This is a genomic window from Staphylococcus sp. GDY8P54P (assembly GCF_017892645.1).
Lineage (GTDB): Bacteria > Bacillota > Bacilli > Staphylococcales > Staphylococcaceae > Staphylococcus > Staphylococcus ureilyticus.
This window is the reverse complement of record NZ_JAESLN010000036.1, coordinates 1-57,671: the sequence shown is the minus strand read 5'-3', so window position 1 is coordinate 57,671 and position 57,671 is coordinate 1. Positions and strand designations below refer to the sequence as shown.

Below are 57,671 nucleotides of genomic sequence, written 5' to 3'. Positions count from 1 at the left end.
CTTCTCTACAGGATGTGTCGAGATATAAAACCCTAAATATTCTTTTTCATAATCACTTAGTACTTGATCTGGTAATTCTTCTTTGTCTTCATAAGATGTTTTTGGGGTCAATACATCAAAAATAAAATCATCTTGTTCCACATTGGATACGTCATCTAACACTTGATCAATCGCATGCAATAACGTCGCTCTATTTTTACCAAATGTATCAAAAGCCCCGACTAATATTAATGCTTCAAGTAATTTTCTACTCTTTATTCTTTTAGGTATTCGACGTGTAAAATCAAAGAAATCTTTATATATACCATTACTTTTTCTTTCATCAACAATAAGTTTAACACTCTGATAGCCGATGCCTTTAATTGCGCCTAAAGATAGATAGATACCTTTGTTGCTTGCTTTATAAAACCAATGACTTTCATTAATATTGGGTGCCAATATATTTAATTGCTGATGTTTCGCTTCATCGATCATTTGTGCTGTCTTCTTTTCACTACCAATTGAATTACTTAGGATATTGGCATAAAAATAATTAGCATAATGTACTTTTAAATAACTCATAATATAAGCTATTTTGGAGTAACTCACCGCATGTGCACGTGCGAAGCCATAATCTGCAAATTTTAAAATCAGATCAAAAATTTGTTTGCTTAATCGTTCATCATACCCGTTACTTAAAGCACCTTCCACAAAGTGTTGTCGCTCACTCTCTAATACTGCACGATTCTTTTTACTCATTGCACGTCTTAATATATCTGCTTCACCATAACTAAAATTAGCAAACTTACTCGCAATTTGCATAATTTGTTCCTGATAGATAATAACACCATACGTTGTTTTTAATATAGGCTCTAAGTCTTTATGCAAATATTGTACTTTTTCAGGGAAGTGTCTCCTAGTAATATACGTTGGTATTTCTTCCATAGGTCCAGGTCTATACAAAGAAGTTACAGCTACAATATCTTCAAATTGTTCTGGTTGTAATTTTTTCAATACATTTCTTATACCATCAGATTCTAATTGGAATACACCTGTTGTATCACCATGTGAGAGTAACTGAAATACTTTCGAATCATTAAAAGGAATGGCTTCAATATCTATATCAATGTTCATATCTCTTTTTACTTGCTTAACGATTTGATGAATAATAGATAAATTTCGTAAACCTAGAAAATCAATTTTCAACAGACCAATACGTTCCGCTTCGGTCATAGTCCACTGTGTCAGTATGCCAGTATCACCTAAAGTTAATGGTGTATACTCATATAAAGGGTGGTCGTTTATAATGATCCCTGCTGCATGTGTTGACGTATGTCGTGGTAGACCTTCTAATTTTTTACAAATTTCAAACCAGCGTTCATGCCGATGATTTCTATGCACAAATTGTTTAAATTCCTTTTTCTCATATGCCTCATCTAATGTAATGCCTAATTTATGAGGGATTAAAGATGAAATTTCATTTAATGTTATTTCATCAAAACCCATAATCCGACCGACGTCTCTTGAAACTGCCCTTGCTAATAAATGACCAAATGTCACTATACCAGAAACATGATTATTGCCATATTTTTCCTGTACATATTTAATCACTTTTTCTCTATGTGTATCTTCAAAATCAATATCAATATCTGGCATAGTAACACGCTCAGGATTTAAAAAACGCTCAAATAACAAGTTATATTTAATGGGATCAATCGTCGTAATATCTAATAGGTAACTAACTAAAGAACCAGCAGATGAACCACGACCTGGACCAACTAATACATCATGCGTTTTAGCAAAATGTATTAAATCACTTACAATTAAAAAATAGTCTTCAAAACCCATGCGTGTAATAATTTCATATTCATGATTAAGCCTGTTGTCGTATCTTTGTAATGATGCTTGGGATAGATTTAACTGTTTCAAATTTTGTTGAAGCATCTCATAAAGATAATCTTTAGACGGCTGATTATTTGGTGTTTTAAATTTAGGTAATAATGATTGATGATATTGTAGTTCGGCATTACAAATGGATGCGATGTAATTTGTATTTTGCCAAATACGCTCACTAACATGGAATGTATCTAGATCAGCTCTACTAAACATATGTGCGTTGTAATCATGCACTTCTTTAACTAAATCTAATTTCTCATTATTTTTTATAGCAGCTAATGCCGTTAAAGTATCCGCATCATCTTCATTTAAATAGTTTGTACTTTGTGCCCACACGACCGGAAAATCTAATCCTTGTTGGCTACTATGATTTACAAATATATCTTCATTACCAATAAAATTTTGTAATATGCTTTGGTGTGCTTCAGTTACATCTTTAAATATGACAATCAAATGATCAATATATTTATTAAGCCACTCTAAGGGCGTTTCAGACTTTTCTTTCATTTTTATTGCAGACGATAATTTAAATAAATCTTTTAGACCTTGATTATTTTTAGCAAGGACAATGGTTTCAACTGAAGCTAAACCATCTGTGAGATAAATCGTCATACCAAATATTGGATGAATATTTGCTGCTATGCACGCGTCGTAGAATTGGGGATAGCCGTATAAAACATTTGTATCTGTAATTGCTAATGATGTGTAACCTTCTTTCGTTGCTTTCGCAATGACATCTTTAATTTTAATACTTGAATTCAATAAGTCATACGATGTATGAACGTTTAAATGCGCAACCATCAGCAAATACCTCCCAAATCTTACAATTTATTATTTAATGCTTGTGCTAATTCTTCAAATTGTTGCCAATCTGCAACGGAAACACCAGATGCATTCGGATGGCCTCCACCACCAAATGCATTAGCAATATCATTAATGACGATACCTTTAGAACGAATGCGACATCTAATTTCAGTTCCTTCATCTACCGCAAAAACCCATATTTTCAATCCTTGAATATCAGCAATCGCATTGACAAATAGCGAAGCTTCATTCGCTACAATATCAAATTTTTCTAGTACATCTTTTGTGATTTTCACCTTACAAAAACCTTTATCATTTAAATCAAAATTTTGTAAAACATAGCCTTGAAATGGCAATAATTTAGGATCTTTTTCACCCAATTTATTCAATTCTTGTTGATGATTAAATGAATATTTTAATAATTGGCTTGCGACTTCCATCGTATGTGGTGTTGTATTATTAAATAAAAAACGCCCAGTATCTCCAACAATACCTAGATACAATACTCTTGCTACAGAATCATCAATCAGAGATTGATCGTTAAAATGACTTATGAAATCAAAAATAATCTCACTCGTTGATGATGCTTCATCATTGACATAATTTATATCTCCATATTGGTCAACTGCTGGGTGATGATCAATTTTAACAAGACGTTTGCCAGTATTGAATCTATGGTCACTGATTCTCGGTGCATTAGCAGTGTCGCATACGATAACCAATGCTTCGTTATATTGGTCATCACTAATATCATCAAAAGTACCGATAAAATCAAGCGACGGTTCTCCTTCTCCAACTGCAAAAATATTCTTTTCTGGAAATTTAAGTTTTAAGTAATTTTTCAAGCCGAGTTGCGATCCATAAGCATCCGGGTCTGGTCTCACATGTCTATGTATAATTACTGTTTGAACCGCTTTTATTTCATCCATAATTTGATTAAATTCCATCGTCATTTTATATCTTCCTTTTTATATTTTATATATACCCTTTAATCTATCATCTGACAAATGATCATTGCTTTTGCAACATGTTTACCATCACTTGTCATCGTTACCTCTAATTTAGCAAAATTTCTACCTACATCTAACATATCATAATGAACATTGATTTCAGATTCAATTTGCACAGTCTTAATGTAAATGATATTTAAACTTTCAATCATTACTTCAAGTTTCTTTAATTTCCGCATTTCATAACGAACGGTTTCTTCAATAATTGCTACAAAAACTGCTTTACTCAATGTGCCAAATTGATTTGTAAGTAAAGGCGAAGTTTGTACTTGAATATCATCGTTTGCAATTGTAATATGTTTAGCTACTTGATCATTAATGGTTTCACCTACTTGTGGCTGACGACTCAGCAATTGCATTGCTGTTAATACATCTTTTCTGGTAATTACACCTATTAATTTTTTGCTTGGTGAAATCACTGGTAATAATTCAATACCTTCCCAAATCATCATGTGTGCACAATTTGCAACAGTAGTTGAAAGTTGTACATTGAGTGGAGACTTCGTCATAAAATGTGCTAAAGTATCATTGTCATCCATTTTAATTATTTCTTTACTTGTGATAATACCAACTAAACGCCAATGTTCATCAATAACCGGGAATCTGGAATGTCCTGTGCGTTTTGCTTTTTCTTTGTAATCGTGCAAGGTCATATTATCAAAAACCACAGTATCTTCATTCACTGATTTAACTATGTCTTCAACGACCAATATTTCTTTCCGAATCATTTGATTATACATCGCTCTATTAATAATATTTGCAACTAAATATGTATCATAATTAGATGACAGTATCGGTAAATCATGTTCATCGGCATATTTGATTATCTCATTAGACGTTCTGAAACCACCAGTAATCAATACTGCGCTTCCTCTTTTCAATGCGGCCAATTGGACATCTTTACGATTTCCTACAATCAATAATGTGTGAGGACTTAAATACTTTACCACATCTTCAATTTCCATTGCGCCAATTGCAAATTTTGATAATGTCTTAATAAGGCCATTTCTTCCTCCTAATACTTGTCCATCAATTATTTTTACAATTTCTCCAAATGTAAGTTGTTCAATTTGTTCACGTGATTTCTTTTCTATTCGGACAGTACCAACTCTATCTATTGTTGCTACTAAACCAATTCTACCGGCATCTTTAATCGCACGATACGCTGTCCCCTCAGAGACATTTAAATCTTTCGCTATTTTTCTAACAGAAATCTTTTGTCCTACTGCTAAAGATTCGATATAAGATAAAATTTGCTCATGCTTTGTCATTTTAATAACCTCATTTTTGACATTTTCTATGATATTATAACTTTTTATAGCTAAAATTGCGATTTAATCACTTAAAAAATATATTTTAACTATAATTATGACATATATTCAGTAATATATTAATATTTATAAAACTTTTTACTCTGTTACTATGAAAATATATAATTTTTAATTTGATTTGTGATAAACTCTAATTAGAATAGAATTAAGGAGGGATGGAATAATGTTTAAAAATATTTTACTCGGTGTTGATACCACACTTAAAAATGAAAAAGCGCTAGAAGAAGTTTCAAAATTAGCTGGTGAAGGTACTGTTGTAACAATTCTTAACGCAATCAGTGAACAAGATGCACAAGCATCGATTAAATCTGGTGTTCATTTAGATAAACTTGTTGAAAAACGTAGTAAAGGTTTAGAAAATACACGAAATACGCTCGATGAATATGGCATTAAATATGATGAAATCATTGTTCGTGGTAATGCTAAAGAACAATTGGTAAAAGAGGCAAATAGTGGTAAATATGAAATTGTTGTACTTAGTAACCGTCGTGCTGAAGCCAAGAAAAAATTCGTGCTAGGTAGTGTGAGTCATAAAGTTGCTAAAAGAGCAAGCATCCCTGTGCTTATTGTAAAATAGCATAACACTTAATATGACTCTAATAGTCACCTCATTGCATCAAACGATCCAATTCTATAAAACCAAAGAAAACGCCAATTCCTCTAAAATCCTAGTAGAAATTGGCGTTTTTGTTTTATCCAAGATTTTTTATGTCACAATCACTTTAAAGTTGGACTGCATCACCTGGATTTAATATCTGTACTTCACCTTCTGAAACAGCTGACTTGAAATCTTCTGGATTTTGTTTAATCAAGTCAAATGTATTGTAGTGAATTGGTACTGTAATTTTAGGTTTAATGAACTGATTAATTGCAAAACTAGCATCATCAATGCCCATCGTGAAATTATCACCAATTGGAATAAAACAAATGTCAACTGGATGACGTTCAGCAATTAATTTCATGTCACCAAATAATCCTGTATCACCAGTATGATAAATCGTCTTGCCTTCTATTTCTAAAATTAGCCCCATCGGCATACCTAAATATACGGGAATACCATTGTCATCAGTCAAGCTAGAACTGTGAAACGCTTGTACAAACTTAACCGTTCCAAAATCAAATTCTGCTTTACCACCAATATTCATAGGTCTAACATTTTCAACATTTTTAGTAGTCGTTAAATAATCACCTAATTCAGCTGAACCAATAACTGTTGCATGGTTTCTATTTGCTAATTCAACTGTATCACCAAAATGATCGCCATGACCATGTGTTAAAATTATATAATCTACTTCTAAAGTTTCAGCATCTAAATCAGATAAATCGTTTCCCGTAATAAATGGATCAACAATTACTTTTTTGCCATTTGCTTCAAAATAAATCGTTGATTGTCCATGAAAAGATAATTTCATATCGATAATTCCTCCCATAAAACTATTTATTTTATATATACCACAATGATTAATAGTTATAACACACTTTTACCAAAATACGTGTTTATGAACGATAAATTTTTTTATAATTTTAGCAATATACTTTATTTCAACATATTATTTTTGAATTCCTTACACAACTAACATAAAATTAATATAATCATATATTTAGGAGGCAGTAAAATGAAGTTACAACAAGTTATAGAATCATTAAAGTCACAACAAGCTGATGCAGCATGGATTACTACCCCATTAAACATCTTTTATTTCACCGGCTATTTAAGTGATCCTCACGAACGGTTACTAGCTCTTTTAATCAAAGCGAATGGTGATCAAGTTTTATTTTGCCCACAACTTGAAGTTGAAGAAGTTAAAGCTTCACCTTTTGAGGGAGAGGTCATTGGTTACCTTGATACAGAAAATGCATTAGATAAATATCCACATACTTTCAATAAAATGTTAGTAGAAGCGGCTCATTTAACTGTACAGCGTCAACGTGAATTAATCGAAGCTTTCAAAGTACAATCGTTCGGTGACATAGATCAAACGATAAAGTCACTACGTAATGTTAAAAGTGAATCTGAAATCGCTAAAATTCGGAAAGCTTGTGAACTAGCAGATAAATGTATAGAAATTGGAGCAGATTTCTTAAAAGAAGGTGTGACAGAACGACAAGTTGTTAATCACATTGAATATGAAATCAAAGCTTATGGAGTTAATGAAATGAGCTTTGATACAATGGTCCTTTTCGGTGATCACGCAGCATCACCACACGGTATACCTGGCGACCGTCAATTACAAAATAATGAATTTGTGTTATTTGATTTAGGCGTCATTTACGAAAATTATTGTAGTGATATGACCAGAACAATTAAATTTGGAAAGCCTAGTTCAGAAGCTCAAAACATTTACGATACCGTATTAAAAGCTGAACAAGCGGCGATTGCTGCAATTAAACCTGGTGTACAAATCAAAGATGTAGACGCTATTGCTCGAGATATTATCACAGATGCTGGTTATGGAGACTACTTCCCTCATCGATTAGGACATGGCCTAGGATTAGAAGAGCATGAATACCAAGATGTTTCTAGTACAAATACAAATGAATTCGTACCGGGTATGGTTGTAACAGTCGAACCTGGCATCTATGTTCCAGGAGTAGCTGGTGTGCGTATAGAAGATGATATTCTTGTTACTGAAAATGGAAACGAAAGCTTAACAGGTTACGAAAAATGATCAAAGAGGCCGTAGTCGAAACAATCCAACAAGTTGAATACGCAATTGAAAATGGTGCAGATCGTATTGAATTATGTGATAACTTACATGTCGGAGGTACCACACCTAGTATTGGAATGATTGAAATTGCTACTGAAATTTGTAAAGCAAATCATGTAGAAATTGCTATCATGATACGCCCTCGCGGAGGCAACTTTGTATATAGCTTATACGACTTTGAAATTATGCAACGAGATATTAAAGCTATTAAATCATATGATATTGACTACTTTGTTTTCGGTTGTTTAACAGAAGATAATACACTGAACGAATGGCAAATGAAAACTTTAAAACAACTCGCATCACCAATACCTGTTGTTTGTCATATGGCTTTCGACGAAATTCATTTAGAAGGACAAGTAAAAGCATTACACAAATTAATTGAACTAGGTTTTACCAGGTTACTGACACATGGTGGTCCAGCAGAAACTGATATTTTTGATAATTTAAATCAACTTGGTAAATTAGTCGTGAATTCTGGTGGAAATATTGAAATCATGCCTGGTGGTGGTTTAACAAAATCTAATGTTCAAGCGCTCGTTGCTGCATTTCCTTTTCAAGAAGTACACGGTACAAAAATTGTATAGCAGTATCAAATAATCTTATATGACATTCAAATGCTTAACTGCAACACAAATTTCATCATATTGTTGACCATTCAGTTTATAATGCTATGAAATTAAACGATTGTTGTGTTCGTGTCACAATATTTAGATTATATTTTACAATTATCATTATTTAAACACATTAAATTTCATAAATTATTTTAAAATCCAAATTAAAAACTGGTAACCTCTACTTTATAGAAGAGATTACCAGTTTTTGTTTGTTATTTTTTATTATTTAAGAGAACTTTCAACATTAGAATAAGGTAAATTCAAAGCTTCACCTACACCTTTATTTGTTAATACACCATTAATTGTATTTAAACCAAATGATAGAGGTTCGTTATCTTGTAATGCTTTTAAGTAACCTTTTCCCGCAATTTGTAATGCATATGGTAACGTTGCATTATTCAATGCAATGGTAGAAGTACGTGGTACTGCACCAGGCATATTAGCCACAGCATAATGTACAACACCATGTTTTTTATACGTTGGATCATCATGCGTTGAAATACGATCAGTTGTCTCGAAAATACCACCTTGGTCTATAGCAATATCCACGATTACCGAACCGTCTTTCATGGATTTTACCATGTCTTCAGTAACTAGATTTGGCGCTTTGGCACCTGGAATTAATACCGCACCGATAACTAAGTCGCTGTTTTTAACACATTGTTCAATATTTAATGGGTTAGACATAATTGTGTGCACACGACCATCAAATAAATCTTCAAGCTCTTGTAAACGCTTAGGATTAACATCCAAAATTGTTACATCGGCACCTAATCCTAATGCTATTTTAGCAGCATTTGTGCCAGCTTGACCTCCACCGATAATCGTTACGCGGCCTTTAGAGACGCCAGGCACACCGCCAAGTAAAATGCCCATGCCACCTTTATATTTTTGTAAAAATTCTGCCCCAATTTGAGCAGACATACGCCCTGCTACTTCACTCATTGGTGTTAATAGTGGTAATGATTTATCTGGCAATTGAACCGTTTCATAAGCAATACCTATTACTTTATTATCTAATAAAGCTTGTGTGAGTTTCTTTTCATTTGCTAAATGTAAATAAGTAAATAGTATGAGTCCTTCCTTAAAGTATTGGAACTCTTCTTCTAATGGCTCTTTGACTTTCATAACCATATCCACGTTCCATACTTCAGCTGGTCCATCACCAATTTTCGCCCCAGCCGTAACATAATCATCATCTTCAAAATATGAACCTAAACCAGCAGATTTTTCAACAATGACTGAGTGACCTTGTTCTACTAATGCATGTACACCACTTGGTGATAAACTCACCCTATTTTCATTGTTTTTAATCTCCTTCGGAATACCTATTCTCATTTTATCCACCTCCAAATTTATAGTAACGCGTATTATATGAAAGCGCAATCATAGTTTAGGGTATTTTTACAACATGTATTAAGGGGAATTATGTTAATATTCTGTAAATAGTGGTATAATATAAGCAAGAAGATGAAGGAGGTAATTGTGATGCTAACGTATAAAAATATTTTAATCGCTGTCGATGGATCACATGAAGCTGAATGGGCATTTAATAAAGCTGTAGAAGTAGCAAAACGTAATGACTCTAAACTAACAATCGTCAATGTTATTGATTCAAGAACTTACTCTTCTTATGAAGTTTATGATGCTCAATTTACTGAAAAATCAAAAAATTTCTCAGAAGATTTGTTAAAAGGTTATAAAGAAGTAGCAACAAATGCTGGTGTAACCGCGGTTGAAACAAGACTAGAATTTGGTTCACCTAAAGCAATCATACCTAAAAAGTTAGCAGCTGATGTAGAAGCAGATTTAATTATGTGTGGTACGTCAGGATTAAATGCAGTTGAAAGATTTATCGTAGGTTCTGTGTCTGAGGCAATTGTACGACACTCTCCGTGTGACGTGTTGGTGGTACGCACAGAAGAACTTCCAGAAGACTTCCAACCACAAGTAGCTACAGATGAATTTAGATCTAAGTATCAAGCACACTAACTTTAATATTCGACCTATTTAATAAAAGCATACAGATTTAAAAGAAGAGAGATAGTTTGCACGATATATAGTGTTAAACTATCTCTTTTTATTAATTTTCTTAACATCTATAATTTACTTGTTATCCAATTGTTATATTAAATTCAAATGCGCTTCATATCAGGTAAGTAAAATAAAATTAAGACATACCCCTAAAGGAGTCAATGATATGAAACAATTTAAGAGACTGATGATACTTAGTTTTGCCATTAATGCTTTTTTGATTTCTGCACCAACACATACATACGCATCTTCAACTGATGATATAAAAAGTGAAAAAACAGCTACTCGATTAAATTATATAGATACGGAAACAATTCCTTATAATAAATCATTTAATGATACAAAAGTAGGCGGTCTTTCTGGCATTTCCTATGATGCCAAATCCAAAAAATGGCTTATGATTAGCGATGACCGTTCAGAAGAAAATCCAGCCAGATTTTATGAAGCTCAAATTCATTATAATAAACACAAATTTAATAAAGTAAAATTCACTCGAATGCACTATTTAACACAAGCTAATGGAACAAAATACCCAAATAAAGCATCGTATAATCCCCATTCACAAGATGTTGTAGTTGACCCAGAATCAATTAGAATTGACCCTCTCAATCGTAACCATATACTTTATACAAGTGAAGGTGATCGAAATCTCGGTTTCAATCCCTTCATAAGAATAACTAGTAGAACTGGAACATTGATCAATGATTTGCAAATCAATAACCCTATCAAAAAGGATGATCAAAATAAATATGGATTTAGAAATAATCAGGCGCTAGAAGGGAGTACGTTTTCTGAAAATGGTAAGTATATCTGGACTTCTATGGAAGCACCTTTACTTCAAGATGATCAATTACCAACCACAGAATCAGGCGCCCTAACACGCTTAACAAAATATAATCGTCAAGGAGATGTTATAACAGAAAAAGCTTATTCTCTAGATCCAATTCCTAAAAAACCTGGAAAAAATAAAGATGCTGAAAATGGAATTGCTGAAATTTTAACCTTGAATCAAAAACAATTACTTGTACTTGAGCGTGCCACTGTTCAAGATAAAAATAGTAATTTCAAAAATTATATTCGCGTCTATAAAGTCGATATAGCCAGTGGAACAGATATTAAAAATATTAAATCTCTCCAAAAATCTCACGTCGCACCGGTAAAAAAACAACTGATCGCAAATCTTAATGAGCAAGACATTGGGCATATCGACAATATAGAAGGAATGTCATTTGGCCCGAAATTACCTAATGGTAACGATAGCTTGGTCTTTATTTCAGATAATAACTTCAATCAAAAACAACAAACGAACCTAACTGCATTCGAAATAAAACCTTAAAAATACAACAATCAGCTTATGTTTTTCAATTCAAGTATATTTTTTTAAAACTTAATAAGTAGTTAAAACATTAATAATAAAACAAAAGAAAACGTCAATTTCTATAAGCTTGCAATAGAAATTGACGTTTATTTATAAATCAAAATGCTTATATTCAAGATTTTGTTTTGAAACTTTTTAAGATTTTGAACTGAATCAAGTCTCTATACTTTGAAATTAAACAATCTCTAGTTTTGTTTCAAACTTATTCTAGATTACCAAATTTAACTACATCGCGTGCAATCATGACTTCTTCGTTTGTAGGAATAACAATGACTTTTACTGGTGAGTGAGGATAGTTAATGAAACCTTCTTCTCCATGAATCGCTTCATTTTTCTTAGCATCCCAATAAACTCCCATAAATTCTAAACCTTCTAAAACTTTTGCTCTAACAGGATCAGAGTTCTCGCCTACACCTGCAGTAAAGATGATTACATCTACGCCGTGCATACGTGTCGCATAAGAACCAATATATTTGTGAATTCTTGATGCAAAGACATCTAATGCTAATTGAGCACGTTCTTTACCTGCTTTAGCTTCATCAATAATGTCTCTTAAATCACTTGAAGTACCAGAAATACCTAATAAACCTGATTCTTTATTTAATGTATTCAAAACTTCTTCTGCATTTTTTCCTGTTTTTTCCATAATAAATGGAATTAATGCAGGGTCAATATTTCCTGAACGCGTACCCATAGTAACACCAGCAAGTGGTGTGAATCCCATTGAAGTATCAACAGATTCTCCGCCATCTATTGCAGCAATTGATGCACCATTACCGATGTGACATGAAATCATGCGTAATTCTTCAATCGGTTTGCCCAAAATCTCAGCTGCGCGTTGAGATACATATTTATGACTTGTTCCGTGGAATCCATATTTACGAATACCATAATCTTCGTAATATTGGTATGGTAAGCTGTATAAATAAGATTTTTCTGGCATAGTTTGATGGAACGAAGTATCAAAAATAGCTACATGTGGAATTTCTGGTAACAATTTACGGAAAGCACGAATACCCATTAAGTTTGCAGGGTTGTGTAAAGGTGCTAATTCACTTAATGACTCAATTTGTTCTTCAACTTCATCCGTAACATATACTGAATTTGGGAATAATTCACCACCATGAACGACACGATGACCTGTTCCGTCAATGTCATAAATGCTATCAATCACACCATGTTTTTTGAAACTTTCTAACATGATATTAACCGCTTGTTCATGGTCTGCAATATCTAAAGTTTCCTTGTGTTTTTCTCCACCCACTTCAATGGTAAATACAGAATCTTTTAATCCAATACGTTCAATTAGTCCTTTAGTAACAATTTTTTCTTCCGGCATTTCAATAAGTTGAAATTTCAATGATGAACTACCAGCGTTAATAGCCAAAATTAATTTTGACATAGCATAATGCCTCCAATTTAAATTAAATTATTTTATATCCATATCTATTTAATCATTAATACAGTAAGAATTCAAGAATATTACAGTTTAATTTTCAGGATGATTTTCCATCATCCAAGCGTTTAAATCTTGTAAAAAGGCTTGAAATTGTTGAGGGCTTTTGAAATCAGGTATATTCGCTAACAGAACCTCTACTGGCTTTGTTACATTCGTTTCTTTCTTCTGCAGTATAAGTATGGATTTACGCGCTTTTTCATTTTTAAATAGTGTAGATGGCAAGTTTAAAAAAGCTTGCATTTCTGTTTCTGTTGCAATGAAATTTTGTAACTGTTTCACATTTGTACTTTCAAATAAATTACTAGGTACTACTAAAAATGCATATCCTGATGTTTTTAAGGCTGTTACTGCTTGTTCAATTAATAAATAGTGAGAGAAGCTATGCCCTTCTTCAAACCCTAGTTGCATTTCTTTACTTCTTTCATCTACTGGATAATACCCTATCGGTAGATCACCAATAACAACATCTGCATCTTCAAAAGGTAGTGGCATGATAGCGTCTTGAGGATAAACATCAAATGGAATTTCTAAAAAGTTTGCCAAATGTACACTAACGCGTGATAATACAGGATCCACTTCAACCAGGTGATGCATAATCGTATGTTCAGTGAGTACTTCATGTACAGAAGCGCTCAAATGTCCAGCACCACTCGCAATATCCGCTACATGGAATTCATCTTTGTTTTTTAAAAAACGTTCGGCAAGGAATCCTAGAATCATTCCAATTGAATCAGGTGTAATTTGATGATTTGCTTGAACATCCTCTTTTTGCATTAAATTTAAATAAGCAAATTGAAATGCTTTACGTCTATCTTGTAACGTGGCTTGTTCCAACAATGACCTTTGATTAGTATAAATATTTTCCATTGCAAGTCCTAAATTTTCTATGAAACTTTGACCATTCTCTTCATTTAAAGATTTGGTTTTTTCATCAAGTGCCTTAAATAATTGTTCCATTACTGTCTCTTCTTGTGCCATTTAAAAGTCCTTTCTAAAAAAACTGTCCATAATTTAATTGAAATTAAGTCAGTACCCTAACTTATATTACCAAATAATTATGGACAGTTTAATTTATAATGTCAACGATACTGTTTTGTGAGTTTTACTAGTTTAATCATATGACAATATTATATTATTTATAGATTACGATAAGCTTCTAAAGCAGCATCAAAGTCTGGGAAATTTGTACCTTCAGAAACAATTTCAGTATAAACTACTTTATTGTTTTTATCTAAGACAAAAACAGAACGTGCTAATAAACGCAATTCTTCCATAACAACGCCGTACGTTTTACCGAAAGATAAGTTTCTATGATCACTTAAAGTGATTACATTATCTAAACCATTTGAAGCACACCATCTTTTTTGTGCAAATGGCAAGTCTACAGAAATAGTTAAAACCACACCATCTTCCTTAGCAGCTTCTTCATTAAATTTACGTGTTTGTTGATCACAAACACCTGTATCTATAGACGGAATAACACTAATTAATTTCTTATGTCCGTCATAACTTTCTAAAGTTACTTCATTTAAATCATTGTCTAAGACAGTAAAATTTGGAGCATATTCTCCTTTTTTTACTTGTGAACCATATAGTGTTACTGGTTCTTGTTTAAATGTAATTTGTGCCATATTGCACGCCTCCTATTAAATAGTTCTTACAACCATAGTATACCTATCTATCGTATCAAAATAAACTCATAGCTCAGTAAAATTCACATTTATTTTTTTAAATAAAACAACTTTTCAAATTTATTTCTGATTACGACTGTATCAGCGAAGATATCATGGATACCCTTGTGTTTATTTGTAAACAAAACAACCAAGTAAGGTAAGTTAAATAAAACGCCACTTATAATACGACCAATCCATTCTCTAAACAACACATCTGCCCATGTAAGAGATTGACGATCTATCCGTTCTACTCGAATGTTACAAATCATTTTACCTATCGTTTGTTTGAAAAATTTAGTTAATAATACAAAATATAAATAAAATACAAGCGCATCTAAAACGTGACCTAAGCTAAAATAATCAATCCATAACTTAAGTTCATCAATTTGCGTAAAATGGTATATCGGTTTTAATAATAGTCCTTGAATGCCAAATATAATGAGTAAATCAATAATAAAACTCCAAAACCTTATACCAAAACTAGCATATACAGACTTTGTTAATTGTTCATGATACATTGCTTCTATATCAGATTTATCATTTTCTGGGGTTGACTGTAATGTTTGTTGATTTGTATACTGCTCCATTTTATACACCTAACCTTTATATAGATACATAGGTTCAGCTTCTGTATCATTGCTTATAATTGATTTCAATTCACTTAATTCATTTTTGAATTGATGTAATGTTGTTTTAGTTGAATAAATAGAACTAAACCAACCTTCGTCTTCACTATATTTAAACACTTCAGCATCCTTTGCTTTTATGTCTTTCTTAAGTGCTTTTAACGCATTATCGTTATAACCAATTTCATCAATCAAACCATTCTTTTCGGCTTGTTGCGCACTATATATACGTCCATCAGCTAACTTTTTAACCTTTTTCTCTGGCATATCTCTACCTTTAGCAACAATACCAACAAATCTTTCATAACTATCATTTAATACTGATTGCATGATATCTTTCTCTTCATTAGTCATTTTTCGAGAACTACTCATAATATCTTTATGTTCACCAGATTTAATGACATTTTCCTTAACGCCTAATTTTTCTTGTAAACCAGAATAATCAACGTTTGACATAATAACGCCAATAGATCCAGTAGTCGTTTGTGGACCAGCATATATTTTATCAGCAGGGGCAGATATATAATATCCACCAGATGCAGCCATCGCATCCATATGTACATAAACCTTTTTATCTTTTTTCTTTATTTCTTTAATTTTTTTATAAATTTCATCACTTGGATATGTACCTCCGCCTGGTGTGTTAACGGTTAATAAAACACCTTTTATCGAGCTATCTTTTTTAACTTTATCCAACTGTTTAAGAAATGCTTCATGATTATAACCAGAGCTTCCAAACATCCCTTCACCAGTACCCTCACTAATTTCACCATTTAAAGTTAAGTGCACAATGCGTTTTGAAGTATCACCTTCTGATTCTACCGTTTCAGTAAATGGATCTATTTCTGACATACTATCTTCACTAAAAAGCGAAGAAATCACAGTAGATATCGAACTCATAACAATACCACCAAGCACGATAATTACGGCAAGTACTATTGCTATTATTCTCTTTTTCGACATAACGTATTCACTCCCAGAATATTTTTTCAATCGTTTCAAATACAATTTAAACATAATCAATTCAATAATGTATACCATTATATGAAAATAAAAAAGGATTAAGATAGCAATAAGCTATTATGAGTGTCAATTTAAAATGAAAAGAAGCTGAGACAATTAATTTGTCTCAGCCACGTTCACGTATTTGAATACCTTTGAAATATAGCAAATTCTTTTTCAAAATAATCAATTTATTAATTGCATTATGTAATCGTAAGCATTTTTAATAATCAATATGGCAGTTACTACAATAAATAAAGTTTTTACATAACTGACACCTTTTTTAATTGCAAAAGCTGCCCCAACATACGATCCACAAATCATACTTGCTGCCATAATTAAACCATAAAAATAGTCAACCTGATCTAATATCATAAACAAAATTAAAGCGCCTAAATTGGAAGCAAAATTTAATACTTTCGCGTTTCCGGCAGCACTTAAAAAATCAAAACCGAACATAAGTAAAATAAAAAGCATAAATGAGCCGGTACCACCACCTAAAAAACCATCATAAAATCCTATGAGTGACATAAGACTCATAAATAAGATTGCTTTACCAAGCGACAATTTTGTAAATGTACGCACATTTCCCCAATCTTTTTTAACTAACGTATAAATCATCACTAACGTCAAAATAATGATAACCAATGGTTTTAACAGTTCAGCGGGTAGAAATGTAGCAACGCTAGCACCACATATTGCTAAAATAAATACAAATGGAAATAACTTTCCTACTATCTTCAAATCGACATTACCCGACCTCAAGAAACGAAATGCACTTGTAAGTGAGCCAAATGAACTTGCTAATTTATTAGTACCCAATGCAATAGCGGGGGGCATACCAACAGCTAATAATGCCGGGATAGAAATTAAGCCGCCCCCACCTACAACTGCATCAATAAACGCCGCTAAAAATCCTAGAAGTATAATTATAAGTACGATTGAAATATCCCAATCTAGCATGATTCCATCCCCTATCTGTTTTATCCTTATGTCTAATTAACTCATGTTGTTTGTATGGAATTGAATACTCAAAGTAAATATTAAAATAAATGATCTGCCAATGCTTGCGTTTCAGTATCTTTTTCACTTTGATAGTCTGGCGTAATTGTTAAAGTTTCTATTTGTTCAAATGCTTCTTGTACAAGAGGTTCAAAATCATATACCGCTTCAAATTTTTCGACTTTTTCAATGTCTGGCTCCGTCGCAGGATTTTTAGGTGTAAAGATGGTACAACAATCTTCATATGGCTGAATAGATGTATCAAATGTACCAATTTCTTTGGCTCTCTTCACGATGTCTTCCTTATCTAATGTTAAAAGTGGTCGTAAGATTGGTGTAGATGTCACATGATTGATAGCATACATACTTTTAAGGGTTTGACTAGCAACCTGTCCTAAATTTTCACCATTTACGATGGCATGTCCATCAATATCATCCACAAGCTTATCCGCTACCCTCATCATCATTCTACGTGTTGAAGTCATCGTATAGCGCTCATGTACGACTTTATTAATTTGTTTTTGTAAAGCAGTGAAGGGTACAATATGCAATTTAATAGGACCAACATGCACAGACATAATTCTTGTCAGTTCAATTACTTTATCTTTAGCCTTTTCACTCGTGAATGGTGGACTATGAAAATGAATGGCTTCTACAGTGACACCTCTTCTCATAACTTCAATACCAGCTACTGGAGAATCTATACCTCCGGATAACATAAGTAATGTCTTACCACCCGTACCAACTGGTAATCCACCAGATCCTGCAATGACTTGATCATAAACATAAATAGCGTCTAATCGAACCTCAACTTTAATCGTATGGTTCGGGTTGTGTACATCTACTGTTAGATCATCAGTTGCGTTTAATACGGTTCCACCGAGTTCTTTTTGCAATTGATATGTATCAAACGAAAAGTTTTTATCTGAGCGTTTGACATCAATCTTAAATGTATCTCCATGTGCATAACCTTGAGCAAATTTTACAGCTATATCACGTACTGCTTCTATTGTTTTATCAATTTTCAATACGGGACTGATAGAATAAATACCAAATACTTTTTCTAAGCGGCGACACATTTCTTCAATATCTGCACCTTCATCTAATTCAATGTACATTCTATCTCTATTGGCTTTGACTTTATATCCTTGCAGTGGCATTAATGCGCGTTTAACATTTGAACGTAATTTATTAACAAACATCTTACGGTTAGCACCTTTTAAGGTTAACTCTCCATATCTCACTAAAATGTGATCATAAATCATTTTAACAACTCCTTCACTTCTTCATATACAAGATTAAATTTCTCCTTAAAATTACGTATATCATCAGTAGTAGTATTGGTACCCATTGATATTCTGATACTGCCTTCTATTTGCGTTTTAGGGATATCCATTGCTAAAAGTACTTCGTTCAAGGATGCCTTTTTGGATGAACAAGCACTTGTAGTAGATAGCATAATATCATATTTTGAAAATGCATTTACTAATACTTCACCTTTCACGCCGGGAAAACCAACATTCAAAATATGTGGTGATGCGCCGCTAGGAGAATTAACCTTTACACCACTATATTCATTTAAAAATTGTATGATTTCCTGATTGAACTCACTTAATTTTTCATATAGTTGCGCACTTTCTTTTACAGCGACTTTTAAAGCTTTCACGATGGCTATATCAATAGGAAGATTGACTGTGCCACTTCTAAGTCCGTATTCTTGACCACCGCCATGAACAATTGGCTCAATTTGATGTAAATTACGAACAAATAAAAGGCCTTGGCCTTTTAAGCCATGAAATTTATGACCACTTAAACTCATTGTGTCAGAAGATTTAAAATCTAACGCAATTTTACCTATTGCTTGTACTGCATCAACATGTAAGTGTGCTTTAGGGTATTGGTGAACAATTTTTGCCACCGCTTCGATAGGTTGAATTTGTCCCATGATATTATTGACTTGCATACACGTTACAAGAGCAACCTTATCTGACATCAACGATTTCAAATGTTCTAAATCAATTTGTCCATCTTTAGTCACGTTTACATATTTTATATCGAAACCTTCATTTTCTAATGAACGAACAACCTCTAAAACAGAGGGATGTTCTAAAACTGAAGTAATTATGACATTTGCAAATGCTCTTTTCTTGTAAGCAATCCCTTTGATAGCAATATTATTGGATTCAGTTGCGCCACTTGTAAAAACAATATCAAAATCTTTTTCTAATTTAAATAGTTCTTTAATTTGATCTTTTGATTGTTGTAATAACTGCTCTGCTTGTATACCTGCTTTATGTGGGCTGTTTGGATTAAAATATAGCGATTCATTTACTTTTAAAAAGGTATCTAATACGTCTTGTCGCGGTTTCGTTGTCGCTGCATTATCAAGATAAATCAATGTTTTCACTCCAATTCTATATCATTTTATATTTAAGGATTTTTCATATTTATTTTTTATATCAACATATCATTTCATATTTTAAAGTTTCCCTTTTAGCATTATACTCGGTTTTATTAAAAAGAAAAGAGAGTAAGACAGAAAATGGTTTTTTAAATATAAATTCTTCATCACTGTCTATATGAATTTTTAAATAATCATTAAATATTAATAATTTGTTCATACAAACATCTAGCGCCAAAAAAATTATTTGAGGCTGGAACATTTTTATGTTCCAGCCTCAAAAACATTACTATTATTTAGTTGATAACTTGTGATTCAATTTGTTTTGTAACACCTGGTTCTACACTCTCTAGCGCTTGTTCAGATATTTCAATTGAGCGTTTGTAACGATTATTTTTAAATAAACGCTCTGCTTCATTAAGACTTTTATCAATATTTGAACTTTCTTTACGATAGCGGTTCCCATATTCAATCAATTTTTCAGCATAGACTGCATTGACGAGAACATCTGTTGCTTCATCTTCAAATTTATTCATTTGTAGAACCACTTTAGAGACTTTATCTTTAAGTTGTTTTACATGGATGGGTCTCACACTAAATTTTTTGTTTACTTCACGCACTTCATAATCTATTTCATTTTTCATAATGATGAATCTTTCAGGTACACTCGGTAAATTTGAGGCCAAGAGTTTTCTATAAACTTCCTCTTTTTTACTTTGAACACGCAAGATATTTTCTTCTGCTTCTGCTTCATCTTCTCGAAGTTGAATTAAATGATTTTGTAGTTTTTCTTGTTTTTCATTGATGACATCAACATGTTCTTCGATATATTTCAAGTTATCTTGGACTTCGCTATATCTTACTGCTGATTTCGCCATTTCTTGTAATATTTCATCATATACTGAAATCATGCTCTGAATTTCATTTTCAAACTGTCTTACATTTTGAACATCACTTTCGTTTATATAATAATTTTCGCGCACATATTCAATTTCAGTTTGTAACGTATAATTCATTTCTTTAGCTCTAAATAGATTATCAGTGATAACTTCTTTTGTTTCTTCTACTTCATTTTTTGCTTTTACTTCATGTTCGATTAATTCATACATTTCATCAAGACGATCATTAATACTATTTAATTTATCATTTGCTTCGTCTAATTCTAATCTACTGATCATTGGTTCAACGAAACTCAATTCTGTTTTAAGCGTCTGTAATGAACTATCAATTTTGACATGATCTAAATCATAACCCTCGACTTTCAAGTCGCGACATCCATATTTTAAATCTTGGAATTGTCCTGGTAATTCTTTTTGTGCTTCTCTAATCAACTCAGGAATTTCATCCATATCTTTTTTAAGATAATTCATATCTTCATTAAGCGTTTTGATATGATTGTACGCTTGGTTATAATTACCATCCTCTTTTAATGTTTCATATGTTTCCATTTCTGGAACAAATGATTCAATTTCTTGTTCCAATGGAGCAGCCGCTTCACCGAATTGATGTCTATTAGCTAACACATCACGTTTCATTTCACGATAATCCACCTTACACGCTTCATACAGGTGGTCACTTTCTTTATGTAGATTTAAAATATTTTCAACTTTTGAAGTAAGTTCATTGTAGTTTTCTTCATATTTATCCATCAATTCATGTGCTTCATCAATTTCAGTTTGAGCTTGTGAAAATTTAAATTTATCAAGCAATCCTTCTGCATCATGAATTTTTTCTTCTACTGGTAATAAATATTGATTTTTACTATCTAGTGCATTTTGTTTTAAACTGTTATAAGTTGTTTTTGTCTCCCCTGTTAAAGTTAGCTCAGACAATTGAGATAGACTTTCATCATAGGGTAATTGTTCTACTTTTACTTTACGCGTTTCAGCCTTTTCAATTATTTGGCTTTTGTTGGAACGCATATAGAATAATATACCGACAATAATCAGTATAATGACAATAATTGCTAAAATGACATACAATACCATATGTTTTCTCCTCCTATTTTATCACTATTCATTATAACGTAAGATACCTACCCATTAAAGAGAAAATGAGTGAATCATCTCAATTATTTAAAATTAGTCATTAAGTTCTTTCTTTCCTAATCATATGTATAACGATAATTTTAAAATAACTTCTAAAATCAATTGATTGATTACTATTAAAACAGTCTTTATACTAAATGAAAAGTAAAAAGTGAGGTTTTTTTATGCTAGAGGTTAGTGAAACAAATTATGATTTATTACAAAAGCAAGTTTCAAGTTTAATTGAAGATGAGTCCAATATGATTGCCATCCTTAGTAACATATCTGCACTGTTAAATGATTCATTAGATCAAATTAACTGGGTAGGATTTTATTTAGTAGAAGATAACGAATTAATTCTTGGTCCATTTCAAGGACACCCTGCTTGTGTACATATCGCTATTGGTAAAGGCGTGTGTGGTACTGCTGTTGCCAAAGATGAATCACAATTAGTAGCAGACGTAAATGCATTTCCTGGACATATTGCTTGCGATGCTAACAGTAAATCTGAAATTGTAATACCTATTCATAAAGATAGCAATGTCATAGGTGTTTTAGATATAGATGCACCTATCACAAACCGTTTCAATAATGAAGATAAGCAAGGCTTAGAAAACATTGTAGCTATCATTGAAAATCAATTATCATAAACCAATCCTGTTCTATTACAAACAAACGCAAGGTCAACTATTGACAGATTAATATATCATGGTACAATGTTCCTTGTGTGAATAAACGAAATTAGCAGTTGTATATTAATTGGCGCTATGTTGTTCCCAAAGTGGGCGTGCCGTGTAACCGTAGCTATGAGGCGAGGACACATAAAACAATATATCCAATTAAGCATGCAACACTCTTTTTTGTTTTTTCATAACAACAAAAAAGAAAAAGGAGGAGTCTATTTATGGCTCGATTCAGAGGTTCAAACTGGAAAAAATCTCGTCGCTTAGGTATTTCTTTAAGTGGCACAGGTAAAGAATTAGAAAAACGTCCTTACGCACCAGGACAACATGGTCCTAACCAACGTAAAAAAATGTCAGAGTATGGTTTACAATTACGTGAGAAACAAAAATTACGTTATTTATATGGCATGACTGAAAGACAATTCCGTAACACATTCGAAATCGCTGGTAACCAACATGGTGTACATGGTGAAAACTTCATGCAATTACTTGCTGCACGTTTAGATGCAGTTGTATATTCATTAGGTTTAGCTCGTACACGTCGTCAAGCACGTCAAATCGTTAACCATGGTCATATCGAAGTTGACGGTAAACGTGTTGATATCCCATCATACACTCTTAAACCAGGACAAGAAGTTTCAGTACGTGAAAAATCTGCTAAATTAGATATCATTGCTGAATCTGTTGAAATCAACAACTTTGTACCTGATTACTTAGAGTTTGATGCAGACAACTTAAAAGGTAAATTCATTCGCATTCCTGAACGTAGTGAATTACCAGCTGAAATCAATGAACAACTTATCGTTGAGTACTACTCAAGATAATAAGTTTTCTATTAAAACATCGACAAATTTTTTTGTCGGTGTTTTTTTGTATCCAAATTTGTAGATATTGACTCATTACGCAATCATTTCTAACCTAAAATAATAATAAACGTTAACATATTGAAAGGTTTCAAGATACCCCCATTGTATCCACTTAATGCTAAAGGAAATTAAAAGACCTTCCGCTGTACTTCTCTTCAATTTTACATTTTTCTTCACTTTGTTTATATTTAGTAAAAAGGAGTGTTAACATTGAAAATTAGAGCTTTAGAAGAAACAGATTTGGACTTTGTACATCATTTAAATAATGAATATTCCATTATGTCTTATTGGTTTGAAGAACCATATCAATCTTTAAGTGAGTTACAATCACTCTATAAAAAACATCTATTAGATGAATCTGAAAGAAGATTTATTATCGAAAATGATTCTGAGCGTATCGGCGTGGTTGAATTGGTAGAAATTGATTTTATACATAGTAATTGCGAAATACAAATTATCGTAGATGAACAATATGGTGGTAAAGGATATGCCTCACAAGCCTTTAAAATGGCTATAGATTATGCCTTTTTAGTGTTAAACCTTCATAAAATATATTTATTTGTAGATGTTACAAACGAGAAAGCTGTACATATCTACCAAAAACAAAACTTTAAAATTGAAGGTACCTTACAAGAACATTTCTATACACGAGGTAAATATAATGATTGCCATGTAATGGGTCTTTTAAGAGATGATTGGATTAATCAACAAAAATAAATGTAACCCCCACTTCTCAACTTGTTGAGTTAGTGGGGGGTTATGCATGAGCTTTAGCTCAGGTAATCCCTAGTCCCACTTCTCAACTTGTTGGGTGAGTGGGACTTATGCATGTACTTTAGCTCAGGTAATCATTGAATTAACAAAATAAACGATGTGGTTTGTCAGAAATAAGACCATCGACACCAATACGGATCAGTTTTATCGCTTGGCTTTTTTCATTAACAGTATAAGGCATTACTTTTAATCCATGATAATGTGCTTTTTTCATAAAGGTTTTCGTTACTAATGAGTAGTGCGGATTAACATAGTCAGCATATTCAGCTATTTTTTTAAAAGATGGCATTTTATACCAATATCGTTTTTTGCTAATTAAAACACCTAATCGATAGCCATAATGCTTCAGATATAGTTGTTTTATAAAATTTTGATCAAAAGATTGAATGATCACTTGATTTTTATCTAGCTCATATTGCTTTAGTTTATCTATTAAATCATTTTCAATGCCGGGATAATTTTTAGGTTGTTTCATTTCTATTAATAATGCCTGAGACGATGCTTTGATCAATGTTAATACTTCATCAAATGTCAGCAATGTTTGTTTGGTATATCTTGGATTACTATTTATACCATAATCATATTGTCTTAAATCATTAAGTGTTTGTTCTCCAACCTTCCCCCTACCATTTGATGTTCTGTCAATAGTGTCATCATGTATCACAACTAACTGACCATCCCGCGTTTTATGTAGATCTATCTCTAAAATATCTGCATTGCTTTGAAGGGCAGCTTGAATAGCAATACTGGTGTTTTCTGGATAATCCATTGCCAAGCCACGATGCGCAACTAACATTATATGATGTTTTTCGTATTCAAATGACATAAAAAGTGCCCTCCCCTTTCATTATAAACTAGAATCCACTAAACTTAAGTTATCATAAAAACAATGGAGGTCAAAGCAATGGTCCAACATCAATTTAAAGTAACTACAAAATGGGAAGATGGACGAGAATCAGTCGGTAAACTTTCTGGTGATATTTTGAATGAACAAATATCTATCCCAGCAGGTCTAGGCGGAAATGGAACTGGTACGAATCCTGATGAGTTATTAGTATCCGCAGCATCATCTTGTTATATCATTTCCCTTGCGGCTGTATTAGAACGCTCAGGTTTTACCAATATTGATATACAACAATCAACTATTGGATTAGCTATATTTGAAAATGCCAAATTTAAAATGGATACCATTACACATTATCCTGAAATAAATGTAGATACAACACAGAAAGAACAATTAAAAAAGAAACTACCAAAGTTACTAAAGATTGCAGACAATAATTGCATGATTTCAAATTCTATAAGAGGCAATGTCGACGTCAAAATAGAACCTATATTAAAATAATTTTGCAATCATTTTATGTATGACGGAATATGATTATAATAACAATGTATGCCCTTACATATTATTAGAATTTTGAATATATTTAATTATTTTAAATTTTTACACTTTTATATTTTCTGAAAATTTGCTAAACTTGACAATCATAAGCATTGGGGGAATTACACATGAAATATTATCATCCTTTGTTACTTACACCAGGACCAACACCTGTACCAGAACATATATTACACGCTACACAATTACCAATGGTCGGACATCGATCAAGTGATTTTGAAGCAATCGCAGAACAAGCTTTTAAATCACTTAAACCTATCTTTGGTTCTAAAAATGAGGTTATGATACTTACTTCAAGTGGTACCAGCGTACTTGAAGCGAGTATGCTAAATATAGCAAATCCAGATGATGACATCGTTGTAATTGTTTCTGGTGCATTTGGCAATAGATTTAAACAAATTGCAGAAACTTATTACGATAATGTACATATATTTGAAGTTGAATGGGGACAAGCAGTTAATGTTCCTGACTTTATCGACTTTTTAAAATCTTTAAACACTGAAATCACAGCAGTCTTTAGTCAATATTGCGAGACTTCTACGGCTGTATTACATCCTGTTCATGAACTTGGCAAAGCATTAAACGACTTTGATTCATCGATATATTTTGTGGTTGATGGTGTTAGTTGTATTGGAGCTGTTGATGTAGATTTAGACCGGGATTATATCGATGTACTTGTTTCAGGTAGTCAAAAAGCAATTATGCTTCCACCCGGTCTCGGATTTGTAGCTTATAATAATCGTGCAAAAGAACGATTTAACGCAGTAGAAACGCCTAGATTTTATTTAGATTTAAATAAATATTTAAAATCATTGGCTGAACATTCAACACCTTTCACACCCAATGTATCTTTATTTAGAGGTGTAAACGCATACGCCGAACTAATCAATGCAGAAGGTTTAGATCAAGTTGTTGCTAGGCATTATGCGATAAGGGATGGATTAAGACAAGCATTGAAAGCATTAGATTTGGAATTATTGGTTCAAGATGTTTATGCGTCTCCTACTGTCACTGCGTTCACTCCAAAATCTAAAGATGAACTCAACTATATTAAGAGTGAATTAAAAAATAGATTTGCCATTACAATTGCTGGTGGCCAGGGTCATTTAAAAGGCCAAATATTACGTATTGGCCATATGGGGCAAATATCGCCTTTTGATATTTTACAAGTTGTATCAGCGTTAGAAATACTATTGTCAGAATTTAGAAATGAATCTTATGTTGGTAAAGCTATCACACAATATATGGAGGTCGTAAAAGCATATGTATAAAATTTTAGTTTCAGATCCAATTTCACCAGATGGTTTAAAAAATTTAACAGATCATAGCGATTTTAATGTCGACATTCAAACTGATTTGAATGAAACAGAATTAGCTGAAATCATTCCTAACTATGAGGGACTGATTGTACGTAGCCAAACACAAGTCACATCTAATATCATTGCTGCTGCACCAAACTTAAAAGTCATCGCACGTGCAGGTGTTGGTGTGGATAATATTGATGTAGAAGCTGCTACTAAACATGGTGTTATCGTTATTAATGCACCTGATGGGAATACAATTTCAGCTACTGAACATTCGATGGCAATGATTTTATCCATGGCACGTAACGTCCCTCAAGCCCACCAATCATTAAAAAATGGTAAATGGGATCGTAAAGCTTATAGAGGCACTGAACTTTATAATAAAACATTAGGTGTTATTGGTGCTGGGAGAATTGGAATTGGTGTAGCAAAACGTGCACAAAGCTTTGGTATGAACATACTTGCTTTTGATCCTTATCTGTCAGAAGACAAAGCTAAAGAACTTAATGTGACACGTGCTACAGTTGATGAAATTGCTGAACAAGCAGATTTTGTAACAGTGCATACACCGCTGACTCCAAAAACAAAAGGTATTGTAGATAAAGCATTTTTTGAAAAAGCAAAACCGACCCTTCAAATTATCAATGTTGCGCGCGGAGGTATCATTGATGAAGATGCGCTTGTTGAAGCATTAGATACTAATCAAATTCAAGGTGCTGCAATTGATGTATTTGAAAGTGAACCAGCAACAGAATCACCTCTTGTTGCACATGATAAAATCATCGTCACACCACACCTGGGTGCATCCACTGTTGAAGCACAAGAAAAAGTTGCAGTCTCCGTTGCCAATGAAATCATAGACATATTTGAACACGGTAATGTCGTTAATGCGATTAACGCACCAAAAATGTCCTTCAATGAAATTAATGATGAATTAAAGCCATATATTGAATTAAGTAAATTAACTGGTGAAGTAGGTATTCAATTATTGGAAAAAGCCCCTCGTGAGTTACAAATTAAATATAAAGGGGATATCGCACTGGATGATACAAGTTTACTTACTAGAACCCTTGTATCAGGTGTATTACGCCAAGATTTAGCAGAACGTGTCAACTTAATAAATGCCTTAGTATTACTAAATGAGCAAGGTGTATCATATAATATAGAAAAAGATACCAAACATCGTGGATTTAGCAATTATATTGAATTAACTTTAATTAATAAAGACACACAAATTAAAATTGGTGCAACTGTACTAAATGGCTATGGCCCAAGAATCGTACGTATTAATGAATACCCTGTTGATTTCAAACCTGAAAAACATCAATTGGTTATCAATCATAACGATAGACCAGGTATTGTAGGACGTACAGGTCAAATATTAGGTGAATACAATATCAATATCGCTTCTATGCATTTAGGGCGAACAAACCAAGGTGGTAATGCGTTGATGATTTTATCGATTGATCATCCTGTAACACAAGATGTAATCGATGCTTTATATGAAATTGAAGGATTTAATCTAATAAGAAGTGTAGAATTAGATGTTGCAGCTAATGAAAATTACAATATTTAACAATAATAAACTGACAAGACAACAAAATGATTGTCCTGTCAACTTTTTATCAAGATACATTTAATTTGAACTATTATTAACTGTCTTATTCATATGAAATACTATTTAAGCGTCTGGACATAAATAGCAGAAAAATAAAGGCTGGGACTTAAATCCCCATTCTCAAAATAAGAGGGGCAATCCTTAATATGGATTGCCCCTCTTTATATTTAAAATACTACGATTTTAATCGTACATGCTTGCCTGAGGATATGGCTCGAGCCTGTAGTCTCTCACTCATATCATTCCCCCTGGCGTCAACACATTACAAAATCTCTATAAGTAATGTATCACGACATGTAAATAAAATCGTTGAAACAATTCCTAAAAAGTATGCGATGCATTCAACATCATCGTGGAGCTACTCATATCATTCGAAATGTTTATATATGCGTTTTAGTTTAAGTAAACCCTGTAAGTCATTAATCGTAATCAGCTTTAACAAGGTGTAAATATATATTAATATCCCTTATATTCCTCAATCTTCTATATTTGTATTATAATAAGATATCTCGAATTTCACCAACATGATCGACAATATATTCAGCATCATAGCTTTCTAATTCCTCACGTGCATTTTGTCCTTTCAAACCGGTTAAAGGACCGATAAAAGTTGCGCCTATCTTTTTCGCACTTAATAAATCAGCTAATGAATCACCAACAATAAATACTTCATCTGGGTTTACACGATTTTCTTGATTTGTTGCATATTTTTTATAATGTTGCAAATCATTACCATCTAGCGTTGCTAAATAGCTAAATGGATTGGGTTTCCCTAGCGGCTTTAAATCAGGAAAATGTTCTTCTGCAATCAATACATCACTAGCAGTCACAATATGTAAATCGTCAAACAATGATTTAATCCCTAATGTTTCAAATGGAACGATTGTCTCAGTACGTGGTCGGCCTGTAGCAATGGCAATTTGGTAACCAGCCTCTTTTAAATCTTCTAACAATTGCTTGATTTCACTAACAGGTCTAAGCACTACCTCTTGATATATATAGCCTTTTTTAAAGTCAGTGCGCTGTTGTTTCTGTTCTACTTCATGATATAATTCGCAACCTAAATACCATTCCTGATATATTTCTTGTGCTAGCATCCAGAAAGGACTTTTCAACTCAAATAATTCAACATCTTTTGTATTTAACTGTACTTTTGCATGTTCAATTAATGCTTGATATATATTTTCTTTACCAGAACTTAAACCATCTAAAAATGAAAGTGGTAATTCAAAATTAAGCTCAATATCAGAAATATGATCACCGAGAAATTGTAGCGTTTTTTCACTAAAGCTTTTTGAATTCAATGCAATAGACAATTCCTCTTGAGTAAGTGATTTGCATAAGTCAATGTAATGTAATGCAATAACAATAAATAACATATCCCAGTTTGAATTCAACCCTAAAGATTTTAACTTTGTTAAGATCTCATCATGGTAAAAGACAATATCTCTTATTTCAGAAATTTGCTCGTCATCCAGTTCATGAAAATCTATAGATGGGTCAATAGCAATATAATCTTTACTCATTAACATTTCATAAACCGTTAATGCAGATACATCAAAGCACCTTTCTTCACTTAAAAACACACCATCAACATCAAATAATACCGACTTCATCTTAGTTCCTCTCCTTTAATCAGAAAATTCTGATACTAGTATATCGTACTATTTACATGTGAAAAGAGCAATGTATTTCCAAAAGATATATATATAGAAATATATTATTAATTTCATGAAATTAATTTGAAAATAAAATCACGCTTGAAAATGAAACGATAACATGTACTTATCGCTAATTTCCAAACGTGATTGTATGAATTGCTACAACTTTATAATAAAACTTTCAAACGACGTCTATCTAACTATGATCTTCTAGTTGCGCTTCCATTTCGTCTGCTACTTGTTGTACTTGCGTCCCAATGATAACTTGGGTGTTGTGTTTACCGCTTGTAGTAACACCTACTGCACCAGCACTTTTAATCTTAGTTTCATCAATAATACTATTATCATTGAGTTCCATACGTAAACGAGTAGCACAATTTGTTAAAGAAGTAATGTTTTCTTTGCCACCAAGACCTTCTACGATTTGACTTGCCGTTTTTGAATACTTATTTTTCTGTAACTCCCCTTCAGACTCAGCTGAATCTGCAGTGTCACCTGTTGTAGCTTCTTCTGATGTCGGGTCAGGTAGTAAGTTATCACCACGACCAGGTGTATTAAGTTTCAACCATTTTATTGCTAATCTAAATACAACATAATAAATCACAAAGAACACTACACCTTGAACCATTAACATCAGTGGATGATTTGCTACTGGATTAATCAAAGATAGTAAAAAGTCAATTAACCCCGCACTAAATGAGAACCCTGCTGTCCAGTGAAATAGCGCTGCAATAAACAGAGATAAACCAGTTAATAGTGCATGAATAACAAATAGTATTGGTGCTACAAACATAAATGAAAATTCGATTGGCTCAGTCACACCAACGAAAAATGCTGAAATCGCTCCACCAAACATTAAGCCATAAACTCTTTTTTTCTGTTTTGTCTCAGCAGTATGATACATCGCTAATGCTGCTGCTGGAATCCCAAACATCATTACTGGGAAGAAACCAGCCATATAGCGTCCTGTGATACCTTGAACAGCACCATCACCTGTTTGGAATTTAGCGATATCATTAATACCTGCTAAATCAAACCAAAATACTGCATTCAATGCATGGTGTAATCCTGTCGGTATTAACAAACGGTTGAAAAAGCCATATAAAAATGCACCACCAGGACCTAAATCTAATATCCATGTTCCAAATGCAACAATTGCTGAGTACACAACTGGCCAAACAAACAACATAATAACCGCGATAAATATACTAAAGAATGCAGTTAAAATAGGTACCAAACGTTTACCACTAAAGAACGATAACGCTGTTGGCAGTTCTGTTTTACTAAATCTGTTATACGTATATGCAGCAACTAAACCGATAATCAAACCGATTAAGACGTTTTGATTATTCATTTGTTCGAACGCTTCATTTACTCCTGTTTCTTTTACACCCAATAATGGTGCTAATTTTTCAGGACTAAGCACGACGGTTGTTAAGAAGAAACCAACAGCTGCAGCAAGCGCCACTGCTCCGTCATTTTTTTTCGCCATACCTAAAGCGACCCCAATTGCAAATAATATTCCCAGTTGCCCTAGTATCGTTGAGCCTGCTGTTGAAAAGAACGCAGCTATGGTTGGCAATATACCAAGTGCTGTTAATGCATTACCAATACCAACGATAATAGCAGCTGCTGGTAACACTGCAACTGGCAACATGAGCGATCTTCCCAAACGTTGAAAGAAACTATACATAATCATTCCCCATTTCCCAATAAATTACCTAAAAAATCACCACATGTACAAAATGTCCACGTGGTGAATGAAAGCGTTATACTTGTTGTCATTGTACAGTTCCATAATAACACAAGTCTTATAAATTTCGTATATAAAATAAGATTCAAAATGAGTAAAATGAATTATTTATGTGCTACAGACGCATTTAATTCATTTTGTAATTGAATTGTTCTTTTTTCCAATTCTTTTGTTAAATATTCTAATTTTTCATTTCGTTTCATATCTTTTGGTAAATTTTTAGTGTCAATAGGTTCACCAAATTTAATAATTGATTTGCCTGTGATTAAGCCCTGAATTTTTTTGGGACCAATATATGCCGCTGGTAAGATGGGTGCTTGCGCCATCATAGCAATTGTAACTGCACCTCGTTTCATCGGTGAACCTTCGTCATATTTCATACGATGGCCAGTTGGAAAAATACCAACTGTTTTATTTTCTTTTAATAATTTAATTGGCTTTTTCAACGTGCTTGGACCAGGATTTTCTCTGTCGACTGGAAAAGCATTAAGTGAACTTAAAAATCCACCGAACCACTTATTATTAAACAACTCTTTTTTGGCCATATAATGAATTTGATTTGGATAAATAGCCATACCTAACATAATGACTTCATTGTAACTTTCGTGAGTACAAGTGACGACATACCTATGTAATTGAGGAATATTTTCTTCCCCTTGCACTTCTAATGATTTACATATTTTACGTATAATTAAATTTAATATACTGCTAATAAATCTATACATTTTTCCACCTACTTTTTTCACCTTATATTACCTTATTGATTCTATCATTTAGTGCATTAATGAACAAGATAATTTATATTTCAGTCTAAAGTTGTATAGTGATATACTAGAAAAAGTTGGACAAAGCTTTCATAATAGGAGTTAAAGAATAAATCGGAGGTATAATATGTCAGATTTGAACAATGATCAAAATACAAACAATAAACAACCTGATGCGCAAACATCAAATTACAGCCGACCAACATTTAGTAAACGAACAAAACCAAAATTTCCATGGTTCAAAACTGTACTTGTTGCACTCATAGCTGGTATCATAGGTGCACTCATCGTCTTAGGTATTGGTAAAGTAATGGAAAATACAGTTTTGGAAGATAACGGTTCAACTGTTAAAGAAGCGAATAATAACAATAATGCTGGTAATTCATTAGATGGTAAAAGTGATAAGTATGATTCTGTGAATCAAATGATTACAGATGTGTCACCTGCAATTGTTGGTGTCATCAATATGCAAAAAGCTCAAAATTTAGATGACTTACTTAAAGGAAAATCTGCTAAATCAGAAGAAGCTGGCGTGGGTTCTGGTGTGATTTATCAAAAAAATAATGGATCCGCATATATTGTTACGAATAATCACGTAATTGATGGCGCAAGCGAAATTAAAGTACAATTACATAACTCTAATCAAGTAGATGCGAAATTAATAGGCAAAGATGCACTTACTGATATTGCTGTATTAAAAATTGATGATACCAAAGGTACAAAAGCGATAGACTTTGCAAATTCTTCTAAAGTAAAAACAGGTGACAGTGTATTTGCAATGGGTAACCCACTAGGTTTAGAATTCGCAAATTCTGTAACATCAGGTATCATTTCAGCTAGCGAACGTACAATTGATACGCAAACATCAGCAGGTGCGAACAAAGTAAATGTACTACAAACGGATGCAGCCATTAACCCTGGTAATTCTGGTGGTGCATTAGTAGATTTAAATGGGAATTTAGTAGGTATAAATTCTATGAAAATAGCAAATGAACAAGTTGAAGGTATTGGTTTCGCAATACCTAGTAACGAAGTGAAAGTTACAATTAAAGAACTCGTTAAAAATGGGAAAATCGATCGCCCTTCTATTGGTATTGGTTTACTAAATTTAAGCGAAATTCCAGATGAATATAAAAAACAATTAAACACAGATAAAAAACATGGTATATATGTAGCCAAAGTATATGCTGATAGTGGACTAAAAGAAGGCGACATTATTACAAAAATAGATGATGAAAAAGTCCAAGAAGATACAGAACTACGCTCTTATTTATATGAACATAAAAAACCAGGTGACAATGTTAATCTAACAATTGAAAGAAAAGGAAAAACACAAAGCGTAGATGTGAAATTAACAGAACAAAAGTCCAATAGCACAGACTCATCTAAAGAAGAAGTCGTCCCTTTTAATTAATAAAATGTATTAATATGTAAGCAATCAGAACACTTGTTTCAATCTTTAAATAAAGGAGTTTGGACATCAATAATGTCCAAACTCCTTTTTATCTTTCAACTCTTACGATTAAAAATGACCTTATTTATAATTAATCATAAAGTATTTTTTCTTACCTCTACGCACAATTGTAAATGCATTATCGATCTTATCTTCATCTGACAATTCATAATTTACATCTTGTTGTCTTTCACCGTTTATATAAATCGCACCATTATTTATGTCTTCACGTGCTTGTCTTTTAGATGAAGATATGCCCGTTTCAACAATGGCTTCAACAATGTTCGAAGTCGTGTGGTTTAAGTCAACTTGTGGTACATCTTTAAATCCTTCTTTTAATTCTTTAGCTGAAAGTGATTTCAAATCACCTGAAAATAACGCTTGTGAAATTCTAATTGCATCATCTAATGCATCTTGGCCATGAATAAATCTAGTTACATTTTCAGCTAATGCTTTTTGTGCTTCTCGTAAATGCGGTGCTTCTTGCAATGATTTTTCTAAATCATTTATTTCTGCTTTACTTAAAAATGTGAAGTATTTTAAAAATTTAATAACATCTTCATCTGTTGAATTAATCCAAAATTGGTAGAATTCATAAGGACTTGTTTTGTCAGCATCTAACCATACTGCTCCACCTTCTGTTTTACCAAATTTTTTACCATCAGATTTAACTACTAGAGGAATCGTTAGACCAAATGCTTCATTTTCTCCATACATACGACGCATGAGTTCAATACCACTAGTGATATTGCCCCATTGGTCTGAACCACCCACTTGAATTTTACAATTGTATGTTTGATTAAGATGTCCGAAATCAATTGCTTGTAAAATTGTGTAAGTAAATTCTGTAAATGAAATACCGTGTTCTAAACGCGTTTGAATAGAATCTTTGCCTAGCATGTAATTTACACCGACATGTTTACCATAATCACGTAAAAATTCAATTAATGATATTTGTCCAAGCCAATCTTTATTATTAACTAGTTTTGCACCTTTATTTGTGTCAAATTCAAAAATTTTATGCATTTGTTTACTAATACCTTGTACATTGGTTTCAACTTGTTCCTCAGTTTGTAACTTTCTTTCTTCTGATTTACCAGATGGGTCACCTATCATTCCAGTACCGCCACCAATTAACACAAGTGGTCGATGACCATGCTCTTGAAAACGACGTAAAGTTAAGAACGGCAATAAATGACCAATGTGTAAACTATCTGCAGTTGGATCGGCACCACAGTATAACGTAACTTGTTCTTTATTTAATAAATTTTCAATACCTGTTTCATCCGTTTGTTGATAAATTAAGCCTCTCCATTTTAATTCTTCAATTAATACATTTGTCATGATATCAACCTCCTAATTAAATATTGATAAAGTTTTGAATAGGCTTTATTTGCATCACTTCTATGATTCAAGAAAATAATCTCAGAAAATGCAAAAAAGCGCCCTTACATAATTATGTAAGGGCGCATATGCACGGTACCACCATACTTTAAGTCAAACAACTTTATTAATGATACGTTCATTAACTAAAACGTTTGGATAATTACGCTATAAAGGTGTATTCATATAAAGACCAACGTTAGTTCGCAGCAATCACTAACTCTCTGAAGATGATACAATATATTACTTCTCCTCTATCCAAAAACGATATCGAATTGATATTAATTATATTTAATTCTATTTTAAAAGTCAACACTCTGTATTATGTTATAATACTGTTTAGCTAAGGAGGACCACTATGGAAAAACAGACGTTTGATATAGACAATCATAAAAATAAACAACTTACTAGACTGGAACAGTTTGAATTTATTTATAAAAAAATCAAACACTTTTTCGTAGGTTTGTTTTTCATATTTAGCTGTTCTTTGGTTATCTTACTCGCAATATCTGTACTTTATTTTCAAAATTTAACAAAAGAAGCAACGCATATGTCAGATAATGAATTAAAACATAAATTATTAAATGTGTCTGGTAATGAATATATTGATTATAAAAGTGATAACATTTTATCAGAATATAACAATTCTATTAATACACTTATCGTTGGTCCAAAACATGTTAATAGTAATGTGATCAAAGCATTAACCGCTTCAGAAGACAGCTTGTTCTTTCAACATAATGGTATTTTACCTAAAGCAGTTTTAAGGGCGATTGGTCAAGATATATTTAATTCGATGGATGCTACGGGCGGTAGTACAATTACACAACAACTTGTTAAAAATCAAGTTTTAACCAATAAAAAAACATATAACCGAAAAGCAAATGAACTAGTACTCTCAATGCGTGCTGAAAAAATACTGACTAAAGATGAAATTTTATATACATATTTAAATATTGTTCCTTTTGGTCGTGATTATAATGGCACAAATATTTCTGGGATAGGTTCAGCTGCTTATAGTATTTTTGGCAAACCTGCTGAGGATTTGAATATTGCTGAATCTGCTTATTTAGTTGGGTTATTACAAAGTCCCTACTATTACACACCCTATAATGAAGATGGCTCACTTAAACCTAGTGATCAAATCCAAGTCAGTTTAAATAGACAGCATTATGTATTAAAACGTATGTTAGTAGAAGATGAAATTACCCTTTATGATTATAGACGTGCAGAAAATTATGATATTAAATCTCATTTAATGACTAAATAAAATTATTCATTAATATATTTTACCAAAGTAAAGATTAATCCATACGTAAATGAGTTAGTTTTTATATCTCTAAGATAAACAACATTGCACATAGAAAAACACTTTCGAATGATTCATTTAAAACGAATCCAACGAAAGTGTTTTTATTTAGTCTCACTGATTGAGGTCAGTTTCGTTATAAATTGACCCCTATTTTAAAGTCAGAAATCGTTAGGCCTTTTTCTAAACTTTTTAAACAAATATTTAGAATAAACCAACTGCATGTCCATCATCTGTAACATCCATTTTTAATGCGGCAGGTTGTTTAGGTAAACCAGGCATTGTCATTATTGCACCAGTCAGTGCGACAATAAACCCTGCACCTGTTTTCGCTTCTAATTCACGGATTGTAATTTCAAAACCTTCAGGTGCACCTAATAACGTTGCATCATCTGAAAATGAATATTGTGTTTTGGCCATACATACAGGATAATGATCCCAACCATTTTCTTTAAATTGTTTTAATTGTTTTTGAGCTTTACTACTAAATGTTACTTTGCTACCGCCGTAAATTTCTTTTACGATTGTTTCAATTTTATCTTCTAATGGTTGCTCTAGTTCATATAAATGTTTGAAATCTTGTGGTTGTTCGATCACTTCTAACACTTCGTTAGCTAAATCGATACCACCTTTACCACCTTTTTCCCAAACTTCTGTTAAAGCTAGTCGTACACCATTTTCTTTTGCCCATTCTTGAACAAATTTAGTTTCTGCATCTGTATCGTGAATAAATGCATTTAATGCAATCACTGGTTCTAACCCATATTTTTTCACGTTATTTACATGGCGTTCTAAGTTTACAATTCCTGCTTTTAATGCATCAACGTTTTCTTCTTTAAGGTTGTCTTTTGCAACGCCGCCATGCATTTTAATCGCGCGAATCGTAGCTACTACTACGACTGCTGATGGTTCAAATCCTGCTTCACGTGCCTTGATATTAATAAATTTCTCAGCACCTAAATCTGAGCCAAAGCCTGCTTCTGTTACGACAATATCAGCTAATTCTCTTGCTGTTTGAGTAGCAAGAATTGAGTTACAACCATGTGCAATATTTGCAAATGGGCCACCGTGTACTAATGCAGGTGTACCTTCAATCGTTTGGACTAAATTTGGTTTGATTGCGTCTTTAAGTATCATTGCTAATGCACCTTCAACTTTTAAATCCGCAACAGTGACAGGTTTACGATCTCTTGTATAACCTACTGTAATTTTGCTGATTTTAGATTTTAAATCTTGAATATCATTAGCTAAACATAAAATTGCCATAATTTCTGAAGCCACTGTAATATTGAAACCATCTTCACGTGGTACACCTTGCGTTGGCCCACCTAATCCTACGATCACATTTCTTAGTGCACGATCATTCATGTCTAAAACGCGTTTCCACTCAATTCTTCTTTGGTCAATGCCTAAGTCATTGCCTTGATGAATATGGTTATCAATAAATGCTGATAAAGCATTGTTCGCTGTAGTAATCGCATGGAAATCACCATTAAAATGCAAGTTAATATCTTCCATCGGTAACACTTGAGCGTATCCGCCACCTGTCGCTCCACCTTTAATACCAAACGTTGGTCCTAAAGCTGGTTCACGTAATGCAACCATTACATTTTTCTTTAATTGGTTAAATGCATCAGACAAACCAACAGTAACTGTTGATTTCCCCTCACCAGCTGGTGTTGGGCTCATAGCTGTTACTAATACGACTTTCCCTTTGTTATCTTTTTGTTTAACTTGGTTAATATCTATCTTAGCCTTATAGTGTCCATATGGTTCTAAAGCATCTGCTGGAATACCTACTTTTTCAGCTATGTCCCCTATAGGTTGTAATGTTGATTGATTAGCAATATCTAAGTCTGATAAATGTGCCAAATTCATTCGCCCCTTCTTTTATAAATTTTAATCACTATTAAAAATCAAATTTCAATCAGTGAGTCAAAATTCCTTACATATTCATAATAACCAAATAATGTTGTGTTGTCGATTAATAGAGATAACGCTTTCAAAATAATAAGCTACTTTTGTAAAATTATGATATACATTTATACTCATATTGTTTTATTACACTAAAAACTCCTTTATTTCAAAATTTTAAGCAAAGTTAAAACCTATCAATAAAGGAGTGTTTTTAGCAATTTTTGCATGTGAAATAAAACTTTAACACTTTGTATTTAATTAATCTTCCATCGTACTTAAGTCGCCTTCTGGCAAGTCAAGCTCCCATGCTTTTAGTACGCGACGCATAATTTTACCTGAACGTGTTTTCGGTAATTTTTCTTTAAATTCTATTTCACGTGGTGCAGCATGTGCAGCTAAACCTTCTTTAACAAACTTACGAATTTCTTCTTTCAACTCATCACTTTCCTCAAATTCAGGGCGTAGCGCAACAAATGCTTTAATAATTTCACCGCGTACAGGATCTGGTTTACCAATGACGCCTGCTTCTGCAACTGCTTCGTGCTCCACTAATTTCGATTCTACTTCAAATGGACCTACGCGTTCACCAGCAGTCATGATTACATCATCTACACGACCTTGGAACCAGAAATATCCATCTTCGTCTTTATAAGCTGAGTCTCCAGATACATACCAGTCACCAATGAAATACGATTCATATTTTTCAGGATTATTCCAAATAGAAATCATCATGGATGGCCAACCTTTTTTAATTGCCAAATTACCCATGCGATTAGGAGGTAATTCATTACCTTGATCATCTACAATTGATGCCTCAATACCTGGTAATGGTTTACCCATTGAACCTAATTTCACATCCATCGAAGGATAGTTTACAATCATATGGCCACCTGTTTCAGTCATCCACCAAGTATCTAGCACACGCAGTCCAAATACATCTTTTGCCCATTTAATGACTTCAGGGTTTAATGGTTCTCCGACAGATAAAATACTCTTTAATGATGACAAGTCATATTTTTCAACAATATCATCACCAGCACTCATTAACATTCTTAATGCTGTTGGAGCCGTATACCATATAGTCACTTTAAATTCTTCTATCATACCATACCATGCTTCAGGAGAAAATCTACCTCCCGCAATACAATTCGTAACACCGTTTAACCAAGGGCTAAATATACCATAAGATGTTCCAGTGACCCATCCTGGATCTGCTGTACACCAATACACATCATCATCTTTAAAATCAAGTACATATTTACCTGAAATATAATGTACTAACATCGCTTTTTGCGCATGTAATACGCCCTTAGGTTGACCAGTTGAGCCTGATGTATAATGTAAAATCAAACCATCATCTAAATCTAACCATTCCGTTTCAAATTGATCACTCGCTTGTTCAAATTCACTATTGAAATCTACATATGCACCATCTACATCATTATCAACTACAATGATTGTTTCTAAATTTGGTAACTTATCTACAGGTATTCTTGGCAATAAACTGTTAGTAGTAACTATTACTTTTGCCTCACTATTTTCTAGTCTATCCCCAACAGCTTTTTCCATAAATGCTTCAAATAATGGGCCTACAATTGCACCTATTTTCAAAATACCAAATAACGCAAAATAAAGTTCAGGTGTTCTTGGCATAAAAATAAATACACGATCACCTTTTTCAACGTTGGCTTTATCTTTTAAAACATTTGCAGCTTTATTTGATTTTGATTTCATTTCACTGAAAGTATAACTTTCTTGTCGCTGATCATCTTTATAATGAAGTGCAACTTTTTCTCCTTTACCTTCATCCACATGGCGATCGATACATTCATGCGCCATATTCACTTTACCTGTGTCATACCATGAAAATGCTTTTTCGACCTCTTTCCAATCAAAGTTGTTGTATTGTTTCTCATAGTTTTGAAGGTTAAAATTTCCTTCTTCCCCTTTATATACTTCTACTTTCATTCTAAATCCCCCTCTTAATGAAATCGAATGCTTAATGCATATTATAACTAACAAATTCACAATTTTCAAAATAATTGGTGTAAACGGATACATTTTCGTGTTAATTTCCTCCGAAATCACTTATACTAAAAGTATTAAAGGGTGAATATGACATTCATCTACAGTCGTTTGGAGTGAAAAAATGGAACATATAAAAACGTATCAATTTCAAACATTTCATTTGGACGAAGGTACATTTATAATAGAAGGCCCTGTCTCTAGAGAAAATCTTGAACTTATGACTTTTGATGATGGACTTTCTGCTTTTCGACAACCTAACGATCAATTTATAGCTATAAAAGAAATTAGTGAATTAAAAGAAGGTAGAATTTTTGTGATTAGAAAGCATGACCATATTGTAGGTTATGTCACTTATCACTATCCTGATCCATTAGAACGTTGGTCTGATGGTAACCTTGAGTATTTAATTGAACTGGGTGCGATAGAAATCAGTTTACCTTATCGACATTTACATTTAGGCAGTAAACTCATTCGTTTAAGTTTGGCGGCTGATGAATATGAAGATTATATCGTTTTAACTACTGAGTATTATTGGCATTGGGATTTAAAAAATTCTGGTCTAGATGTTTTTGCTTATAAAAAATTAATGCAAAAATTAATGGGTTATGGGGGCCTAGAAATTTTTGCTACAGATGATCCTGAAATCACTAGTCATCCAGCAAATTGTTTAATGGCAAGAATAGGTGCACGCATTTCCATTGATCAATTACAAGCATTCGATGATTTAAGATACAAGAATCGCTTTTTCTTTTAAAGGGGAGTTAAATCAATATGAGCAATACCCAAAAAACTGGTTTTGTTTATTCAAACGAAATCTTACAATACCGTTTTAGTAATCAACATCCTTTCAATCAAATGAGATTGAAACTGACAACTGAACTATTAAGTGATTTAGGTTATTTAAAACCTGAACACATTGTTAAACCGCGAATCGCTACAGATGACGAATTAAATTTGATTCATAGCTATGATTATATACAATCTATTAGACGTGCATCACATGGCATTTTAAATGACAATGAAGCCAAGAAATATGGCTTAGATGGAAGCGATACACTACAGTTTAGAATGATGCATAAACACAGTGCACGCATTGTGGGTGGTGCCCTTAATTTAGCTGATAAAATTATGGACGGTACATTCACCAATGGTTGCCATTTAGGTGGTGGATTACATCATAGTTTGCCAGGTCGTGCCAATGGTTTCTGCATATACAATGATGTGGCAATTACGATTGCTTATCTCATCAAGCATTATGATTTACGAGTAATGTGTATAGATACAGATGCACATCATGGGGATGGAACACAATGGAGCTTTTACACTAACAACGATGCATTAATTTATTCTATACATGAAACAGGCAAATTTTTATTCCCTGGTTCGGGAAACTATACAGAACGCGGCAATGAACAAGGCTTCGGTTATACCGTCAATATACCACTTGAACCCTACACAGAAGATGATTCTTATCTAGAAGTCTTAAATGAAACATTAGAACCTGTGGTTGCCTCTTTCAAACCTGATATCATTGTGAGTGTGCACGGTGTAGATATTCATTATTTAGACCCACTCACATATATGAGTTGTACATTAAATGCACTATATGAAATTCCCTATAAAATTAAAGCATTAGCAGATAAATATACTGATGGAAAAGTAATTATGTTTGGTGGCGGTGGTTACAATATTTGGAAAGTTGTACCTAGGGCATGGACGCATGTTTTTTTAGCATTAATTGGTGAACAACAACAGCAAGGCGAATTACCTGAAAAGTGGATCGCTAAGTGGACACCCTATGCTACTTGTGAATTACCTACAACTTGGAAAGACCAAAAACTAGATTATCAATTAATACCTAGACGTAAAGAAATTACAGAAATCAATATGAAACATGCAACTCAAGTATTAAGTTGGTTTAAATAACATTGGTATTCATTATTTTATTACATAAAAATACAGACATGATAAAGCCCCACTACTCAGTTCGTTGAGTTAGTGGGGCTATTGCACAAGTTGCAGCTCAGGTGACACTTAAATCCTGTTCATTCTTACTTAACTTGCACAACGAAATCATGTTACATAAAATTTATGTCCAAATTCTGCTGTTTTATTAACTTTATTTTGTAGTACCTCTGTATTCAATTCTATGTGGTAAAATCACATTAGGTTCATCAATTTCTTCTTCGTTCATATATTTGGTTAATAATCTCATTCCCACTGCACCAATGTCATACAACGGCTGAATCACACTTGATAATTGTGGTCTAACCATTTCAACTAAACGTGTGTTATTAAAACTAACAATTTGTAAATCATCTGGAACAGTTACACCTTCATCTTGTGCTGCATGAACTAAACCAATTGCTTGTTCATCACTAATTGATAAAATAGCATCTGGTTTAGTAGATTTTAATGCGTCAAATGCACGTAAACCATCTTTATAGGTCTCATTGCCATTGAAAACTAATTGTTCATCTAATGTTAATTGATTTTCTGATAAAACCTCTTTTAATCCTTCTAACACATCTTCTTGTGCCTTTTTGGAATAGTCTCCGCCTACAAAAGCAAAACGTTTTGCTCCTTTTTCTATTAAGTGCGCTGTTATTTCTTTTGCAGCTGTTTGGAAATCGATATTGACTGATGAAATTCCTTCATCTTTACCGTTCGTACCTGACACGACTACTGGAACAGATGATTTATTAATCAATTCTTTAATTTCTTCTGATATCGTTCCACCTAAAAAGATAATGCCATCTACTTGTTTACTTAATAAATTATTAAAAATTTCTTTTTCTTTGCCAGGGTCATTATCAGAATTCGATATGATTGAGTGATATTTGTACATTGTAGCAATATCTTCTAAACCACGTGCGAGTTGTGAATAATACACATTTGAAATATCTGGGATGATTACCCCAACAGTCGTCGTACGTTTACTTGCTAATCCTCTTGCTACTGCGTTGGGACGATAACTCAACTTTTTAATAACTTCGTTCACTTTGTCTCGTGTTTCCGGTTTTACATTTTGGTTACCATTTACGACACGCGAAACAGTAGCCATAGATACCCTTGCTTCTCTAGCTACATCATAAATTGTTACAGTCATAAACTTCCTCCTTGAAAGCGATTTCTTTATCATTATACTCTGTTTTCATAACATTTTCAAAGTTTACCATATTTTTCGAAAATGTAAAATCATTTTGATTTGAATGTCATAATAATGTCAATTTCATAATAATTTATTAAATCTTATTTAAGTATATGTTTTTATTTCTATTACAATCATTTTCAAAAATAGTAATTAATATTAGTATAAATTGCTATTAAAAAGAAATATAAAAACCTCTATATGCACCTAAATAATTAGTATGCAAAATAGAGGTTATAAAGTCATCGTATGATATAAATTATTTTAATTGTTTATTGTTATACATATCAGCTAATGGTTTTAATTCATTGTAGAATTTTTCAAATTCATTTAAATCCATTTGTTGACCGCTATCACTTAATGCAACAGAAGGATCTGGGTGAACTTCTGCCATAATACCATCAGCACCAACAGCTAAACCTGCTTTTGCAGTTGGTAACATGATATCTTTACGTCCAGTACTATGTGTAACATCTACTAAAACTGGTAAATGTGTCCCCTGTTTTAAAATCGGTACTGCTGAAATATCTAATGTATTTCTTGTAGCTTTTTCATATGTACGTATACCGCGTTCACATAAAATTATATTTTCATTACCTTGCGATGCAATATATTCAGCTGCAAAGATAAATTCTTCGATTGTAGCGGCTAATCCACGTTTTAATAATACTGGCTTATTAGAACGTCCTGCTTCTTTTAATAATTCAAAATTTTGCATATTACGCGCACCAATTTGGAAAACGTCTAAATATTGATCAGCGATTTCAAAATCTGCTGGATTTACAATTTCACTTACAACATTTAAACCATATTTATCTTTTGTATTTTTAAGTATTTTTAGTCCTTCTTCACCTAAACCTTGGAAATCATAAGGTGATGTACGAGGTTTAAACGCTCCACCTCTAATGAACTTTTCACCTTTGGCTTGTAAATCTGCTGCAACTGTATCTACTTGTTCTTGTGATTCAACTGAGCATGGACCAAAAACAAAAGATTTATTACCGTCACCGATAATACCTTTATTATCAAACTGAACAATCGTATCTTCTGGTTTCAATTTTCTAGATACATATAAATGTTTTTCATTCTCTGATTTTTGCAAGTCAGTAGAGGCTTTAAATATTTCTTTAAATAGTTGTTTAATCACATTATCATTAAACGGACCTTCATTTTTATCTAATAGTTGGTTAATCATTTCTTTTTCACGTTGAGGGTCATAAACCATTGTACCCTGCTTGCGCTTTTCTTCACCTATTTTTTGTGCAATCTTCCCTCTTTTAGATAAAAGGTCTAGTATTTGTTCATTAATTCCAACAATTTCATCTCTGTATTCTTGTAATTTGTCTGTCATTTTAGTCACCTCTATGAAAATTTTACAGCGATATTTTATTCTGCTTTAAAGCGATAAAATATTTGTTAAACGTAATTCTAACAATAACTGCATATAAGTTCAAGTCTCAAACGTAAAAAATCACTTTTAAAGTGAATACGTTTAATGATAACTGAATTTTCTGTTATTTTCTAGCCGTATTTTTACACTATTCCATAAATAATCAATTTATACCAACGCTCATCACAGCGTATGCAAGGATATTAAACCCCACTTAACATAAGTAACTATACTTATGTTATCTAATGCGGGTAGTTGATTCGTTAATTTTTAGTTTACTGATAATTGTAGGAATAAGTACTGAAGTGTCCATTGACAGTGTATGTTGAGTAAAGATATACATTTCACATATAAGGCATTTCGTTAATTTAGTTGAGTAATGTTTATTAAATTATACGTAAGTGCCTTATTTTTTGAATAACAAAATATCAATTATACTGATTTTGTAATGTGCTGACACCCAGGGGAATCTTATGAGTGAGAGACTACAGGCTCGAACCATATCCTAGCCAAGCATGGACAGTCAAAAACGTAAGATTTTAACTATAAAGAGGACCAATCCATATTATGCATTGGCCCTCTTATTTTGAGTATAGAATTTATGTCCGAGACTGCTTTTGATTATAGAATTTATTCCAAAATCACATAACAGTTTTAATCATTAAATGTTCTTTTATCTATTTTACTTTTTGCTTTTTCAGTCTTTTTGCTTTGCAATCTATTTTTTGAATATGTTGGCACCTCATTGTCAGAATTAGAGCTATCAGTACTATTATTAGAAGTTTGCTTACTAATACCTTGTTCAGCATTATCATGTACAATTATACCGTCTTTAAACGACACACTTTTATGTGTTTGTTTAACACGTTGCTCTGCAGCCTGAGGTGTATTTTTAGTTGAAGATTGATCATGTTTATCAGCAGAATTTTCTACTTTATTATTATTTTCAACTGCATTATCTAATTTCTTTGTAACTAAATTAGGCACTTCTTGATTACCTTTGACTGTTAAAGATTCAGGTTTTAATAAATTAACGGTTTTTTCAGCTACTTTTGGGTCTTTAGACATTGCATCACGTTTTTGACTCGCTGCTAATGCTAATCCCGTAGCAGTAATACCATCTGCAATTGTTGCTGAATTTAAGCTATCTTTAGCTTCAGTCTTGTCATTTTTTGTAACTAAATTAGGTACTTCTTTTTTAAAATTAGATTTTACACTTTCTTCAGTTACAAGTTCAGTTGTATTTTTCTTAATTGTCGGGTCATTTTTTAAAGCTTTATTTTTTTCTTCAGCAGCATTGGCTAATTTCGTAGCCGATACTGTATCATTTTTTTGTGATTCGTTAGACGTTGAAGCAACTGTAGAATTAGCTAAATGATGTGTTTCTGACTCTTTCTTGATTGCATTTTTTTGAGCATTCTTTTCACTATCAGTTGGTTGTACTTGTTCATCAATATTATTCAAGCCTTCTGATGTTTCATCCGATTGTTGTTCAGTTAATGTATCTTGTGCTTGTGGTGACGTATCAGATAAGTTGTGAGTAGCCGTCTCTTGTTGAATTGCAACTTTTTGCGCACCTAATTCATTGTTTGTAATTGCTTTTTCTTTAATATGCGCAACTTGACGTTCTGCTTCTAGTTTGTCATTTTCAGCTTCTTTAACTACATTTGATTTGAATGTTTTATTACTTTTAGGAACGGATTTCTCACTTTGACGTGATTTACTAATAGACACTAATCCTACAGCCGAACCTATCACAGCACCTACTATAAATCCATAAACAAACACATTTCTAGCACCGGATGTAAAATATTCTGGTACTTCATAACTTTCTAAATTTCTTTCGTAATCATCTCGATTATAGTACTTCATATTTGAATGCCTCCTATAACAAATGCACTTAAATAAGTTTATACCTCATTTAAGTGCATTTGTTTTTTAAGTATATAAATGATTAATGGTCAACACGTGTAGTATAGCTGTGATTTGCATCATTTGCTACGCTACTTGTTTTATAATTTGCACTTTCTCTACGATTTCTTCTGTTTTGCCATTTGTCAGCAACTTCCATTGCAACATTTGACCATTGTACAACTTGAGAAATTTTATCTTCATTTTGAGAAATATTGTGCGTGATTGAGTTTGTTACTCGATCAACAGAACCATTTAATGTTTGAACTGAATCACCGATACCTTTAACAGCATCAACGACAGAGTTTAAACGTTCTGATTTATCTTGAATATCTTCAGTTAAGCGATTCGCTTTATGAAGTAAATCAGTAGACTCACGTGTAATCCCTTGAATTTGTCCTTCAACTCCATCAAGAGTTTTAGCAACGTGATCTAAATTTTTCTTAACTGAAAGTAATACAACAACGATTCCTATACATAACACTAAAAAAGCAATCGCTGCAATTATTCCAGCTATAGGTAAAATCCATTCCATTAAAAACGCCTCCTAAAAAAACATATGTTGTTATTTAATATAAATACCCACATCATTTTAACATAAACATATTAAAATGAGGTAGTTACACCGATATTTTCCATATATGCGCGCTGGATTTTTTGTATATCGCCTGCACCCATAAATAAGATAACCGCATCTTCATATTGTTCTAAAGTATTTACACTTTGCTCATCAATAAGTGTAGAACCATCTACCCTTTCAACCAAGTCTTGAATAGTTAGTTCGCCATTGTTTTCTCTTATTGAGCCGAAAATTTCGCATAAAAATGTTTTATCCGCAAGACTTAAACATTCAGCAAATTCTTCTAAAAAAGCTTGTGTTCTACTGAAAGTATGTGGTTGGAAAACAGCTATAACTTCTTTATTAGGATATTTTTTTCGTGCTGTCTCAATTGTAGCACTAATTTCTCTTGGATGGTGAGCATAATCATCTACTAATACTTGTTTACCTGCCTTAGTTTCATTAAATCTACGTTTTACACCACCAAATGTTTCTAACGCTTCTTTAATATTATCAACGTTCAATCCTTCTAAATAACTGATTGCTATTACAGCAAGTCCATTTAAGATATTATGGTCTCCAAATTGTGGAGATAAGAAGGTATCATAAAAATTATTATTAATATAAACATCAAATTGTGTACCCTTCTCACTAATTTGAATATTATCCGCATAAATATCGTCATTTTCAGAAAATCCATAATAATAAATAGGTACATCTGCTTTTAAATCACGAAGATATGGATCATCTCCCCATGCGATAATTGCTTTTTTTACATTTTGCGCCATTTCTTGAAAGGCATTAAAAACATCATGCACATCTTTAAAATAATCTGGATGATCAAAATCAATATTTGTCATAATTGTATAATCCGGATGATAACTTAAAAAATGTCTACGGTATTCGCATGCTTCAAAAGCAAAGTAATCACTAGCTGGAATACCTAATCCAGTACCGTCACCAATTAAAAAGGATGTTTTTTTATCTCCATTCATAACATGTGATAGTAAACCAGTTGTTGATGTTTTACCATGCGCACCTGTTACAGCAACTGAAGTATATTGGTTAATAACATGACCTAAGAAATCGTGATAACGAATCACTTCTAAATTTAAATCATGCGCGCGTACAACTTCTTCATGCGTATCAGGAAATGCATTACCTTGAACAATGACCATATCTTCCTTAATATTATCTGCATCAAAAGGGAGAATTTTTATACCTTTATTTTTTAATGCGACTTCTGTAAAAACATAATTCTTAATATCTGACCCTTGTACTTCATTTCCAAGATCATGCATGATTTGTGCTAATGAACTCATTCCGGCACCTTTAATGCCGACAAAATGGTAATGTGTCATTGTAACACTCCTTTATCTCTATATTAATTATCATTTAAATCAGACTCAGTGATATACACATCTCTGGGTTTAGAACCATTTGCTTCCGAAATATAACCTAACTGTTCTAATTGGTCTACAATTCTAGCAGCTCGATTATAACCGATTTGGAAATGTCTTTGTATCAGTGAAGTAGAAATATGTCCTTCTTGTACCATAAATCGACATACATCGTCGAATAAGTCATCTTGCGGATGACTTTCTACTTTTTTCAACAATTCTTTTTCTTCAAAAAGATAATCAGGTTCACGTTGCTGTTTTATAAAATCAACGACATCATCAATTTCTTCATCAGAAACGAAAGTTCCTTGGACACGTATTGGTTTGTTCATTCCACTTCCTAGGTAGAGCATATCTCCATAACCTAATAAGCGTTCTGCTCCACCACTATCTAAAATTGTACGTGAATCTACGCTTGAAGATACCATAAAAGCAATACGTGTCGGTATGTTCGCTTTGATTAGCCCTGTAATTACATTTACAGATGGTCTTTGTGTTGCAACTAACATATGAATTCCACATGCGCGTGCTTTTTGTGCAATTCGTGCAATTGATTGTTCAACCTCTTGTGGCGCCATCATCATTAAATCAGCTAATTCATCTATTACTATAACAATTTTTGGCATTCTATCTTCATAATTTGCCTTTTTATTAAATGCAGTAATATTTCTAACATGATATTTAGCAAATACTTTATAACGACGTTCCATTTCTTCCACTGCCCATTTTAAACTTTGTGTAGCAGCTTTAACATCTGTAATAACAGGAGATACCAAATGTGGCAAACCATTATATGGTGCCAACTCAACCATCTTAGGATCGATAAGTAATAATCTTAGCTCCTCGGGATGATTTTTATACAATAATGACATTAAAATGCTGTTAATAGATACTGATTTACCTGAACCTGTAGCACCAGCAATTAATGCATGAGGCGTTTTTGCTATATCCATAACTAACGGCTCATTATTAATTCTAAGTCCCATAGCAACTGTTAATTTAGATTCAGCATTTTTAAAAGTATTATCTTCTATGATAGAACGTAAATTAACAGGTGTTGAAGACTGATTTGGCACCTCAATACCTACTAAATTTGTACCTGGAATAGGCGCTTCAATACGTATGTCTTTTGCTGCTAACGCCATTTTAATATCATCTTGTAAGTTAGTGATTCTTGATACTTTTACACCTTTTTCTACAGATAATTCAAAACGAGTCACGCTTGGCCCTTCTGTAACAGTTTGAACTTCCGCAGGTACATTGAAATAGTAAAATGCTTCATTTAATTCTTGTTTCTTTTCTTCAATCCACTGATTATCTACTTCATGGACCTTAGGTTCATCCAGTAAATCAATACTCGGAAGTTTAATATTTGGACCTTTTCGTATAGTTGTTTTGCTTTCTTGGGATGCTTGCATGCTTTGGTTCTGCTGATTCACAGAATTTGATTTATGAGAAACGGTAGCATCTACAGAATGTTTATCCACATGATTGGTTTCGGCATTTTGTGGTTGTCCATTATACCTGTGACTTATAACTTCATTTTTGTCATCTATGCTGGATGCTACTTCTTCATCCTCAGTCAACGTTTCAGATTCCGTATTTATAAACGTATCTTTTGACTCATTAGCATTAGAATTATGTTCTTCCAGGTTAGTTTCAGTTTGCATTTGTTGATTAAATGCAGCAGTTGATTCATCTTTTTCACTTTGTGCCGTTTTATCTATTTTTTCATCTGATTGTTGTAATTCAGTATCATTTGAGTTCACAAAAGCATGTGTGTCGTTAAGATTTTTCTTGGCATCAAGCATTCTTTTTTTGTCAGATGGTGTCATTACTACATTGAAAGGTTTTGGTTTGCTTCCTTTCGAGTTGATTGTATTTTTATGTTGTTGATTGTTTTGTTCATCACTATTCACTTTAGCGTTTGTTTTAACATGATCTTGTTGTGCTTCATTTTCGTTATTCTCTGACATTTGCACGTCATTAACAACTGTTTCTTCACCATTTTCATTCGCTTCAGTTGAAGCTGATGAATCTTCTTCATTCCGTGATTCATTCTGATTAATATCATTAGACTCATCTACATATTGCTCATCTTCTTTTTCAAAATGATGTTTAGTATGCAATGATGTATGATCTAATACATCATCATTTTCACTTTGTGACGTTTTTCGTTCATTGTTATTAGTTTGTTGAGTCAAATCAACTGTATTTTGTGTCGTATCTTTTTGATTATCTGAAATTTCTCTATAGGTAGCTTCCGAAATACCAGTATTATCAATAGTTCCATTTGAATTTTCGTCATGTTGGTGCAAATGATTGTCTATATCTGCATGATCAATATCTTGAGAAAGATTTGTTTCATCGTTAGCATGATTCGTTGATGATTCTGTAAGATTTGATGCTGTTTCTACATTTTCTGTTTGATTTTCATTTGTATTTGAAACATCGTCAGAGTCATTAATGTTATGTACATTACTTATATTGTCTAAATTAATTTCTTGATAATTGTATTGTGACGTATCAATTTGGTCAGTTGTATCATGTTCATCCGTTGCATCTTCACCAGACGATTTTGTTGAATAGTCTGTATCACTAATTTTATTTTGTGCACCATCTAATGAACTTTCTCCAATATATTGTTTTGCTTGCTGTGCATACATTTCATCAATTGCTTTTTGAATTGTATCTTCATCATTTTGTTGATTTTCTTGACGCTTCTGTTGCAATGCTTTTTTAAATTGACGTTTTTGAAGCACTTTACGTTCACGTTCGCGACGAATTTCTTCAACAATTTGAGAAGCATAGATATTTTCTATATTGATGGTATTATTCTTTTTTGGAGTAGTAGTAGCTTGTGATACATTTTCTTGTTGTATCGACTTATCTTGTAGTTGTTCATTGCTCTTTTTAGCTGATGGTTGTTCGCTATCAACTTGAGAAGGTTGAGCAAACGTTGTTTCAGCAGTGTCATTATGGTCATTATTAGAATTTGATTTGCGTTCTTCTTGCACTTTATTTTCATTATCATCTTTAAAACGATGATTAGGTTTTATCACACCATTTTCTAAAGGGTGTGGTTTTTTAGTGCCAAAAATAGCTGACGGAACCTCGCTAGCTTTAAATTCACTTTTATGATATTGAGGGGTAGTGGGCTCATGTCTTTTTGTACTATGACCATTTTCACGTCCAGTACCACCTAAAACGTCTGTTTGAATTCTTGTTCTTTTGCCTTTGTGTTGTCTCTTTTCTTTTTGAACTTCATTATCTAATGACGCATTTGTTTTACTACGAGATGTTGCATATGATTCTTTAGATGATTGAGTAAATTTATCTGTAGCATTTTCATTAGCCATTTGTCTTCTTCTTCTATGACTGTGATTCTCAGTATGGTGACTAGTTGATTTATGGTCAGAATTTTTAAATTCATTTTCTGATTTTCCATTAATAGCGTCCTCAGTTTCACTATTTTCTTCTAAAACACGCATTGGAAATCTAAATTTCCCTTTAGGTCTCTCATAAACATCGTTATTTTGAGGAAGTAATGTGTCTTGATGTTCTTGACTCTTTTGACGTCGTTGGTTTCTTTTATTTAGATAGTCTTTATTAGGATCATTTTCTTCTCCAAATAATTTGTCGAACCAGCTCATTCGGACATTACCTCCTTCTATTCTTCAAAAAATGCCTGTCCAACTTTGTATTCATCAGACAATACCATAATACCTTTTTCCTGTGGTGCATTTGGTAAATTTAATTCTTTCATAGAACAAATCATTCCACTTGAATCTACACCGCGTAAGGCTGCATCTTTAATAACCATTCCACTAGGCATTACTGCACCTACTTTTGCAACAACGACCTTTTGCCCTGCTTCAACATTCGGCGCACCACAAACAATTTGTAGCTTTTCTGTTGCTACATCTACATTCAATACACTTAATTTATCAGCATCAGGGTGTTTTTCTTTAGTTTCAACATAACCAACAACAAATTTTGGTGATAAATCTGCATTTAGTTCAAACGTGAAACCAGCATTTTTAATTGCTTGTTGTAAGTCCTGAATTAACTTCTCATCCAATTTTATATGTCCATTTCCATCAATATCTGACACTTTTGATGCATTGAATATATTAAAACCTACAATCTTGTTATCTTGACGAATTGCTACTACATCATTCTTCGTCTCATACGTAAATTCGCCTGTTGCGGGCTCAATTTGTAAAAAAGCTACATCTCCTACAGCTTCTTTATTGTAAAATAAATTCATTTTTTTAACTCCTTATTCCTTATCTTTATTTTCATATTGTTTTCGAGTTGCTTCTAATCTTTGGATGACATTTGGGTTTCTTTTTTGTTTATTATTTTTGCCCAAAATAAATATTGGCTCAAAATGTCCATTATCATAAGCTAATGAAAGTGACGTAATTGGAACTAATCCTTTCGTGAAGAATTCCATCGTTAAGTGTGCCATAACATCGTAACCTGTTTTATTTCGAATATCAGCAATAATCAACACGTCTTGATGCGGTACTGCCACCAACATCTCACCTTCACATTGCGCTTGTATGTCATTTAAAAAGGTAGAATTTAAAATTCTACTGGCATCGTAACCATCATTTGAATTTACAAAATAGAAGATATTACCCTTAACTTCATCGGTTTTATATTTGTTTTCAAGTTTTCGAACATTAAATAAAGCCATTTCTTTCACTTGTTGTTTAGTAAGATTTAATTTTTCTAACATTTGCTCATCTATCAAGCGATAAGATTTTCCTAAATCTACTGCATAATAAATATTAGTTTCTGCAGTATGTTTATCTATAACAAATGAATTACCTTCTTTGTCTTTTTTATCAAAACTAGGCGACCTTAATACAGGCATTATCTCAATATTCTCTGTTTCAGATAACGCCTCCCCTTTCATTTGTTCAATCGCTTCTTCGACATAATATACAATTTCATCTACAATATTTTCTTTTTGTTCTTTATATTTCGCTACAATTGTTGAAAGTTTGACAGTGACACCTTTGCCATTATCATTTCTAGATACGCGTAGCGTTTCTTCATCACGATTAAAACTAAATTTGACATCTAAATGTTTTAATCTATCTTTTAATTTATCTCTCATTTGAAAGACATTCATCGTTAACACTCCTATTTACGTGTCTTTATACAGTTTACAATAAATATACCCTTAGGAACAGAAAAAAAGTAAGTTCTAAGGGTATATTTTTATCGTGCACTTAATAAGATTCATTCACTTTATGTTTATAAAGAAGCTAAAAAATTATCTATCTGTTCAATGGATTTACGCTCTTTTCCAATATAACTTCCAATTTGTTGTCCATTACTAAATACTAAAAAGCTAGGAATGCCCATAATACCATGTTCAATGCAAATATCTATAAATTTATCTCTATCCACTGATACAAATTTATAATTTGTATACTTCGCTTCAAGTTGTGGTAAGTCTGGTTCAATCACTTTACAATCTGGACACCAATCAGCAGTAAATAAAAATACAGTGTCCCCTCTTTTAAATTCTAAAAATTGTTGTTCATTTTCTAATTGTTCCATCTAATCACTCCAAAACATTATTTATACTGTAAAGTATTTATTATTTCGTCATCTAAATTTTTAACTGATTGTAATATTAAGTTTCTTGCAGCGTCATAATCACGAAAATCAAATACTGCATTTGTACTGTGAATATAGCGTGCACAAACACCAATAACTGCAGTTGGAATACCAATGTTTGCTTTGTGAATTTCTCCTCCATCTGTACCGCCTGGAGACATATAATATTGATATGGAATTTGAAATTTATTTGCTAAATCTAATAGAAAATCTCTAAACGTTGGTTTTAGTATCATCGTACCATCTTTTATACGAATCAATGTCCCTTGACCCAATTCACCGGAAAGATTTTGCTTTCCTTTCATATCATTTGCTGGCGAACAATCTACTACAAAAGCTACATCCGGATCGATTAATTCAGCAGAGGCTTTTGCACCTCTTAACCCTACCTCTTCCTGAACATTTGCACCAACATATAAATCAAAATCTAGCTCTACGTCTTTTAATAATTCTAATAATTCTATACCTAATAAACAACCATAACGATTGTCCCACGCTTTACTAGCAAACCTATGCTCTGATAACTGTGTGAACGGTGTGTCTGGAACAATAGTATCACCAATTTGAATGCCTCGATTGATAACATCTTGTACACTTTCACAACCTATATCTAATAATAGATCCTCAATTTTTGGTGCACCTTCGTTACCTGTCCTAAAATGTTTCGGTATATTCGCTACGACTCCTATGACTTCTTCATTGTTTCTTGTTTTAACTTTTAGTCTTTGACCTTGCCATATATCAGTCGCTACTCCACCTAAATTCGTGAATTGTAAGAGCCCATTATCTGTGATGTGCGTTATTAAAAAGCCCACTTCGTCCATATGAGCAGCAACCATTATTTTCTTTGAATTTTTAGATTTAGCTCTCTTAACTCCATAAAAGCCGCCCATTCGATTGTATACAAAGTCATCTACATACGGTGACATTTCAGATTTCAAATATGATTTAACATCATCTTCAAATCCTGGCGCTCCATGTAATTCTGTTAATATTTTCATTCTTGATAATGTTTTACTTTTGTCTATACTCAATGTCATTCACTCCTTAATATTTATTATATCATCTTCATTATGGTAAACTATAAATATGAATTTATTGGGGGTAGATTGTAATATGTTGAATAAAAAAAGTTGGTTCTTCATCGGCTTAATTTCAATAACAACTATTGTTGGATCAATTTATTTTTATACGCGTCAAAAGCAACTACAAAATCGTAATCCAGAAGCTATTATTACAGATGTAAAAACTTATTTTATGAATGTTGTAGGTTCTTACATACTAAATGAAACGATAATGTATCAAAATGCTGGCGATCAATTAGAAGTCTTTCAAGGTGGTATCACTACCCTTCATAATGGCAAACGCACTTATTATGATTTTTATGCCGACGCTAAAACTGGTGAAGTGATAAACATCATTGAATGTAAATGATAAACGGTTAAAGTTATGAACACACTTGTATCATGTAGAAAATATTTGTCGACTACACTGAGATGATTACAATGAAAGAAATAAACTATATTACTGCTCAAACTATGAAGACATTGATTGTATTTTTAGTTAAGATATAGTGCTATTTCAAATGTTCAAAACTTTAACCTTTTATTTTATTCTCTTGTAATGTAATGCTCGATTTCAGATGGTTCCTTTTGATTAAATTTTACAGCAAAGTAATTTACATCATGATAATATAAAAACCAGTAATTTTCTAAAATGAATCTAGGTATCATGCGTTCTTTTTCTCTTATAGACTGCATTGGATAATCATCGTAAGCAGTTACCCACAGTGGATTTTTATGTGCGACTGTAGGAAAAATATCTCCCATATGTACTGCTTTTTCTCCTGCATTTTCTACTGTAATAATAGAATGACCGTAACTATGGCCACCAGTATGATACATATTAATCCCTTTGACGATTTCAATTTCTTTTTCAAACAGCAATAATTTATCGGTGAAATCACCATTATTTTTCTGCCAATAAGTTGATTTACTTCGTATATTTGGGCTAACAAACTCATGCCATTCATCTTGTTGAATAACATGAATCGCATTTTTAAAAACTGCACGCCCTTCACTATCAGTTAATCCTGACGCATGGTCAAAGTGTAAATGTGACATTAAAACATAATCAATATCATTCGTTGTCAAATTAAATAATTTTAAATCTTCTTCTATATTACTTTCATAATGCACACCAAATATTTTACGCTCTTTTTCGGTAAGCTTATGATTACCAATACCAGTATCAATAATAAAGTTAAATTCTTCCGTTTGTATTAAAATTGGATGTGTAGGTAATGGAATCCGATTTTCCTCACTTTGCTCATATTTTTTAGCCCATAAAACTTTCGGAACCACACCAAACATCGCTCCACCATCAATATTTGTAATGCCACCGTTCAGGTAATGTATCTTGAAATTTCCTAATTTCATAATCAGTCCCCATTTCTTGATTTAATTACTAATTAATTAATATAGTAATATAATACACAGTACACGTAAAATAACGAAATTTGTTAGTCTTCTGCTACAACAAAATTTCATGGTGATTTTGTTATGTACTGACGCCTAGTGAAATGATATGAACGAGAGACTACAGGCTCGAGTCATATTCCCAGGCAAGCATGTACGAGCAAAATCGTAGCACGCTTATAATAAAAAGGACTAATCCGTCATTTTTGAACTGCACCCTGTCAAGTAGACAGTGAAAAAAACAAAATGTTTATGGCTACCTGATATTTACGATATAAGGGTAG

47 protein-coding genes and 2 pseudogenes (1 of these 49 running past the window's edge) are annotated in these 57,671 nt (G+C 32.7%); 16 read left to right on the top strand and 33 right to left on the bottom strand.

Annotated elements, in window-relative coordinates; all coding sequences use genetic code 11:
- From KA883_RS11600 to KA883_RS11590, 4 genes and pseudogenes are all read right to left on the bottom strand, one after another.
- Positions 1–2,193 (bottom strand): annotated as a pseudogene (locus KA883_RS11600) (DNA polymerase III subunit alpha); its annotated part reaches 357 nt to the left of the window's first position; the annotation flags it as partial.
- Positions 2,194–2,306: 113 nt separating this feature from the next.
- Positions 2,307–2,676 (bottom strand): annotated as a pseudogene (locus tag KA883_RS13745) (PHP domain-containing protein); the annotation flags it as partial.
- Between the two features lie 20 nt (positions 2,677–2,696).
- Positions 2,697–3,632 (bottom strand): DHH family phosphoesterase, encoded by a 936-nt coding sequence (locus tag KA883_RS11595; RefSeq protein WP_046206866.1) that lies wholly within the window; start codon positions 3,630–3,632, stop codon positions 2,697–2,699.
- 35 nt (positions 3,633–3,667) lie between these two features.
- Positions 3,668–4,960 carry a DRTGG domain-containing protein gene (locus KA883_RS11590; RefSeq protein WP_046206865.1) on the bottom strand — a complete coding sequence of 431 codons (1,293 nt, stop codon included), beginning with the start codon at positions 4,958–4,960 and terminating at the stop codon, positions 3,668–3,670.
- 223 nt (positions 4,961–5,183) lie between these two features.
- Between KA883_RS11590 and KA883_RS11585 the strand changes: the two genes are divergently transcribed.
- On the top strand, positions 5,184–5,597 hold the full coding sequence (locus KA883_RS11585; RefSeq protein WP_046206864.1) for a universal stress protein: 414 nt from the start codon (positions 5,184–5,186) through the stop codon (positions 5,595–5,597).
- Positions 5,598–5,742: 145 nt separating this feature from the next.
- Here KA883_RS11585 and KA883_RS11580 read toward each other — a convergent pair whose 3' ends face one another.
- Positions 5,743–6,432: a metal-dependent hydrolase gene (locus tag KA883_RS11580; RefSeq protein WP_046206863.1), complete on the bottom strand. Its 690-nt coding sequence runs from the start codon at positions 6,430–6,432 to the stop codon at positions 5,743–5,745.
- Positions 6,433–6,636: 204 nt separating this feature from the next.
- Between KA883_RS11580 and KA883_RS11575 the strand changes: the two genes are divergently transcribed.
- Entirely contained in the window at positions 6,637–7,689 is a 1,053-nt protein-coding gene (locus KA883_RS11575) for a M24 family metallopeptidase (protein ID WP_046206862.1), read from the top strand.
- Positions 7,686–8,315, top strand: a complete 630-nt coding sequence (locus KA883_RS11570; protein ID WP_046206861.1) for a copper homeostasis protein CutC — start codon at positions 7,686–7,688, stop codon at positions 8,313–8,315. Before KA883_RS11575 ends, KA883_RS11570 begins: the two co-directional genes overlap by 4 nt.
- A 252-nt stretch (positions 8,316–8,567) precedes the next feature.
- Here the strand turns inward: KA883_RS11570 and ald are convergent, their stop codons facing one another.
- Positions 8,568–9,683 (bottom strand): alanine dehydrogenase, encoded by a 1,116-nt coding sequence (ald, locus tag KA883_RS11565; protein WP_046206860.1) that lies wholly within the window; start codon positions 9,681–9,683, stop codon positions 8,568–8,570.
- A 150-nt stretch (positions 9,684–9,833) separates the two neighbouring features.
- Here ald and KA883_RS11560 point away from each other — a divergent pair, with 150 nt between their 5' ends.
- Both KA883_RS11560 and KA883_RS11555 read left to right on the top strand, forming a co-directional pair.
- Positions 9,834–10,337: a universal stress protein gene (locus KA883_RS11560; protein WP_046206859.1), complete on the top strand. Its 504-nt coding sequence runs from the start codon at positions 9,834–9,836 to the stop codon at positions 10,335–10,337.
- A gap of 208 nt (positions 10,338–10,545) precedes the next feature.
- Positions 10,546–11,715: an esterase-like activity of phytase family protein gene (locus tag KA883_RS11555; protein WP_046206858.1), complete on the top strand. Its 1,170-nt coding sequence runs from the start codon at positions 10,546–10,548 to the stop codon at positions 11,713–11,715.
- 244 nt (positions 11,716–11,959) lie between these two features.
- Here KA883_RS11555 and KA883_RS11550 read toward each other — a convergent pair whose 3' ends face one another.
- From KA883_RS11550 to ezrA, 9 genes are all read right to left on the bottom strand, one after another.
- Positions 11,960–13,159: an acetate kinase gene (locus tag KA883_RS11550; protein ID WP_046206857.1), complete on the bottom strand. Its 1,200-nt coding sequence runs from the start codon at positions 13,157–13,159 to the stop codon at positions 11,960–11,962.
- Between the two features lie 87 nt (positions 13,160–13,246).
- A complete protein-coding gene (locus KA883_RS11545; RefSeq protein WP_046206856.1) occupies positions 13,247–14,194 on the bottom strand; it encodes a class I SAM-dependent methyltransferase in 948 nt (315 codons plus the stop codon).
- A 158-nt stretch (positions 14,195–14,352) separates the two neighbouring features.
- Positions 14,353–14,847, bottom strand: coding sequence for a thiol peroxidase (tpx, locus tag KA883_RS11540; RefSeq protein ID WP_046206855.1), 495 nt, complete (start codon positions 14,845–14,847; stop codon positions 14,353–14,355).
- An 89-nt stretch (positions 14,848–14,936) separates the two neighbouring features.
- Positions 14,937–15,476, bottom strand: a complete 540-nt coding sequence (locus KA883_RS11535) for an RDD family protein (RefSeq protein ID WP_046206854.1) — start codon at positions 15,474–15,476, stop codon at positions 14,937–14,939.
- Between the two features lie 9 nt (positions 15,477–15,485).
- Positions 15,486–16,478 (bottom strand): signal peptide peptidase SppA, encoded by a 993-nt coding sequence (gene sppA / locus KA883_RS11530; RefSeq protein WP_046206853.1) that lies wholly within the window; start codon positions 16,476–16,478, stop codon positions 15,486–15,488.
- 225 nt (positions 16,479–16,703) lie between these two features.
- A complete protein-coding gene (locus tag KA883_RS11525; RefSeq protein ID WP_046206852.1) occupies positions 16,704–17,480 on the bottom strand; it encodes a sulfite exporter TauE/SafE family protein in 777 nt (258 codons plus the stop codon).
- An 80-nt stretch (positions 17,481–17,560) separates the two neighbouring features.
- Positions 17,561–18,784 carry a tRNA uracil 4-sulfurtransferase ThiI gene (gene thiI / locus KA883_RS11520; RefSeq protein WP_046206851.1) on the bottom strand — a complete coding sequence of 408 codons (1,224 nt, stop codon included), beginning with the start codon at positions 18,782–18,784 and terminating at the stop codon, positions 17,561–17,563.
- Positions 18,781–19,917 carry a cysteine desulfurase family protein gene (locus KA883_RS11515; RefSeq protein WP_046206850.1) on the bottom strand — a complete coding sequence of 379 codons (1,137 nt, stop codon included), beginning with the start codon at positions 19,915–19,917 and terminating at the stop codon, positions 18,781–18,783. The genes thiI and KA883_RS11515 overlap by 4 nt, the downstream gene beginning before the upstream one ends.
- 299 nt (positions 19,918–20,216) lie before the next feature.
- On the bottom strand, positions 20,217–21,908 hold the full coding sequence (gene ezrA, locus KA883_RS11510) for a septation ring formation regulator EzrA (protein WP_046206848.1): 1,692 nt from the start codon (positions 21,906–21,908) through the stop codon (positions 20,217–20,219).
- 224 nt (positions 21,909–22,132) lie between these two features.
- Here ezrA and KA883_RS11505 point away from each other — a divergent pair, with 224 nt between their 5' ends.
- The 3 genes from KA883_RS11505 (at position 22,133) to KA883_RS11495 (ending at position 24,213) form a co-directional block, all read left to right on the top strand.
- Entirely contained in the window at positions 22,133–22,597 is a 465-nt protein-coding gene (locus KA883_RS11505; protein ID WP_046206847.1) for a GAF domain-containing protein, read from the top strand.
- A 254-nt stretch (positions 22,598–22,851) separates the two neighbouring features.
- Positions 22,852–23,454, top strand: coding sequence for a 30S ribosomal protein S4 (gene rpsD / locus KA883_RS11500; protein ID WP_019468598.1), 603 nt, complete (start codon positions 22,852–22,854; stop codon positions 23,452–23,454).
- A 252-nt stretch (positions 23,455–23,706) separates the two neighbouring features.
- Positions 23,707–24,213 carry a GNAT family N-acetyltransferase gene (locus KA883_RS11495; RefSeq protein ID WP_046206846.1) on the top strand — a complete coding sequence of 169 codons (507 nt, stop codon included), beginning with the start codon at positions 23,707–23,709 and terminating at the stop codon, positions 24,211–24,213.
- Between the two features lie 139 nt (positions 24,214–24,352).
- On the opposite strand, the gene KA883_RS11490 is transcribed toward KA883_RS11495, so the two are convergent.
- Positions 24,353–25,096 carry a glycerophosphodiester phosphodiesterase gene (locus KA883_RS11490; protein ID WP_046206845.1) on the bottom strand — a complete coding sequence of 248 codons (744 nt, stop codon included), beginning with the start codon at positions 25,094–25,096 and terminating at the stop codon, positions 24,353–24,355.
- Positions 25,097–25,174: 78 nt separating this feature from the next.
- On the opposite strand from KA883_RS11490, the gene KA883_RS11485 reads away from it, so the two are divergent.
- The 3 genes from KA883_RS11485 to serA all read left to right on the top strand — a co-directional run bounded on the left by KA883_RS11485 (position 25,175) and on the right by serA (position 28,549).
- The gene (locus tag KA883_RS11485; RefSeq protein ID WP_046206844.1) at positions 25,175–25,615 is read left to right on the top strand and encodes an SACOL1771 family peroxiredoxin; all 441 of its coding nucleotides are present in this window, start codon (positions 25,175–25,177) and stop codon (positions 25,613–25,615) included.
- Positions 25,616–25,779: 164 nt separating this feature from the next.
- Positions 25,780–26,940 carry a pyridoxal-phosphate-dependent aminotransferase family protein gene (locus KA883_RS11480; protein WP_046206843.1) on the top strand — a complete coding sequence of 387 codons (1,161 nt, stop codon included), beginning with the start codon at positions 25,780–25,782 and terminating at the stop codon, positions 26,938–26,940.
- Positions 26,933–28,549, top strand: coding sequence for a phosphoglycerate dehydrogenase (gene serA, locus KA883_RS11475; protein WP_046206842.1), 1,617 nt, complete (start codon positions 26,933–26,935; stop codon positions 28,547–28,549). The genes KA883_RS11480 and serA overlap by 8 nt, the downstream gene beginning before the upstream one ends.
- Positions 28,550–29,085: 536 nt before the next feature.
- Here serA and KA883_RS11470 read toward each other — a convergent pair.
- From KA883_RS11470 to KA883_RS11460, 3 genes are all read right to left on the bottom strand, one after another.
- Positions 29,086–30,207 carry an HAD family hydrolase gene (locus KA883_RS11470; RefSeq protein WP_046206841.1) on the bottom strand — a complete coding sequence of 374 codons (1,122 nt, stop codon included), beginning with the start codon at positions 30,205–30,207 and terminating at the stop codon, positions 29,086–29,088.
- 241 nt (positions 30,208–30,448) lie between these two features.
- Positions 30,449–31,945: an N-acetylglucosamine-specific PTS transporter subunit IIBC gene (nagE, locus tag KA883_RS11465; protein ID WP_046206840.1), complete on the bottom strand. Its 1,497-nt coding sequence runs from the start codon at positions 31,943–31,945 to the stop codon at positions 30,449–30,451.
- 164 nt (positions 31,946–32,109) lie between these two features.
- Positions 32,110–32,730, bottom strand: a complete 621-nt coding sequence (locus KA883_RS11460) for a lysophospholipid acyltransferase family protein (protein WP_046206839.1) — start codon at positions 32,728–32,730, stop codon at positions 32,110–32,112.
- Between the two features lie 166 nt (positions 32,731–32,896).
- Here KA883_RS11460 and KA883_RS11455 point away from each other — a divergent pair, with 166 nt between their 5' ends.
- A complete protein-coding gene (locus tag KA883_RS11455) occupies positions 32,897–34,183 on the top strand; it encodes a S1C family serine protease (RefSeq protein ID WP_046206838.1) in 1,287 nt (428 codons plus the stop codon).
- A 120-nt stretch (positions 34,184–34,303) separates the two neighbouring features.
- Here KA883_RS11455 and tyrS read toward each other — a convergent pair whose 3' ends face one another.
- On the bottom strand, positions 34,304–35,566 hold the full coding sequence (gene tyrS, locus KA883_RS11450) for a tyrosine--tRNA ligase (RefSeq protein WP_046206837.1): 1,263 nt from the start codon (positions 35,564–35,566) through the stop codon (positions 34,304–34,306).
- A 397-nt stretch (positions 35,567–35,963) separates the two neighbouring features.
- On the opposite strand from tyrS, the gene KA883_RS11445 reads away from it, so the two are divergent.
- The gene (locus tag KA883_RS11445; protein WP_046206836.1) at positions 35,964–36,875 is read left to right on the top strand and encodes a biosynthetic peptidoglycan transglycosylase; all 912 of its coding nucleotides are present in this window, start codon (positions 35,964–35,966) and stop codon (positions 36,873–36,875) included.
- A gap of 243 nt (positions 36,876–37,118) precedes the next feature.
- Here the strand turns inward: KA883_RS11445 and KA883_RS11440 are convergent, their stop codons facing one another.
- Together KA883_RS11440 and acsA are read right to left on the bottom strand one after the other, a co-directional pair.
- Positions 37,119–38,786, bottom strand: coding sequence for a formate--tetrahydrofolate ligase (locus tag KA883_RS11440; protein WP_046206835.1), 1,668 nt, complete (start codon positions 38,784–38,786; stop codon positions 37,119–37,121).
- A 303-nt stretch (positions 38,787–39,089) separates the two neighbouring features.
- Complete coding sequence (gene acsA, locus KA883_RS11435; RefSeq protein ID WP_046206834.1) at positions 39,090–40,799, bottom strand: acetate--CoA ligase; 1,710 nt, start codon at positions 40,797–40,799, stop codon at positions 39,090–39,092.
- A 181-nt stretch (positions 40,800–40,980) separates the two neighbouring features.
- Between acsA and KA883_RS11430 the strand changes: the two genes are divergently transcribed.
- Positions 40,981–41,613, top strand: a complete 633-nt coding sequence (locus KA883_RS11430) for a hypothetical protein (protein WP_046206833.1) — start codon at positions 40,981–40,983, stop codon at positions 41,611–41,613.
- 17 nt (positions 41,614–41,630) lie between these two features.
- The gene (locus KA883_RS11425; protein ID WP_210139990.1) at positions 41,631–42,785 is read left to right on the top strand and encodes an acetoin utilization protein AcuC; all 1,155 of its coding nucleotides are present in this window, start codon (positions 41,631–41,633) and stop codon (positions 42,783–42,785) included.
- A gap of 193 nt (positions 42,786–42,978) precedes the next feature.
- On the opposite strand, the gene ccpA is transcribed toward KA883_RS11425, so the two are convergent.
- From ccpA to KA883_RS11375, 10 genes are all read right to left on the bottom strand, one after another.
- Positions 42,979–43,968: a catabolite control protein A gene (ccpA, locus tag KA883_RS11420; RefSeq protein ID WP_046206832.1), complete on the bottom strand. Its 990-nt coding sequence runs from the start codon at positions 43,966–43,968 to the stop codon at positions 42,979–42,981.
- A 301-nt stretch (positions 43,969–44,269) separates the two neighbouring features.
- Positions 44,270–45,361, bottom strand: a complete 1,092-nt coding sequence (locus KA883_RS11415) for a bifunctional 3-deoxy-7-phosphoheptulonate synthase/chorismate mutase (RefSeq protein WP_046206831.1) — start codon at positions 45,359–45,361, stop codon at positions 44,270–44,272.
- A gap of 693 nt (positions 45,362–46,054) precedes the next feature.
- Complete coding sequence (locus tag KA883_RS11410; protein ID WP_210139989.1) at positions 46,055–47,272, bottom strand: hypothetical protein; 1,218 nt, start codon at positions 47,270–47,272, stop codon at positions 46,055–46,057.
- 82 nt (positions 47,273–47,354) lie between these two features.
- On the bottom strand, positions 47,355–47,846 hold the full coding sequence (locus tag KA883_RS11405; RefSeq protein WP_046206829.1) for a DUF948 domain-containing protein: 492 nt from the start codon (positions 47,844–47,846) through the stop codon (positions 47,355–47,357).
- A 71-nt stretch (positions 47,847–47,917) separates the two neighbouring features.
- Positions 47,918–49,231 (bottom strand): UDP-N-acetylmuramate--L-alanine ligase, encoded by a 1,314-nt coding sequence (murC, locus tag KA883_RS11400; protein ID WP_046206828.1) that lies wholly within the window; start codon positions 49,229–49,231, stop codon positions 47,918–47,920.
- A 23-nt stretch (positions 49,232–49,254) separates the two neighbouring features.
- Positions 49,255–52,923: a DNA translocase FtsK gene (locus KA883_RS11395; RefSeq protein ID WP_210139988.1), complete on the bottom strand. Its 3,669-nt coding sequence runs from the start codon at positions 52,921–52,923 to the stop codon at positions 49,255–49,257.
- Positions 52,924–52,940: 17 nt separating this feature from the next.
- Positions 52,941–53,540 (bottom strand): YtpR family tRNA-binding protein, encoded by a 600-nt coding sequence (ytpR, locus tag KA883_RS11390; protein WP_046206826.1) that lies wholly within the window; start codon positions 53,538–53,540, stop codon positions 52,941–52,943.
- Positions 53,541–53,552: 12 nt separating this feature from the next.
- Entirely contained in the window at positions 53,553–54,416 is an 864-nt protein-coding gene (locus tag KA883_RS11385) for a DUF1444 domain-containing protein (protein WP_046206825.1), read from the bottom strand.
- A 125-nt stretch (positions 54,417–54,541) separates the two neighbouring features.
- Entirely contained in the window at positions 54,542–54,850 is a 309-nt protein-coding gene (locus tag KA883_RS11380) for a thioredoxin family protein (RefSeq protein WP_046206824.1), read from the bottom strand.
- 17 nt (positions 54,851–54,867) lie between these two features.
- The gene (locus tag KA883_RS11375; protein ID WP_046206823.1) at positions 54,868–55,944 is read right to left on the bottom strand and encodes a M42 family metallopeptidase; all 1,077 of its coding nucleotides are present in this window, start codon (positions 55,942–55,944) and stop codon (positions 54,868–54,870) included.
- 82 nt (positions 55,945–56,026) lie between these two features.
- Between KA883_RS11375 and KA883_RS11370 the strand changes: the two genes are divergently transcribed.
- A complete protein-coding gene (locus KA883_RS11370) occupies positions 56,027–56,344 on the top strand; it encodes a hypothetical protein (RefSeq protein WP_046206822.1) in 318 nt (105 codons plus the stop codon).
- A gap of 176 nt (positions 56,345–56,520) precedes the next feature.
- On the opposite strand, the gene KA883_RS11365 is transcribed toward KA883_RS11370, so the two are convergent.
- A complete protein-coding gene (locus KA883_RS11365; RefSeq protein WP_046206821.1) occupies positions 56,521–57,348 on the bottom strand; it encodes a YtnP family quorum-quenching lactonase in 828 nt (275 codons plus the stop codon).
- Between the last annotated feature and the right edge of the window lie 323 nt (positions 57,349–57,671).

Bases quoted from the DNA above. Each gene is read 5' to 3' on its own strand.
- KA883_RS11570 (WP_046206861.1), top strand. From the start codon at position 7,686: ATGATCAAAGAGGCCGTAGTCGAAACAATCCAACAAGTTGAATACGCA.
- KA883_RS11455 (WP_046206838.1), top strand. From the start codon at position 32,897: ATGTCAGATTTGAACAATGATCAAAATACAAACAATAAACAACCTGAT.
- KA883_RS11550 (WP_046206857.1), bottom strand. From the start codon at position 13,159: ATGTCAAAATTAATTTTGGCTATTAACGCTGGTAGTTCATCATTGAAA.
- KA883_RS11485 (WP_046206844.1), top strand. From the start codon at position 25,175: ATGGTCCAACATCAATTTAAAGTAACTACAAAATGGGAAGATGGACGA.
- KA883_RS11410 (WP_210139989.1), bottom strand. From the start codon at position 47,272: ATGAAGTACTATAATCGAGATGATTACGAAAGAAATTTAGAAAGTTAT.
- KA883_RS11595 (WP_046206866.1), bottom strand. From the start codon at position 3,632: ATGACGATGGAATTTAATCAAATTATGGATGAAATAAAAGCGGTTCAA.
- ald (WP_046206860.1), bottom strand. From the start codon at position 9,683: ATGAGAATAGGTATTCCGAAGGAGATTAAAAACAATGAAAATAGGGTG.
- tyrS (WP_046206837.1), bottom strand. From the start codon at position 35,566: ATGACAAATGTATTAATTGAAGAATTAAAATGGAGAGGCTTAATTTAT.
- ytpR (WP_046206826.1), bottom strand. From the start codon at position 53,540: ATGAATTTATTTTACAATAAAGAAGCTGTAGGAGATGTAGCTTTTTTA.
- acsA (WP_046206834.1), bottom strand. From the start codon at position 40,799: ATGAAAGTAGAAGTATATAAAGGGGAAGAAGGAAATTTTAACCTTCAA.
- KA883_RS11380 (WP_046206824.1), bottom strand. From the start codon at position 54,850: ATGGAACAATTAGAAAATGAACAACAATTTTTAGAATTTAAAAGAGGG.
- KA883_RS11470 (WP_046206841.1), bottom strand. From the start codon at position 30,207: ATGAAGTCGGTATTATTTGATGTTGATGGTGTGTTTTTAAGTGAAGAA.
- KA883_RS11395 (WP_210139988.1), bottom strand. From the start codon at position 52,923: ATGAGCTGGTTCGACAAATTATTTGGAGAAGAAAATGATCCTAATAAA.
- KA883_RS11370 (WP_046206822.1), top strand. From the start codon at position 56,027: ATGTTGAATAAAAAAAGTTGGTTCTTCATCGGCTTAATTTCAATAACA.
- KA883_RS11580 (WP_046206863.1), bottom strand. From the start codon at position 6,432: ATGAAATTATCTTTTCATGGACAATCAACGATTTATTTTGAAGCAAAT.
- KA883_RS11575 (WP_046206862.1), top strand. From the start codon at position 6,637: ATGAAGTTACAACAAGTTATAGAATCATTAAAGTCACAACAAGCTGAT.
- KA883_RS11560 (WP_046206859.1), top strand. From the start codon at position 9,834: ATGCTAACGTATAAAAATATTTTAATCGCTGTCGATGGATCACATGAA.
- KA883_RS11525 (WP_046206852.1), bottom strand. From the start codon at position 17,480: ATGCTAGATTGGGATATTTCAATCGTACTTATAATTATACTTCTAGGA.
- KA883_RS11385 (WP_046206825.1), bottom strand. From the start codon at position 54,416: ATGAATGTCTTTCAAATGAGAGATAAATTAAAAGATAGATTAAAACAT.
- ezrA (WP_046206848.1), bottom strand. From the start codon at position 21,908: ATGGTATTGTATGTCATTTTAGCAATTATTGTCATTATACTGATTATT.
- KA883_RS11590 (WP_046206865.1), bottom strand. From the start codon at position 4,960: ATGACAAAGCATGAGCAAATTTTATCTTATATCGAATCTTTAGCAGTA.
- sppA (WP_046206853.1), bottom strand. From the start codon at position 16,478: ATGTCGAAAAAGAGAATAATAGCAATAGTACTTGCCGTAATTATCGTG.
- KA883_RS11445 (WP_046206836.1), top strand. From the start codon at position 35,964: ATGGAAAAACAGACGTTTGATATAGACAATCATAAAAATAAACAACTT.
- KA883_RS11425 (WP_210139990.1), top strand. From the start codon at position 41,631: ATGAGCAATACCCAAAAAACTGGTTTTGTTTATTCAAACGAAATCTTA.
- thiI (WP_046206851.1), bottom strand. From the start codon at position 18,784: ATGATTTATGATCACATTTTAGTGAGATATGGAGAGTTAACCTTAAAA.
- nagE (WP_046206840.1), bottom strand. From the start codon at position 31,945: ATGTATAGTTTCTTTCAACGTTTGGGAAGATCGCTCATGTTGCCAGTT.
- KA883_RS11505 (WP_046206847.1), top strand. From the start codon at position 22,133: ATGCTAGAGGTTAGTGAAACAAATTATGATTTATTACAAAAGCAAGTT.
- KA883_RS11405 (WP_046206829.1), bottom strand. From the start codon at position 47,846: ATGGAATGGATTTTACCTATAGCTGGAATAATTGCAGCGATTGCTTTT.
- murC (WP_046206828.1), bottom strand. From the start codon at position 49,231: ATGACACATTACCATTTTGTCGGCATTAAAGGTGCCGGAATGAGTTCA.
- KA883_RS11415 (WP_046206831.1), bottom strand. From the start codon at position 45,361: ATGACAGACAAATTACAAGAATACAGAGATGAAATTGTTGGAATTAAT.
- KA883_RS11460 (WP_046206839.1), bottom strand. From the start codon at position 32,730: ATGTATAGATTTATTAGCAGTATATTAAATTTAATTATACGTAAAATA.
- KA883_RS11545 (WP_046206856.1), bottom strand. From the start codon at position 14,194: ATGGCACAAGAAGAGACAGTAATGGAACAATTATTTAAGGCACTTGAT.
- KA883_RS11430 (WP_046206833.1), top strand. From the start codon at position 40,981: ATGGAACATATAAAAACGTATCAATTTCAAACATTTCATTTGGACGAA.
- KA883_RS11365 (WP_046206821.1), bottom strand. From the start codon at position 57,348: ATGAAATTAGGAAATTTCAAGATACATTACCTGAACGGTGGCATTACA.
- serA (WP_046206842.1), top strand. From the start codon at position 26,933: ATGTATAAAATTTTAGTTTCAGATCCAATTTCACCAGATGGTTTAAAA.
- rpsD (WP_019468598.1), top strand. From the start codon at position 22,852: ATGGCTCGATTCAGAGGTTCAAACTGGAAAAAATCTCGTCGCTTAGGT.
- KA883_RS11490 (WP_046206845.1), bottom strand. From the start codon at position 25,096: ATGTCATTTGAATACGAAAAACATCATATAATGTTAGTTGCGCATCGT.
- tpx (WP_046206855.1), bottom strand. From the start codon at position 14,847: ATGGCACAAATTACATTTAAACAAGAACCAGTAACACTATATGGTTCA.
- KA883_RS11535 (WP_046206854.1), bottom strand. From the start codon at position 15,476: ATGGAGCAGTATACAAATCAACAAACATTACAGTCAACCCCAGAAAAT.
- ccpA (WP_046206832.1), bottom strand. From the start codon at position 43,968: ATGACTGTAACAATTTATGATGTAGCTAGAGAAGCAAGGGTATCTATG.
- KA883_RS11555 (WP_046206858.1), top strand. From the start codon at position 10,546: ATGAAACAATTTAAGAGACTGATGATACTTAGTTTTGCCATTAATGCT.
- KA883_RS11585 (WP_046206864.1), top strand. From the start codon at position 5,184: ATGTTTAAAAATATTTTACTCGGTGTTGATACCACACTTAAAAATGAA.
- KA883_RS11480 (WP_046206843.1), top strand. From the start codon at position 25,780: ATGAAATATTATCATCCTTTGTTACTTACACCAGGACCAACACCTGTA.